The organism is Allorhizobium sp. NPDC080224, assembly GCF_050281005.1.
Taxonomy (GTDB): Bacteria; Pseudomonadota; Alphaproteobacteria; order Rhizobiales; family Rhizobiaceae; genus Allorhizobium.
The window spans coordinates 2,632,378-2,687,238 of sequence record NZ_JBNNWJ010000001.1 but is presented as its reverse complement, the minus strand read 5'-3'; the positions used below and the strand labels follow the sequence as shown (position 1 = coordinate 2,687,238).

58 protein-coding genes (1 of these 58 only partly in view) are annotated in these 54,861 nt (G+C 60.8%); 30 read left to right on the top strand and 28 right to left on the bottom strand.

Features of this window, described 5'->3' with window-relative positions:
• Positions 1-206 precede the first annotated feature (206 nt).
• Positions 207-659, top strand: coding sequence for a GatB/YqeY domain-containing protein (locus tag ACQKP1_RS13295; RefSeq protein ID WP_427275606.1), 453 nt, complete (start codon positions 207-209; stop codon positions 657-659).
• A 51-nt stretch (positions 660-710) separates the two neighbouring features.
• Here the strand turns inward: ACQKP1_RS13295 and ACQKP1_RS13290 are convergent, their stop codons facing one another.
• Together ACQKP1_RS13290 and ACQKP1_RS13285 are read right to left on the bottom strand one after the other, a co-directional pair.
• Complete coding sequence (locus ACQKP1_RS13290; RefSeq protein WP_006725541.1) at positions 711-1,043, bottom strand: BrnA antitoxin family protein; 333 nt, start codon at positions 1,041-1,043, stop codon at positions 711-713.
• Positions 1,006-1,308 (bottom strand): BrnT family toxin, encoded by a 303-nt coding sequence (locus tag ACQKP1_RS13285; RefSeq protein WP_427275605.1) that lies wholly within the window; start codon positions 1,306-1,308, stop codon positions 1,006-1,008. The genes ACQKP1_RS13290 and ACQKP1_RS13285 overlap by 38 nt, the downstream gene beginning before the upstream one ends.
• 144 nt (positions 1,309-1,452) lie before the next feature.
• Between ACQKP1_RS13285 and dnaG the strand changes: the two genes are divergently transcribed.
• The 6 genes from dnaG (at position 1,453) to ACQKP1_RS13255 (ending at position 9,201) form a co-directional block, all read left to right on the top strand.
• Entirely contained in the window at positions 1,453-3,450 is a 1,998-nt protein-coding gene (dnaG, locus tag ACQKP1_RS13280; RefSeq protein WP_427275604.1) for a DNA primase, read from the top strand.
• Positions 3,451-3,531: 81 nt separating this feature from the next.
• Positions 3,532-4,839: an adenylate/guanylate cyclase domain-containing protein gene (locus tag ACQKP1_RS13275; protein ID WP_427275603.1), complete on the top strand. Its 1,308-nt coding sequence runs from the start codon at positions 3,532-3,534 to the stop codon at positions 4,837-4,839.
• A gap of 383 nt (positions 4,840-5,222) precedes the next feature.
• Positions 5,223-7,286 (top strand): RNA polymerase sigma factor RpoD, encoded by a 2,064-nt coding sequence (gene rpoD, locus ACQKP1_RS13270; protein ID WP_203016825.1) that lies wholly within the window; start codon positions 5,223-5,225, stop codon positions 7,284-7,286.
• A 125-nt stretch (positions 7,287-7,411) separates the two neighbouring features.
• Positions 7,412-7,687, top strand: a complete 276-nt coding sequence (locus ACQKP1_RS13265; RefSeq protein WP_427275602.1) for an AbrB/MazE/SpoVT family DNA-binding domain-containing protein — start codon at positions 7,412-7,414, stop codon at positions 7,685-7,687.
• The gene (locus ACQKP1_RS13260; protein ID WP_427275601.1) at positions 7,684-8,082 is read left to right on the top strand and encodes a type II toxin-antitoxin system VapC family toxin; all 399 of its coding nucleotides are present in this window, start codon (positions 7,684-7,686) and stop codon (positions 8,080-8,082) included. The genes ACQKP1_RS13265 and ACQKP1_RS13260 overlap by 4 nt, the downstream gene beginning before the upstream one ends.
• A 66-nt stretch (positions 8,083-8,148) precedes the next feature.
• Positions 8,149-9,201 (top strand): DUF930 domain-containing protein, encoded by a 1,053-nt coding sequence (locus ACQKP1_RS13255; protein ID WP_427275600.1) that lies wholly within the window; start codon positions 8,149-8,151, stop codon positions 9,199-9,201.
• Between the two features lie 11 nt (positions 9,202-9,212).
• Here the strand turns inward: ACQKP1_RS13255 and ACQKP1_RS13250 are convergent, their stop codons facing one another.
• Both ACQKP1_RS13250 and ACQKP1_RS13245 read right to left on the bottom strand, forming a co-directional pair.
• On the bottom strand, positions 9,213-10,361 hold the full coding sequence (locus ACQKP1_RS13250; RefSeq protein ID WP_427275599.1) for an amidohydrolase: 1,149 nt from the start codon (positions 10,359-10,361) through the stop codon (positions 9,213-9,215).
• Positions 10,362-10,436: 75 nt separating this feature from the next.
• Positions 10,437-11,036, bottom strand: a complete 600-nt coding sequence (locus ACQKP1_RS13245) for a LysE/ArgO family amino acid transporter (protein ID WP_427275598.1) — start codon at positions 11,034-11,036, stop codon at positions 10,437-10,439.
• Positions 11,037-11,125: 89 nt separating this feature from the next.
• Here ACQKP1_RS13245 and ACQKP1_RS13240 point away from each other — a divergent pair, with 89 nt between their 5' ends.
• Positions 11,126-12,028: a LysR family transcriptional regulator ArgP gene (locus ACQKP1_RS13240; RefSeq protein WP_427275597.1), complete on the top strand. Its 903-nt coding sequence runs from the start codon at positions 11,126-11,128 to the stop codon at positions 12,026-12,028.
• A 75-nt stretch (positions 12,029-12,103) separates the two neighbouring features.
• Complete coding sequence (locus ACQKP1_RS13235; RefSeq protein ID WP_203016811.1) at positions 12,104-12,484, top strand: YybH family protein; 381 nt, start codon at positions 12,104-12,106, stop codon at positions 12,482-12,484.
• Between the two features lie 12 nt (positions 12,485-12,496).
• Here ACQKP1_RS13235 and ACQKP1_RS13230 read toward each other — a convergent pair whose 3' ends face one another.
• A complete protein-coding gene (locus tag ACQKP1_RS13230) occupies positions 12,497-12,958 on the bottom strand; it encodes a heme-degrading domain-containing protein (protein ID WP_203016809.1) in 462 nt (153 codons plus the stop codon).
• Positions 12,959-13,062: 104 nt separating this feature from the next.
• On the opposite strand from ACQKP1_RS13230, the gene ACQKP1_RS13225 reads away from it, so the two are divergent.
• The 7 genes from ACQKP1_RS13225 (at position 13,063) to ACQKP1_RS13195 (ending at position 16,565) form a co-directional block, all read left to right on the top strand.
• The gene (locus tag ACQKP1_RS13225) at positions 13,063-13,479 is read left to right on the top strand and encodes a secondary thiamine-phosphate synthase enzyme YjbQ (protein WP_203016808.1); all 417 of its coding nucleotides are present in this window, start codon (positions 13,063-13,065) and stop codon (positions 13,477-13,479) included.
• Positions 13,480-13,633: 154 nt separating this feature from the next.
• On the top strand, positions 13,634-14,002 hold the full coding sequence (locus ACQKP1_RS13220; RefSeq protein ID WP_425958871.1) for a hypothetical protein: 369 nt from the start codon (positions 13,634-13,636) through the stop codon (positions 14,000-14,002).
• A 267-nt stretch (positions 14,003-14,269) separates the two neighbouring features.
• Positions 14,270-14,416, top strand: coding sequence for a hypothetical protein (locus ACQKP1_RS13215; RefSeq protein ID WP_427275596.1), 147 nt, complete (start codon positions 14,270-14,272; stop codon positions 14,414-14,416).
• Complete coding sequence (locus ACQKP1_RS13210) at positions 14,413-14,715, top strand: hypothetical protein (RefSeq protein ID WP_427275595.1); 303 nt, start codon at positions 14,413-14,415, stop codon at positions 14,713-14,715. Before ACQKP1_RS13215 ends, ACQKP1_RS13210 begins: the two co-directional genes overlap by 4 nt.
• A gap of 27 nt (positions 14,716-14,742) precedes the next feature.
• Entirely contained in the window at positions 14,743-15,063 is a 321-nt protein-coding gene (locus ACQKP1_RS13205) for an ATPase inhibitor subunit zeta (protein WP_427275594.1), read from the top strand.
• A gap of 107 nt (positions 15,064-15,170) precedes the next feature.
• Positions 15,171-15,542 (top strand): hypothetical protein, encoded by a 372-nt coding sequence (locus ACQKP1_RS13200; protein ID WP_203016803.1) that lies wholly within the window; start codon positions 15,171-15,173, stop codon positions 15,540-15,542.
• A gap of 54 nt (positions 15,543-15,596) precedes the next feature.
• Complete coding sequence (locus ACQKP1_RS13195) at positions 15,597-16,565, top strand: hypothetical protein (RefSeq protein WP_427275593.1); 969 nt, start codon at positions 15,597-15,599, stop codon at positions 16,563-16,565.
• A 94-nt stretch (positions 16,566-16,659) separates the two neighbouring features.
• Here the strand turns inward: ACQKP1_RS13195 and ACQKP1_RS13190 are convergent, their stop codons facing one another.
• Positions 16,660-17,133: a hypothetical protein gene (locus tag ACQKP1_RS13190; RefSeq protein ID WP_203016799.1), complete on the bottom strand. Its 474-nt coding sequence runs from the start codon at positions 17,131-17,133 to the stop codon at positions 16,660-16,662.
• Between the two features lie 335 nt (positions 17,134-17,468).
• Here ACQKP1_RS13190 and ACQKP1_RS13185 point away from each other — a divergent pair, with 335 nt between their 5' ends.
• The 3 genes from ACQKP1_RS13185 to ACQKP1_RS13175 all read left to right on the top strand — a co-directional run bounded on the left by ACQKP1_RS13185 (position 17,469) and on the right by ACQKP1_RS13175 (position 18,959).
• Positions 17,469-18,272 carry a helix-turn-helix domain-containing protein gene (locus tag ACQKP1_RS13185; RefSeq protein ID WP_427275592.1) on the top strand — a complete coding sequence of 268 codons (804 nt, stop codon included), beginning with the start codon at positions 17,469-17,471 and terminating at the stop codon, positions 18,270-18,272.
• A 134-nt stretch (positions 18,273-18,406) separates the two neighbouring features.
• A complete protein-coding gene (locus ACQKP1_RS13180; RefSeq protein WP_427275591.1) occupies positions 18,407-18,592 on the top strand; it encodes a type II toxin-antitoxin system HigB family toxin in 186 nt (61 codons plus the stop codon).
• Positions 18,582-18,959 carry a helix-turn-helix domain-containing protein gene (locus tag ACQKP1_RS13175; RefSeq protein WP_427275590.1) on the top strand — a complete coding sequence of 126 codons (378 nt, stop codon included), beginning with the start codon at positions 18,582-18,584 and terminating at the stop codon, positions 18,957-18,959. The genes ACQKP1_RS13180 and ACQKP1_RS13175 overlap by 11 nt, the downstream gene beginning before the upstream one ends.
• A gap of 116 nt (positions 18,960-19,075) precedes the next feature.
• On the opposite strand, the gene ACQKP1_RS13170 is transcribed toward ACQKP1_RS13175, so the two are convergent.
• From ACQKP1_RS13170 to ACQKP1_RS13110, 13 genes are all read right to left on the bottom strand, one after another.
• Positions 19,076-20,917: an ABC transporter ATP-binding protein gene (locus ACQKP1_RS13170; RefSeq protein ID WP_427275589.1), complete on the bottom strand. Its 1,842-nt coding sequence runs from the start codon at positions 20,915-20,917 to the stop codon at positions 19,076-19,078.
• A gap of 47 nt (positions 20,918-20,964) precedes the next feature.
• Complete coding sequence (locus ACQKP1_RS13165; RefSeq protein ID WP_427275588.1) at positions 20,965-21,723, bottom strand: DUF1028 domain-containing protein; 759 nt, start codon at positions 21,721-21,723, stop codon at positions 20,965-20,967.
• Between the two features lie 3 nt (positions 21,724-21,726).
• On the bottom strand, positions 21,727-23,511 hold the full coding sequence (locus tag ACQKP1_RS13160) for a gamma-glutamyltransferase family protein (protein ID WP_427275587.1): 1,785 nt from the start codon (positions 23,509-23,511) through the stop codon (positions 21,727-21,729).
• Positions 23,512-23,535: 24 nt separating this feature from the next.
• The gene (locus ACQKP1_RS13155) at positions 23,536-24,411 is read right to left on the bottom strand and encodes an ABC transporter permease (RefSeq protein WP_427275586.1); all 876 of its coding nucleotides are present in this window, start codon (positions 24,409-24,411) and stop codon (positions 23,536-23,538) included.
• Complete coding sequence (locus ACQKP1_RS13150) at positions 24,408-25,355, bottom strand: ABC transporter permease (protein ID WP_427275585.1); 948 nt, start codon at positions 25,353-25,355, stop codon at positions 24,408-24,410. Before ACQKP1_RS13150 ends, ACQKP1_RS13155 begins: the two co-directional genes overlap by 4 nt.
• Positions 25,356-25,425: 70 nt before the next feature.
• Complete coding sequence (locus tag ACQKP1_RS13145) at positions 25,426-26,934, bottom strand: ABC transporter substrate-binding protein (RefSeq protein ID WP_427275584.1); 1,509 nt, start codon at positions 26,932-26,934, stop codon at positions 25,426-25,428.
• A gap of 97 nt (positions 26,935-27,031) precedes the next feature.
• Positions 27,032-27,763: a FadR/GntR family transcriptional regulator gene (locus tag ACQKP1_RS13140; RefSeq protein ID WP_427275583.1), complete on the bottom strand. Its 732-nt coding sequence runs from the start codon at positions 27,761-27,763 to the stop codon at positions 27,032-27,034.
• Between the two features lie 506 nt (positions 27,764-28,269).
• A complete protein-coding gene (gene ggt / locus ACQKP1_RS13135) occupies positions 28,270-29,865 on the bottom strand; it encodes a gamma-glutamyltransferase (protein WP_427275582.1) in 1,596 nt (531 codons plus the stop codon).
• Positions 29,866-29,902: 37 nt separating this feature from the next.
• Positions 29,903-30,595: an ABC transporter permease gene (locus tag ACQKP1_RS13130; RefSeq protein WP_427275581.1), complete on the bottom strand. Its 693-nt coding sequence runs from the start codon at positions 30,593-30,595 to the stop codon at positions 29,903-29,905.
• Positions 30,592-31,305, bottom strand: coding sequence for an ABC transporter permease (locus tag ACQKP1_RS13125; RefSeq protein ID WP_427275580.1), 714 nt, complete (start codon positions 31,303-31,305; stop codon positions 30,592-30,594). Before ACQKP1_RS13125 ends, ACQKP1_RS13130 begins: the two co-directional genes overlap by 4 nt.
• Positions 31,306-31,377: 72 nt before the next feature.
• Positions 31,378-32,229, bottom strand: a complete 852-nt coding sequence (locus ACQKP1_RS13120) for a transporter substrate-binding domain-containing protein (protein ID WP_427275579.1) — start codon at positions 32,227-32,229, stop codon at positions 31,378-31,380.
• 93 nt (positions 32,230-32,322) lie between these two features.
• Entirely contained in the window at positions 32,323-32,997 is a 675-nt protein-coding gene (locus tag ACQKP1_RS13115) for a GntR family transcriptional regulator (protein ID WP_427275578.1), read from the bottom strand.
• 89 nt (positions 32,998-33,086) lie between these two features.
• On the bottom strand, positions 33,087-33,947 hold the full coding sequence (locus ACQKP1_RS13110) for a LysR family transcriptional regulator (protein ID WP_427275577.1): 861 nt from the start codon (positions 33,945-33,947) through the stop codon (positions 33,087-33,089).
• Positions 33,948-34,030: 83 nt separating this feature from the next.
• On the opposite strand from ACQKP1_RS13110, the gene ACQKP1_RS13105 reads away from it, so the two are divergent.
• Positions 34,031-35,029: a bile acid:sodium symporter family protein gene (locus ACQKP1_RS13105; protein ID WP_427275576.1), complete on the top strand. Its 999-nt coding sequence runs from the start codon at positions 34,031-34,033 to the stop codon at positions 35,027-35,029.
• A 57-nt stretch (positions 35,030-35,086) separates the two neighbouring features.
• Here the strand turns inward: ACQKP1_RS13105 and ACQKP1_RS13100 are convergent, their stop codons facing one another.
• The 6 genes from ACQKP1_RS13100 to ACQKP1_RS13075 form a co-directional block, all read right to left on the bottom strand.
• Entirely contained in the window at positions 35,087-35,251 is a 165-nt protein-coding gene (locus tag ACQKP1_RS13100; RefSeq protein ID WP_427275575.1) for an SDR family oxidoreductase, read from the bottom strand.
• 71 nt (positions 35,252-35,322) lie between these two features.
• Complete coding sequence (locus ACQKP1_RS13095; RefSeq protein WP_427275574.1) at positions 35,323-36,774, bottom strand: amidohydrolase family protein; 1,452 nt, start codon at positions 36,772-36,774, stop codon at positions 35,323-35,325.
• 14 nt (positions 36,775-36,788) lie between these two features.
• Positions 36,789-38,339 carry a gamma-glutamyltransferase family protein gene (locus ACQKP1_RS13090; RefSeq protein ID WP_427275573.1) on the bottom strand — a complete coding sequence of 517 codons (1,551 nt, stop codon included), beginning with the start codon at positions 38,337-38,339 and terminating at the stop codon, positions 36,789-36,791.
• Positions 38,340-38,434: 95 nt separating this feature from the next.
• Positions 38,435-39,457 carry an ABC transporter substrate-binding protein gene (locus ACQKP1_RS13085; protein ID WP_427275572.1) on the bottom strand — a complete coding sequence of 341 codons (1,023 nt, stop codon included), beginning with the start codon at positions 39,455-39,457 and terminating at the stop codon, positions 38,435-38,437.
• 23 nt (positions 39,458-39,480) lie between these two features.
• A complete protein-coding gene (locus tag ACQKP1_RS13080; RefSeq protein WP_427275571.1) occupies positions 39,481-40,257 on the bottom strand; it encodes an ABC transporter permease in 777 nt (258 codons plus the stop codon).
• Between the two features lies 1 nt (position 40,258).
• Entirely contained in the window at positions 40,259-41,095 is an 837-nt protein-coding gene (locus tag ACQKP1_RS13075) for an ABC transporter ATP-binding protein (protein WP_427275570.1), read from the bottom strand.
• A 221-nt stretch (positions 41,096-41,316) separates the two neighbouring features.
• On the opposite strand from ACQKP1_RS13075, the gene ACQKP1_RS13070 reads away from it, so the two are divergent.
• Complete coding sequence (locus ACQKP1_RS13070) at positions 41,317-42,021, top strand: GntR family transcriptional regulator (protein ID WP_006725472.1); 705 nt, start codon at positions 41,317-41,319, stop codon at positions 42,019-42,021.
• 19 nt (positions 42,022-42,040) lie between these two features.
• Here ACQKP1_RS13070 and ACQKP1_RS13065 read toward each other — a convergent pair whose 3' ends face one another.
• Positions 42,041-42,442, bottom strand: coding sequence for a nuclear transport factor 2 family protein (locus ACQKP1_RS13065; RefSeq protein ID WP_427275569.1), 402 nt, complete (start codon positions 42,440-42,442; stop codon positions 42,041-42,043).
• A gap of 80 nt (positions 42,443-42,522) precedes the next feature.
• On the opposite strand from ACQKP1_RS13065, the gene ACQKP1_RS13060 reads away from it, so the two are divergent.
• From ACQKP1_RS13060 to ACQKP1_RS13025, 8 genes are all read left to right on the top strand, one after another.
• Positions 42,523-43,791, top strand: a complete 1,269-nt coding sequence (locus ACQKP1_RS13060; RefSeq protein ID WP_427275568.1) for an amidohydrolase family protein — start codon at positions 42,523-42,525, stop codon at positions 43,789-43,791.
• Positions 43,792-44,044: 253 nt separating this feature from the next.
• Positions 44,045-45,127 carry a LacI family DNA-binding transcriptional regulator gene (locus ACQKP1_RS13055; RefSeq protein ID WP_427275567.1) on the top strand — a complete coding sequence of 361 codons (1,083 nt, stop codon included), beginning with the start codon at positions 44,045-44,047 and terminating at the stop codon, positions 45,125-45,127.
• Positions 45,124-46,146 carry an ABC transporter substrate-binding protein gene (locus ACQKP1_RS13050; RefSeq protein ID WP_427275566.1) on the top strand — a complete coding sequence of 341 codons (1,023 nt, stop codon included), beginning with the start codon at positions 45,124-45,126 and terminating at the stop codon, positions 46,144-46,146. The genes ACQKP1_RS13055 and ACQKP1_RS13050 overlap by 4 nt, the downstream gene beginning before the upstream one ends.
• A 110-nt stretch (positions 46,147-46,256) precedes the next feature.
• Positions 46,257-47,084: an ABC transporter permease gene (locus tag ACQKP1_RS13045; RefSeq protein WP_427275565.1), complete on the top strand. Its 828-nt coding sequence runs from the start codon at positions 46,257-46,259 to the stop codon at positions 47,082-47,084.
• A complete protein-coding gene (locus tag ACQKP1_RS13040; protein ID WP_427275564.1) occupies positions 47,081-47,860 on the top strand; it encodes an ABC transporter permease in 780 nt (259 codons plus the stop codon). The genes ACQKP1_RS13045 and ACQKP1_RS13040 overlap by 4 nt, the downstream gene beginning before the upstream one ends.
• Positions 47,853-48,878, top strand: a complete 1,026-nt coding sequence (locus tag ACQKP1_RS13035) for an ABC transporter ATP-binding protein (protein ID WP_427275563.1) — start codon at positions 47,853-47,855, stop codon at positions 48,876-48,878. The genes ACQKP1_RS13040 and ACQKP1_RS13035 overlap by 8 nt, the downstream gene beginning before the upstream one ends.
• A gap of 6 nt (positions 48,879-48,884) precedes the next feature.
• Positions 48,885-49,808, top strand: coding sequence for a nucleoside hydrolase (locus ACQKP1_RS13030; RefSeq protein WP_427275562.1), 924 nt, complete (start codon positions 48,885-48,887; stop codon positions 49,806-49,808).
• A complete protein-coding gene (locus ACQKP1_RS13025; protein ID WP_427275561.1) occupies positions 49,805-51,592 on the top strand; it encodes an adenine deaminase in 1,788 nt (595 codons plus the stop codon). Before ACQKP1_RS13030 ends, ACQKP1_RS13025 begins: the two co-directional genes overlap by 4 nt.
• 18 nt (positions 51,593-51,610) lie before the next feature.
• Here the strand turns inward: ACQKP1_RS13025 and ACQKP1_RS13020 are convergent, their stop codons facing one another.
• Positions 51,611-52,783, bottom strand: a complete 1,173-nt coding sequence (locus ACQKP1_RS13020; RefSeq protein WP_427275560.1) for a M20 aminoacylase family protein — start codon at positions 52,781-52,783, stop codon at positions 51,611-51,613.
• Positions 52,784-52,973: 190 nt separating this feature from the next.
• On the opposite strand from ACQKP1_RS13020, the gene ACQKP1_RS13015 reads away from it, so the two are divergent.
• Positions 52,974-53,663, top strand: a complete 690-nt coding sequence (locus tag ACQKP1_RS13015) for a phosphoribosyltransferase (protein ID WP_427276452.1) — start codon at positions 52,974-52,976, stop codon at positions 53,661-53,663.
• A 118-nt stretch (positions 53,664-53,781) separates the two neighbouring features.
• On the opposite strand, the gene ACQKP1_RS13010 is transcribed toward ACQKP1_RS13015, so the two are convergent.
• On the bottom strand, positions 53,782-54,861 hold the 3' portion of the coding sequence (locus ACQKP1_RS13010; protein ID WP_427275559.1) for a dihydroxyacetone kinase subunit DhaK. It continues 573 nt past the right edge of the window; only the last 1,080 of its 1,653 coding nucleotides appear in the window; its start codon lies off the right edge, out of view; its stop codon occupies positions 53,782-53,784.

Below are 54,861 nucleotides of genomic sequence, written 5' to 3'. Positions count from 1 at the left end.
CAATTTGCGTGCAGGTGCCGAGCAATAGACGCATCGCGGGGAGAGGTCAATTCCGGAGTCGCATCCGGGGCGGATTTCTCCCAAGCCATTTCAAGGCTTTGCTCAATTCGTTTGCGCCGCAGCAAATGTCTGGCTATGAGAACTACTCAACAACACGGAAAAGCCACAATCGCCAAGAGCGAGGCGGCCACTCCCCGGAGAAGAAAATGATACGCGACACGCTCGCCAACTCGCTGAAAGAAGCTTTGAAGGCCAAGGATGTCCGCAGGACCTCGACCGTGCGCCTGATCCAGACCGCGATCAAGGACCGCGACATCGCCCATCGCGGTGCCGGCAAGGACCCGGTTAGCGACGACGAGATCATGCAGATCCTGATGAAGATGATCAAGCAGCGGGACGAATCCGCCAAGATCTATGCCGAAAACGATCGGCCGGAACTTGCCGCGCAGGAGCGCGAGGAAATCGCCATCATCAAGACGTTCATGCCGGAGCAGCTCTCAGAAGAGAAGGTGCGCGAGCTCTGCGCTGCGGTGATCAACGAAACCGGCGCTCAAGGCCTCCGCGACATGGGCAAGTGCATCAGTGCTCTGAAGGAACGCTATGCCGGCCAGATGGATTTCGGCAAGGCTTCGGGCGTGGTCAAGGATCTCTTGAAGTAAGAGGCCTGATCCTAAGATGTTCGACGCCGCCTCCGGGCGGCGTCTTTCGTTTCAGGGTTTCGAGCGCTTCTGCTCGTCGACGAAATGGCGCAGGACCGCGTTGATGCGGGTCTGATAGCCCTTTCCGGTCGCCTGGAAGAAATCGATGATGTCGGGATCGAGGCGGATCGAGATCGCCTTCTTCTTGTCGGGGATGACCATCCTGGCCTTGGACCAGTCGATGTCCATGAAGTCCTTCCAATCGGGATCGTCGCGCATGGCCCGCTCGATATCTTCGTCGGTCATGGCATCGACGCGCGCCCAGTCAGTCTGGCTTTTTTCACCGCGCGCCCGCTTTTCCAAAATCTCAGCTATGGTAGTGCGCGTGATATTCTCTTCGCTCATTTCTTCTCGCAACGCGGGCGGATATGATCCGACAGACGTTTCCTCTCATGGTGTAGACGGCGGTAATCAACCGGCCGCTTTCCGGGCATGTCGCAAGAACCCGCAACTCACCGTTGGCTATGGTCTGGGTCTCAAGACGAGGTCCAGCCAGCGCTAAGACAACGTCATCGAAATCAATCCCATGCTTGTGGCGATTGCTGATCCGCTTCGCCTCGACCCACTCGAAGGCCCATTCTTCCTGCGGAATGTCGTCCAGGCTTCGCATGGCGGCTCTCGGGTGCTCGTGCTTAGAGTGTATATACAAACGTCTTGATGTACAACCGCTGTGAATAACGGGCACTGCGTGCGAAAGCCTTGGCGCTGCGCTCAGGGCACGCCTATATGGAGGATCAGCTTCCCAGGGATACAGATGCGTTTTTCCAGCGACTTCCTCGACGAGATCCGTGACCGCGTGCCGATTTCGGCCGTGGTGGGCCGCCGCGTGACCTGGGATCGCAAGAAGACCAATGTGTCGCGTCAGGACTACTGGGCGTGCTGCCCCTTCCATGGCGAGAAGAGCCCGAGCTTTCACTGCGAAGATCGCAAGGGCCGCTATCACTGCTTCGGCTGCGGTGTGTCCGGCGATCACTTCCGTTTCCTGACCGATCTTGAAGGCCTGAGCTTCGTCGAAGCCGTTCAGCAGGTCGCTGATATGGCCGGGATTGCCATGCCGCAGCCCGATCCTCAGGCGGAGCGGCGCGAGCGGGAGCGCACGACACTGCAGGACGTCATGGAGATGGCGACGCAGTTCTTCCAGGATCAGCTGCAGACGGCGAGTGGCGCGCGAGCGAGGGCTTACTTACGAGAGCGTGGTCTCTCGGGGCGTACGATCGAGACGTTCAGGCTCGGCTATGCGCCGGAAAGTCGCAATGCGCTGAAAGAATATCTGGCGTCCAGGGGGGTGCCGAAGGAGCAGATCGAAGCCTGCGGGCTCGTCGTGCATGGCCCTGATATCCCGGTCTCCTATGATCGCTTCCGCGATCGTATCATGTTCCCGATCCTGTCGTCGCGCGACAAGGTCATCGCCTTTGGCGGGCGCGCCATGGCGGCCGATGCGATGGCGAAGTATCTCAATTCCAACGAGACCGAGCTCTTTCACAAGGGCAATGTTCTCTACAATTTTTCCCGCGCTCGCCGTGCGATGCAGGGGGCTGACGGCGCCGATACCCTGATTGCTGTCGAAGGCTACATGGACGTGATCGCGCTCTATCAGGCCGGGATCGAGAATGCTGTCGCGCCGCTCGGCACGGCGCTAACCGAAAACCAGTTGCAGCTGATGTGGAAGACGACGCCGGTGCCGGTGCTTTGCTTCGACGGCGATGGAGCGGGGCAGCGGGCGGCGTTTCGCGCCGTCGATCTGGCTTTGCCGCACATCAAGCCGGGCCAGTCGCTCCGCTTTGCCATGCTGCCTGATGGCAAGGATCCGGATGATCTCGTCAAGCGCGATGGGCGCCAGCCTTTCGACCGTGTGCTGTCGGAGGCTCGTCCGCTCGCCGAAATGGTTTGGATGCGCGAAACGCAGGCCGGCGGCTTCGATACGCCGGAAAAGCGCGCCGAACTCGAAGCGAAGCTCAAGCAGATCGTCAACGTTATTGCCGACGAGAACGTGCGTCGCCACTATCAGCAGGATGTGCGTGACCGCCTCTATGCCTTCTTTAAGGGCAGTCAGCCCGGCCGCGGAGAACGTGGCAATTTCCAGGGCGGTGGCCGCGGACAGGGGCAGGATGGCCGAAATGGCGGCGGGCGTCCTCCCGGTCCCGTTGCCTCAAGCCGTGGCACGATTTCGGACCGGCTGGCGCGATCAGGCCTCGTGCGCGGCGCGCTCGATCAGCCGACGCTCAGGGAAAGCGTGCTGGCGCTGACCATCGTCAACCATCCGCAGTTGTTGGAGGGCGAGTATGATGAGGTCGCCGCGATCGATTACGAGCATGCGGGATTGCAGAAACTGTGGTCGTCGCTGCTGACGGCTGTTGCGGAAGCCGGTCCGTTGCTGAGCCGCGAAATCCTGATCCAGAAGCTTGAGGCCCACGGTCACGGCACGCTGCTGCGTGGTCTCGATCAGCAGATCCGCAATGCGAGGCTCTGGATCGCCACGGAAATTGCTGCGTCGGAGGATGCCCGTGAGGGCTATCGCCAGGCGCTTGCGCTTTACAAGCGGGCAAGGGCCTTGAAGCGTCAGCGCATGGAGTTGGAGCGGGAGATTGCCGAGGCGACCGAAACGGACGACGGCGCGCGCATCGAGCAGGTGATCAGCGCCTTGCATGAGGTGCAGCTCGAAGTGACGCGCATGGAAAACCAGGAAGCGATCATCGATGGCTTCGGCGTGATGTCTGGACGCGTCAAGGGACCAGCGACCGGGCACGGCTGATGTAATCGTTTGCATAAACCTGTTGCACTGCGGCGGCAAATGGGGGATTCAGGTCCTGTTCCATTGTTACCGGAAACAAGAGTGGCGCAGCACGAGTTCGATTTCATAGCCCGAAACGGGCGTAAGCTCCGCTCGTTCTGGCGCCTGCCGAATGCCGTCTGGTGGGTGGCAAGGATCGGAACCGCCGGCTATCCGCCGCGTATTCGCCGCAGGCTCGCGGTCACCAACATCATCGCAGCGATGGTCAGCCTGATGACCATTCCCTACGTACTGCTCTACGTTGCCTATGACTGGTATGGTCTGCTGCCGGCGATCATCGCCTTTTCTCCGCAGGTGATCTTCTACGCGCTGACGCCCTATTTTCACCGCTACGGACCGATTTCTGGGGCGCTCTATCTCTGTACTATCTGGCTGATCTTCGGGATCGGCTACTGCATGTTCTTCGGCCGGGACTCGGGGCTGCATTTCTATTTTCTGCCCGGGGCGGCGGCCTCCATGCTCGTCTTTGGAGCCGAGCGGCTATTGCTTTCGGCCTTTGTCACGATTGTCGGGCTGGCCGCCTTTCTTGCGACCGAGATCCTGTTCGTCGCGCCGCTCGATTTTATCCGGGTGGAGCCGATTTTTCTCAATACGCTCTATTATCTGACGGTACCCTTCGCCTTCCTGTTGATCTTTACCACCTCCTTCTTTGCCTTCAAGGAAGCCGCCCAGGCGGAGATGGCGCTGGAATCCGAGCATGAGTTTTCAGAGCGGCTGCTGCAGAATATTCTGCCGCAGGCCGTGGCAAGTCGGCTTCGTGATCAAAGGACGCAGGTCGTTGCTGATCAGATTCCCTCTGCCACCATCCTGTTTGCCGATATCGTCGATTTCACGCCGCGGGCGGCACGCTGGCAGCCGCAACAAGTCATCGCCTTCCTTGGGCGAGTCTTCTCGCACTTCGATGCGATTGCGACCGCTCATGGACTGGAGAAAATCAAGACTATTGGCGATGCCTACATGGTGGCCGGCGGCCTTCCCGAACCGAAGCCGGATCATGAGACAGCGGTCGCCCTGATGGCACTCGACATCATCGCCTGCTGTCGCAAGATTTCGGAGCAGGTGGGAGAGGTGGTCGAGGTTCGTATCGGCCTTGATACGGGGCCTGTGGTTGCCGGCGTGATCGGTCCCAACAAGCTCCTTTACGATGTCTGGGGCGATACGGTGAACACTGCGGCACATATGGAATCCCATGGCGTTGCCGGCCGCATCCAGGTTGCCGACTGCCTGAAGCAGAGATTGGAAAGCCGCTTTGATTTCGAACTGCGCGGGGACATCGATGTGAAGGGCAAGGGGTTGATGCGCGTCTGGTTCCTGACGGGTGTCAAGAGCGAGTCTCTGGCCGCAGCCTGACTCGGCGCTTGCGGGTTTTCCCTCTTGTTTCTCGGGGCCGACGTCCTACATTTGCGAAGATCGGTGATAAAGACGCCGTTGAACGGCTTGTTTTGTTGATTTTCCCCCTCGAGCCGCCAGAAAGGCTTGACGGCAGGAAAAATTGTGGGAATCACCAATCCAAGCACACAAGGGTGAAGTGGGTTCGGACGGATCTCTGGTATGATGACCGGTCATGCAGACAAACAAGTTTTTGGCGCTGCGACCGCAATGCCCATAGTTAAGCAGGAATTAAGCAACACTCCGTTAGGTCAGTGACAGCTATCCGCCCGGGTGAGTGGTTCGTCTCCCATTCCTCCGGCGGCAAGCCGCATGATCAGACGTCAGGGAAAGCGACAAGATAGATGGCATCGAAAGTCAAAGAAAACGAAGAAGCCGAAGGCGAACGCGACGGCGCGACGGACGGCCCGCTTCTCGATCTTTCCGATGACGCGGTCAAAAAGATGATCAAGGCCGCGAAAAAACGCGGCTATGTGACCATGGATGAGTTGAACTCGGTTCTGCCGTCGGAGGAAGTGACCTCCGAGCAGATCGAGGACACCATGGCCATGCTTTCCGACATGGGCATCAATGTCATCGAAGACGAAGACGTTGATGAAGCCCAGAGCGGGGAAGACGACGCCGAGGAAGAAGGCGAAAGCGAAGGCGGCGAATTGGCCCCGACGGCCGGTACGGCTGTTGCAACCGCCAAGAAGAAAGAGCCGACAGACCGCACCGACGATCCGGTGCGCATGTATCTGCGCGAAATGGGCTCCGTCGAGCTTCTGTCGCGCGAAGGCGAAATTGCGATCGCCAAGCGCATCGAGGCTGGCCGCGAGACGATGATCTCCGGCCTCTGTGAGAGCCCGCTGACCTTCCAGGCGCTGATCATCTGGCGCGACGAGTTGAACGAAGGCACGACGCTTCTGCGCGAGATCATTGATCTCGAAACCACCTATTCTGGTCCGGAAGCCAAGGCTGCTCCGCAGTTCCAGAGCCCGGAAAAGATCGAGGCCGACCGCAAGGCCGCCGAAGAGAAGGAAAAGGAGCGCGCCAAGCGCCGTCCGCAGGCCGCTTCCGGTGACGACGACGACATCACCGCCATTGGCGGTGAAGGCATGCCGCCGGAAGAAGAGGAAGAGGACGAGGACGAATCGAACCTGTCGCTGGCTGCGATGGAATCGGAACTGCGTCCTCAGGTCATGGAGACCCTCGACCTCATCGCCGACACCTACAAGAAGCTGCGCAAGCTGCAGGACCAGCAGGTGGAGGCACGTCTTGCCTGTGCGGGCACGCTGTCGTCCGGCCAGGAGCGTCGCTACAAGGAACTGAAGGATCAGCTGGTCACGGCGGTCAAGTCGCTGTCGCTTAATCAGAACCGCATCGACAGCCTTGTCGAGCAGCTCTACGACATCTCCAAGCGCCTGATGCAGAACGAGGGGCGCCTGCTGCGTCTCGCTGAAAGCTACGGCGTCAAGCGTGACTCGTTCCTCGAACAGTATCAGGGCGCTGAACTTGACCCGAACTGGATGAAGTCGATCGCCAATCTTTCGGCGCGTGGCTGGAAGGATTTCGCACGCGAGGAAAACCAGACGATCCGCGATATCCGCGGCGAGATCCAGAACCTTGCAACCGAAACCGGCATCTCGATCGCCGAATTCCGCCGTATCGTATCGATGGTCCAGAAGGGCGAGCGTGAAGCGCGTATCGCCAAGAAGGAAATGGTCGAGGCAAACCTGCGTCTCGTCATCTCGATCGCCAAGAAATACACGAACCGCGGCCTGCAGTTCCTTGACCTCATTCAGGAAGGCAATATCGGCCTGATGAAGGCGGTCGATAAGTTCGAATATCGCCGTGGTTACAAGTTCTCGACCTATGCGACCTGGTGGATTCGTCAGGCGATCACCCGCTCGATCGCCGACCAGGCCCGCACAATCCGTATTCCGGTGCATATGATCGAGACGATCAACAAGATCGTCCGCACATCGCGCCAGATGCTGCACGAAATCGGCCGCGAGCCGACGCCGGAAGAACTGGCCGAAAAGCTGGCCATGCCGCTCGAAAAGGTCCGCAAGGTCCTGAAGATCGCCAAGGAGCCGATCTCGCTCGAAACCCCCGTGGGTGACGAAGAGGATAGCCACCTCGGCGACTTCATCGAAGACAAGAATGCGCTTCTGCCGATCGACGCCGCCATCCAGGCGAACCTGCGCGAGACGACGACCCGCGTTCTCGCATCGCTTACGCCGCGTGAAGAACGCGTTTTGCGCATGCGCTTCGGCATCGGTATGAACACCGACCATACGCTCGAAGAAGTCGGCCAGCAGTTCTCGGTTACCCGTGAACGTATCCGTCAGATCGAGGCCAAGGCGCTCCGGAAGCTGAAGCATCCAAGCCGGTCGCGGAAGCTTCGGAGCTTCCTGGACAGCTGAGCTAGACATGGATGTTTGACATCAGGACCCGTCGGAGCGATCCGGCGGGTTTTTTGCGCCAGCAACGCACTGGAGCTTGTCGGTAAGGCTCTTTCGCCTTACTCTAGGTGAAGAAGGAGCGGGTCATGACAAAGCTCAGCATCACAGCCAAGGGACAGGTCACCCTCCGGAAGGAGGTTCTTCAACATCTCGGATTGCGGCCTGGAGACAAAGTCGCAGTCGACCTCTTGCCTGATGGTCGTGCAGCGCTGTCTGCGGTGCGATCCGAGAGGACCTTTGCTGATCTCGCCCAGATGCTTGAAGGGCGCACCAATGGCAGGAGCCTGTCCGTCGATGAATTGAATGAGGCGATCGCGTCTGCCGGTGCCCTTGCCGGAAAAGGTTCGGATCGTGTGCCATGAAAATCATGGCTGACACGAATGTGCTGGTGCGCGCCATCGTCGGCGATGATGTAGAGCAGTCGAAGGTCGCCCTCGATATGTTGACGGAAGCCGGTCTGGTTGCCATTTCCCCTCTGGCTCTTTGCGAGCTTGTCTGGGTTCTGGATCGGAGCTATGGCGTCCAGAGGGTCGACATCGCCCGAGTGGTTCGCAGTCTGCTTGAAACGAGCAACGTCGTCGTTGATCGTGCCCTGGCGCAGCACGGGCTTAACTTCCTCGAACAGGGTGGTGATTTCGCTGATGGCGTGATCGCCTTCTCCGGTCGGATGATGGGTGGTGAGGAGTTCGTCTCATTTGACCGGAAGGCCGTGCGTATCGTCGAGGCCAACGGTCAATCGGCACGATTGCTTTCCTGACACGCCTTTTTATCTCTTTGGGGATCGGCCTCCCTTTTTGCCGCAATCGTCGCTATGGATCGGATCATGACGGATACCAAGACGACAGGCTGGCGGCGCTTCGGTGGAGGGCTGACCCTTTCTCTGCTGCTGCACGGGCTTGCAGTGGCCGTCTTTCTGTTGAGTTTCGATACTCCGATTGAGCTTCCGCCGGAGGAGCAGGCGGTCGAGGTGACGCTGGTTGCGCCGCCGCCTGAACCTGAGCCTGAGGTCGAGCCGGTGCCTGCACCAGAGCCTGAGCCGGAGGTAACGGAGCCTCCGCCCGAAGAAACCGCAGAGGCCGAGCCGCCAGCACCCGAGCCGGAGCCGCCGGCACCGGAACCGGAAGTCGAACAGGAACCGCAGCCGGAACCCGTTGAGCAACCACCCGTGCCCGAACCGGAACTGCCCGACGCAGCGTCCGCGCCCATTCCCGTGCTGCGGCCGGTGGTGCGCTTTGGCGAGAGAGACAGCGGACCGGAACTCTCTCGCGGGACGGAGGCCGAGGTAGAGACCGCCGAGGAGGCTCAGACGCAGGAACAGGCGGACGAAGTCGCCGATGCCGCATCGACGCTGGCACAGCCCGAGATCACGCTGCCCGAGGCCCCGCCACTCGACGGAGTGCTGCCGGAGGCTGCCGCGGAGACCAATGAGGGTGAAGGCGAGGCTGCGGCCTCTGCCCAGGAGGAGCCGACGGACCCCGCCGTTGTCGCCGCCATCTCCGAAGCGCGGCTTGAACCGCGTGAGGTGACCGAGCTTTTCTCCTCGGCGATTTCTGGGGATCGGGCGGCGATGACGGCCATGGCCGGGCTGACGCGGCAGGAGCGCGGGGATCAGCTGTGCGGCACCGAACTCAGCCAGCAGCTTCGCAACGGCACACCTGCCTATGTGCCCTATTTCCTGCCCATCCTGCGCCTGCGGGAGGGTAATGTGGTCGACGTGCCGCTTGCGGCCTTCCGTGATGTCAACGGGTCCTGGATCAACATCGCCGTGCGCTGCGAGGTTGACGACGACGCGACCGAGGTCGTGCGCTTCTCGCTGTCGGTGGGCAAGGCGGTTCCGCGCTCGGAATGGGCGGAGCGCGGCTTTCCGGACAGCTGAGGCAGACGCGGTTACCCGAGCGCTTTCCGGATGACCGCCATGAAAATGCGGGCGCCGATGGCGGTCAGGTCATCCGGGTAGTCGTAGTCGGGATTGTGCAGGGCAGGGTGGTTCTCGCCGGCGCCCAGGAAGAACATGGCCGAGGGGCAGACGGCGCGCAGACGGCCAAAATCTTCCGATGCCCGCATGGGGAGGTTGCCTTCATCGAAGCGGATCCCTTCCGCCTGCAGTACTGCCTCCAGATGATCAACGGCTTCCTGCGCATTTTCGCAATGGAAGAAGATGTCGTGGTAGCTGATGCTGTGCTGAAGCCCGGCGGGCCGCACGGCCTCCGTCACGAGTGTTTCCGCCCTTTCGCAGAGATCGGCCATCCGATCGTCGATCAGGGTTCTCAACGTCACCCAGATTTCTGCATCACCCGGGGCAATCCCGAAGGCCTGTTCGCCAAGCGCGGCGTGGGTGACGGTGGCCAGCGTGAAATCCGTCGATGGCGGTGCACCATGCGAGAGAGCCGTCAGCTCCGGCATCAGGCGGGACATCGCGGCCATGGGGGAGATGCCGGTTTCCGGTTGGGAGGCGTGGGCGGTCTTGCCCGAAAGTCTGATCTTCATGCCGCGCGAGGCGCAGTTCACCGGGCCGCTCTTCAGCGCCACGGTGCCGAAGGAAAGACCCGGCATGTTGTGAAGCGAATAGGCGAAATCCGGCCGGATTTCCTCGAAACGCGGATCGGCGAGCACGGCTGCTGCCCCGCTCCCGTCTTCTTCTGCCGGTTGCCAGAGCAGCACCACGCGTCCCTTGCCGACGGGTTGCCGGGACAGGCCCCGAGCCAGCGCCAGAAGGATGGTCGAGTGACCGTCGTGGCCGCAGAGATGGCCCTTGCCGGCGATGGTCGAACGGTGGAAAGCTTCCGACTTCTCCTCGATCGGCAGGGCATCGAGCTCGGCGCGGATGAGAAGCGTAGGACCCGTCAGTCCGCTGTCGAAGACGGCCGCAACACCATGACCGCCGAGATCCGTGACGATCCGGGAGGGTCCGAGTGGCCGCAAGGCCTCGACCACGCGCCGGGCGGTTTCCCGCTCTTCGCCCGACACTTCCGGATAACGGTGCAGCTCGTGCCGAAAAGCCTGAAGCTCGATCACATCGCGGTTGGTCAGAAACATCGGTTCCTCCTCATGACATTCTGCATCCGGTCTATACCATCGCTGGTCGTCGCCCAAGGCGGAGCGGGCTCAAGATCACAGGATCAGCTTGACCGCGATGGCTGCCATGACGAGGGCGATCAAACCGTCGAGAACACGCCAGGCAACGGGCCTGGCGAACAAAGGGGCAAGCAGGCGCGCGCCATAACCCAGGCTGAAGAAGAAGGTGAAGGAAGCGGTCATTGCACCCAGCGCAAAGGCCGTCTCCTGTCCGGCATAGCGGGTTGAGATCGAGCCTAGCAGCACGACCGTGTCGAGATAGACATGCGGATTGAGCCAGGTGAAGGCGAGGCAAGTGAGAAAGGCGGCCTTGAGGCTCGTTGCGGTGGTTTCGCCCGTCCTGAGGCTGGCACCACCCACCCAGGCCGCATGGGCACTGCGTAGCGCATAGACGGTGAGAAAAGCGGCCCCGCCATAGCGCATCACCGGTTCCAGCCAGTCGAGGCGTGACAGAACCGTTGCAAAACCGGCGACGCCGAGCGCGATCAGGATAGCATCGGAGATCGCGCAGGTGAGTACCAGCGGCAGGACATGTTCCCGCCGCAGGCCCTGCCGCAAGATGAAGGCATTCTGCGCGCCGATCGCGACAATGAGGCTGAGACCGAGCAGGAAACCGGCGGTGGCGGCAGTGAACATGGCGAACTCCCATTGGCGACGCCGCTTTGACTAGTCGCCCTAGTCAAATTAGAACAGCTAATAAGTCTAATGCAGGATAAGGATTCCTGATGTTTAATCCCTCTCAGCTCGCCGCCCTGTCTGCCATTCTTCGGGCGGGCAGTTTCGAGCGGGCCGCGCAGATGCTGCATGTGACCCAATCGGCAATTTCACAGCGTCTGCGGCAGCTCGAGGAGCAGGTGGGCACGTCGCTCGTCATCCGCTCCCAGCCATGCCGGGCGACCGAGGCCGGCGAGCGCCTGTTTCGTCATGCCGAAGAGGTGCGTCTCCTGGAACAGGGGGTGCGCCGTGATCTCGGGCTTTCTGCGCACACAGGCGGCGACGCTGCCGGCTTCCCGACGCTGCGGCTTGCCGTCAATGCCGACAGCCTGGCCACCTGGTTCGTGGCTGCCATGCAGGATATCGAGGGTGTCTTGTTCGATCTCGTCATCGACGATCAGGATCACAGTGCCGATTGGTTGAAGCGCGGCGAGGTGCGGGCTGCGATCAGCGGCTCGGCCAAACCGGTCCAGGGATGCGATTGCCGACCACTCGGAACGCTGCGCTATCTGGCGACCGCAAGCCCTCGGTTCATGGCGCAATGGTTCGAGGGTGACAGGGTGACTGCGGCCAGCCTCGGCCGGGCTCCCGTCATCACCTTCAACTCCAAGGACCGGCTTCAGGTCCGCTGGGCGGAGGAGGTGCTGGGTGTCGCAACAACTGGTCCGTCGCATTGGCTGCCCTCCAGCCACGCCTTTGTCGATGCGGCCATTGCCGGCCTTGGCTGGGGCATGAACCCCGAACTGCTTGCCGGTGCCGCTCTTTCCGATGGACGTCTGCGGGAAGTTGTGCCGGGAAAGCCGCTCGACGTGCCGCTCTACTGGCATATCAGCCGCTCCGTGGCCGGCGCGATGAAACCGATCACCGAAACCGTGATCCGTGCATCCGCCCGCGTGTTGCGTCCAATTCCGTGACGCCTGGCCGCCCGGGGGCGGCATCTTGCTTCCCGCGCTGACAGGCCTATCTTGTCTGAGAAGAAGGAGAGGCCCATGTCCCTGAAAGAACAGACACTTGCCGTCATCGATGCCCTCAATCGGCATGACTTCGATAGGCTTCTCGCAATGTTCGAGGAGGAGGCGGTGCTCGACCTGCCGGATGGGATCCGGGTGATCGGCCATGCCTCCTTCCGGGACACGCTGGCCGCTTATGTTCTGCGCCATGGCATCACGCTGTCGGATCATGTCGTGATGACGGATGCCGCAGGCTTTCGCGTTGCGGTGGAATGTACGCTGAACGGTTCGGACCGGCGCGACGCCGAGGGCGGCGCCGAGGCCGATGAGGGGCCATATGCCCTGCCAGCCGTCCTTGTGCTAGAGCGCGAGAGCGATCTGTTCCTTCGGCTCAGCCTCTATGCGGGAACGCGTCCTTAAGCGAGGCGCTCTTCAGCCGGTGCCGAGATAGGCTTCCAAGACAGTCACGATCATCGCATGATCCTCTTCCGACTTCAGGCCGGAGACGGTGATGGCCGCGACGACGCCGGTGCCTTCCACACGGACCGGAAAGCTGCCGCCGTGATCGGCATAGTCCATGGGATCGAGCCCGATATCCGCTGATACACTGCGGCCACGGGCGCGATTGAGTTCGCCGACCCGAAGGGAGGCCTTGTGCATGCGCAGCGTCACATTGCTCTTGCGGCGCGCCCAGTGGTCATTGTCCGGCGAGGCGCCGGGCAGGGCGGCGTGAAACAGCGTGCGGTCGGAGGTGCGGATATCGATGACCACGGGCGCCTTCTGCGATAGTGCCAGGTCTACGAGACGCTGACCGATATCGAGCGCCACGTTTTCGTCGAAGCTCTTGAAAACGAGCAGGCTTTCCTGTCTCTCGATGGTTTCGATCAGGCTCATGATGGACGGTCCTCCGTTTGTCGGCGCGAGACTACAGAGGGTGGTCCGGATAGGCTAGGGGTGGCGCCCGGTTCTCCCCGCCGAAGCATAAAGGGATATTTGAAATGGCAATGCAGCGACTGGTGATCGCCACGCGCGGACAGGGGCTTTACGAGTTCACGGATGGCGCCCGCAGATTTCTTGCGGACAGCGGCGCTGACGAGGGTGTCCTGACGATCTTCGTGCGCCACACCTCTTGTTCGCTTCTGATCCAGGAAAACGCCGATCCCTCCGTTCAGGTCGATCTCAAGGCCTTTTTCCGCCGCCTCGTGCCACCGACGACGGATCCGGCGATGAACTACATCACCCATCGCGACGAGGGGCCGGATGACATGCCGGCGCATATCAAGGCGGCTCTTCTGCCGGTGTCACTCTCCGTTCCCTTTTCCGAGGGGCGCCTGTTGCTCGGAACATGGCAGGGCATCTATCTCTTCGAACACCGCGACAGCCCGCATCGCCGAGAGGTCATCCTTCATGTCTGAGGGGTCGCGGTGCATCTGCCATGGCAAGGTGAACCGTGCCTGAATGACGGATTCGGACTGCGTTCAGTGAGGCGCATCTACTCTCTCCTCAATCGCTCGTAACGGCGGGATGGAAACCAAGGCGCCGGGATGCGCCAGTCCTAGGAGAGAGAAAATGATCGGCATGCTTCGCAAAATCGGTCTCGCAGCCATCGTCTCGGTCATGGCGACCACGGGCCTTGCCGGCACGGCTTCGGCCGACAGCTTCGGCTGGGGTGTCTATATCGAAGGTCCCCGCCATGGCGGCCCCGGCTGGGATCGCCCCGGCCACCGCCCGGGTTGGGACCGTCCGGGCTGGGATGGGCCCCGTCGCGGTGAATGCCGTCCGCATCAGGCCGTGGAAAAGGCGCGCTGGAACGGTTTGCGCCGCGCCTTCGTCGCCGATGTGACGCCGCGGCGCGTGGTGGTGGCCGGTGTGCGTCACGGCGGTCGCGACCGGATGGTCTTCGCCAATGTCCGCGGCTGCCCGGTCATTCGCCACTGACGCCATGGCTGCGGAGCCGATCGGCTTTCGCCCGAACGCTTGAGCCTTGATCGCCCGCTGCCCGGGCCATGCAACAAGGGGCCAGACAAGACCCCGGCTGCATGGCCCGACCTTTTTTATATCGGTTGATCCCGATGCCTTGAAGACGCCCGAATCGATTGTCATATCAGCGTCAACCCGCTGGTCCGGGCCCCTCTGGCAAGAGCCTCCGGCGCTCTTGCGATGTCGGACCTTTTTCGACACCGCTGCCGGTCCAAGGACCAGTCCATGAGACACCACCACTCCATCCTGATTTCACCGGGTCGCTTCCCGGCGCTTGACGGCGTACATCCGCGCCCCGGCATGCCGAAGCCGCGTATTCGCCAGCCCATTCCGCATGGTCTGATGTCGGCAAGGTCGGAGACCATCCGATGATTGGTGACTGGATCGCATCGCTTTTTGCCGCATTTGTCATCGATTCTGTCGAAGCAGATATTCGCCAGAGGCTCGAGGAGATGCAGGCGCCCGTCCAGGTCGTTGCCCAGGTGGGTGACTGTCTTCGTACGACCGGCCCTGCGCTCGTCGACCGCGCCGGCGGAGATCTGTGGTGGGCCGCAATAACGGCGATAACCGTGACGACAGGGCTGACAAGCCCGGCGGAATTGCTCGATGCCGACAACCCGGCTTGCGCGCCCATCGCCAACTATCTCATCTCCGCTGAAGCGGAAGCCTGATTCCTGACCGAGGAGGAAAATCGATCCATGACACTGACCATTGTGAAGGCCGTCGCCCAATCCGCTCACCCGCATGAGGACGACGGCCTCGGCAGCATCCGTGCCCGCCGCAATCTGCTTGCCGGCTACTGGGCCGGGTCGCTGATCGGCTTTACCGGCGATGACCTCGGGCGCTACGCGCGCGATCTGCATGCGGTCGATCATGTGGTGACCGGCGACAGCGACGTGATCGCGCGGCTGTCGCGGGATCTGGCGACCGCCGGGCACTCGTTGAGCAAGACCGATATCGAGGCGGCGCTGCGCCGCTTTCATGCCCAGGCGCTGAAGGACACCGGCTGCACCGAATAGCAGCCGGCACCCTTCTTACATTGATCCTCCGATCTTGCGTTGTGTCCGGCGCAAGACGCGTTACACTTCGCTTGTCACCATAGACGGGCTTTGGGAGGAGCAAATCAATGAGACGCATGTGGCCGGAGGAGTTCAGTTCGTTGCTCGACGGTGCGGAGGAGGTCACACTGACCAGTCCGGCACGAACCCGTGAGGATGGTGCGCATAGTGAAGCGATCCGTCGCCAGGCACTCAAGGTGCGCCTGACGCAGGCCGACTTCGAGCGAATCTGGCCACTTGCGGAAGCGCGCTACCGCCTGCAGGGCCAGCGGAGCGGCAAAGCAATCACCCTGATCGTCAACAATCCCCACTATGGTCAATGGCACCCCGCCGACGGCGGCACGGTCGAAAGCGTCTCCGACGGCGGCCGTCCCTACTCGACACACTATGTCGTGGTGCATTTCCTGCTCGACGACGTTCGCGAGACGGCGGACGCCTGAAGATTGCGGTCACTAGACGGATCGTCTGTTTGGCCGGGCTACGATCTCTGACGGTTGCCGACCTTGCGCGGTCGGCAACTCCTTCTGTGTGCCACTCACCAATACATTGGAGGTGTCGAGCAACAGCATGGGGCTTGCCTCGGCCGCCTGCTGCATTGCCGCTTCCGTTTGCTCGTTAACGTTAAATTATGCATCTCTAAAAAGATCTTGCGCATAGATGCATTTGTGACTAACAGACCGTTAACGGCGCGGATGGCTGCTGCCGCATTCTCAGAGGTTCCCCTTATGTATGGTAATAAAGCGTTGTTCGCTGCTGCGGCAGTGACGGTTCTCTTCGGCTTGAATTCGGAAGCAGTGGCTAAGCAGACACGCGCTCAATTGGTTTCCATGGCGAACAGTGCCTGCGAAGCAGCACTCATGTCTGGTGACCTTGCGGCGCTGGAAAAGGTCCGGAAAGAATACAAATCGGTCGTTACCGCCTGTTCCGCTCGCGCATCCACAGCCGCAGCACCCGCTTCCCGTACCGGTTCTTCCGAAGGCGGCGCTCGCAGCGAAAGGTCATTTGTCGAGGCTGTCTTTGGTGGCTTTGGCGGAGGTGCCGCGGTCAACTCTGGCAGCGGTTCTGGTGCCACGGAGGTCGCTGACAATTCCAGCGGCGGGCAGGCGACCGATGACAGTACTGGCGGCCCAAATGACGGTGACGCTGGCGCAGACACTGGCACGGGTGGCGGCACCGAAAGCGGATCCGACGGCGGTGGCAATGCCCGCGGCGGCAACCGCGGCAACGGCGGTGGCAATGGCGGTGGCAATGGGACTGCTAATGAAGGCAATGCCGCCAAAAGCGACAACGCCCCCAGCGATGGCAATCGGGGTGTCGGCGGCGGCAATGGCGGCGGCAATGGAGTTGCCAGCGAAGGTCAGGCCGACAAGAGTGACTCCAACGACAACGGCAATAACAACAGCGGTAACAACGGCAAAAGCGAGAATGCCGGTGGAAACGGGAACGGACCTAAAAAGGACTGATATCAGTCTTTGAGTTTCGAGCTTTTGGGCCGGGGAACGAACACCCCGGCCTTTTTTCGAACTCATGTCGCTGGACGGGCGTTGGCATGTTCGCTCAGAAACTTGCCTGCTGCGCCATGTTCGAGCGGCCATCGCAAGGTTTGATATACTGACTTGCATATGAGTAAGGCATCACCTTCAGCTTGGCACTCAGACCGCCATTGGCTTCCAGCCACTTATGCACCCATTTGGGGTATTTCTTCATCATGAAGTTCGCCGCAACCTGGTTGCCTCGTCGATCGCTGCCGAACGGCAGGTGGAACCCGAACTTGGCTGCAGTGGTAATGCATGTCTGGGCTTTGTTGAGCCCGAGGTAGATGGTGCAGGCGGAATCACAGCGCCCAGCGAACTTTACCAGACGCCGAGACTTTTCCATTTTCAGCATATCGATCGCATAGTCGATCACGTAGCCGCCGCGGTCGTGACGGATCACATGCTCATTGCCCGTGCGTGGCACAGCGTTGGCGTTGAAAGCCGACAGAGAGAGAGCGACCGCGGTCAGTGTCAGGCTGAATTTCGAAATGGTCATAGGTGCCTCCGTTGAAGACACTTTGGACACAGAGCGCTGAACTTCAGATCAAACTGACAGTTACAATTTTAGACAGTGCTCGGTTTTGCCGCCGCTGCGAGGCAATCCGCGATGTGCCCCGGAGCGAGAAAGGGGCTGCACGATATTCAGGCAGCCGGACGGGGCAATGGGTTTTTGGTGGGCCCGGAGGGCCTGCCGAACTCAAATAATTTCAACCTGCTACATGCACATGGGGCAAAAACCAGATTTGAGGAAAATCAAAGACTTAAGATTTTGACTGTCCCACTTTTTTGGGTCGAATTCAGTGCGTTTCCCGCGCTTGCACGGAGGGTGGTATGAGTGCCCGTCGTCCATTCCGCGAAGTAAAGTTGCAGTGGCTCCAGCAGCTGAGCTGCGACAAGGATCTGAGCGACAACGCTCGGTCGATCGCTTTATACATCGTCACCACGCACATGAACGGCCACACCGAGAAGGCGTGGCCGTCCTATCAAACGATTGCCGACGCGACCGGCAAGAGCGTCAAGACCATCCAGCGTGCGATCCGGGAACTCGAAGACAAAGAGTGGTTCGACGTCCGGCGCGGGAATGGCATAGGGCACAATACAGAATATCGTCCCTCAGCATTGTCGATCGTACGAGCATCCGAGGCACGTGAAAAGACGGACAGAATTGTCACCCTTCGAAGGAGCGAAGGAGGGCAGATCCGTCCCCAAAGGCAGTCAGATATGTCCGGCGAAGGCGGTCAAATATGTCCACCGAATCCAGAGAAAGAAAATATATATAAACCTAACGCGCGCGAGGAGCGCTCGTTATCCGCCAATCGGTTACCTGCGGTGCCCGCCATTTTCGTGGCGGACACCAAAATCGAGCAATTGCACCAATGGCAAAAATGGCTGGATTCTTGTGGTCTCGGAAGGCTCGATACACTGTGCGCTCGCGCGACGGTCAACGGGCAAACAGGCTATCGTCTGCCGGGTCACTGGCCTCCTGCTGAAACGGATCCGAATTCAGGGAGCTGGATTAGTTTCTTCAGCCGCCGACGCGCCGGCGTAGCCGAGCGTCGCGATGGTAGCTGCGATGCACAGCCAAGAGGCAGCGAATTAAGTCCAATTCTCTCCCGTGCTATAGGTGCGCTATGAGGATCACAGCAAGGCGCACCCTCCGCGAACATGTCGACCGGCTTCCTGACAACAAGGGGCAGCCCGCTGTGATGGCCGCGCTTGATGCGTGATTCGACGAAGTTAGCAAGGCGCAATGGACTAGTTCCGCGGACGTGAAGCGACTGTATGCAACTGCAAGCATCGTCAGCGCGGAACGGATCGTCTTCAACATCAAAGGCAACGATCATCGATTGGTTGTCGCGGCAGATTTTGAAAAAGGCATCGTCTGGATCAAGTGGATCGGGATGCACAAGGCATACGACCAGATCGATGTGAAGGAGATCGAACATGGCAGCTGATCTGAAGCCCATCCGATCAGAACGGGATTACGACGCAGCTCTTGCTGAGGTCGAAACCTTGTGGGGAGCAAAAGCTGGCACTCCAGAGGGAGACCGGTTGGATATTCTGGCGACCCTCATCGACGCTTACGAGGCAAAAACATATCCCATGGATCCCCCAGATCCGGTGGAAGCGATCCGTTTTAGGATGGAGCAGCAGGGTTTGACCCGCAAGGACCTCGAACCGATGATTGGGCCGCGTAACCGTGTAGCAGATGTCCTGAACCGCAAGCGAAGCCTGTCGATCGACATGATCCGCAAACTTCACGACCGATTGGGTATATCTGCAGAAGTCCTGATCAGGCCGAGTAGTGGCAAGGTCGCCTGAGCGGGTTCTGTTTCGCTAACAATTTCTTCTCGGCGTGTACCAACACATCAGTCCCACTGACTGACGTGTAGGCAGTCGGGAAGGGCCCGTGTGATAATGGGCGTCGCCCTTGCCATTCAAGACAGCTGCACGAAATGCCCCTCGCTGACTTCGCGGTACTCGCGGCGGGGCGGTGTATAGCCGATTGGCCGCACCGGGCTTTTCAATTCGTCGATGGCCGCGCTGCGCCTCAGGCCACGGCGCTCGGGATCGGGAATCGGCACGGCTGCCAACAGCTTTTTTGTGTAGTCATGCTGCGGGTTGTCGAAGATCGCGGCGCGGGGGCCGATCTCAACGATTTCGCCCAGATACATGACAGCAACCCGGTGGCTGATCCGCTCGACCACAGCCATGTCATGGCTAATGAACAGGAAGGCGAGATTGAATTCTTCCTGCAGGTCCATCAGCAAGTTGCACACCTGTGCCTTGATCGAGACATCAAGCGCCGACACGCTTTCGTCGGCCACGATGACTTTCGGATTAAGCGATAGAGCGCGGGCGATCGCGATGCGTTGGCGCTGGCCGCCCGAAAACTCATGCGGATAACGATCCATCATCTCCGGGGTAAGGCCAACTTTGCGGAGAAGATCGGCGGCTTTGGCCTGAGCTTCCTGCCGCGTCCCCAGTCGGTGCTTGAGGTAAGGCTCTGCGATGGCGGCACCGACCGTCATGCGCGGATTCAGACTCGAAAACGGGTCCTGAAAGATCATCTGCACGCTGCGGCGCATCGCGCGCAGGCTTGGCTGGTCGAGTGAGAGGACATTGTAGCCGTCGAGATGGACTTCCCCACTCTCAGGCTCGACGAGACGCGTAATGGAACGTCCTGTGGTCGACTTGCCGCAACCGCTTTCGCCGACGATTGAAAGGGTTTCTCCCTGGAAGAGGTCGAACGAAACCCCCTCAACCGCATGAACCGCACCTGTTTGCCGACCGAAGAGCCCGCTGCGGATCGGGAAGCGTGTCACGAGGTTCTTGACCGCGAGCACTGGCGTCTTGCCGACATCGACAGTGTTCGCCACTTCGGTCGGCTCGTTTGCCAGACCCGAACCGATGTCGATGATTGGAAACCGCAGCGGCCAGGCACGATCCTGCATCGAGCCGAGCTTTGGGACAGCAGCAAGCAATGCGCGCGTGTAAGGGTGCTCGCCGCGGTGGAAAACCTCAGCCGTTGGTCCTTGCTCGACCACGTCGCCACGCAGCATGACGATGGTACGGTCGGCGATCTCAGCTACCACGCCCATGTCGTGGGTGATGAAGAGAACGGACATGCCCTCTTCCTCTTGCAGCTCTTTGATCAAGTCAAGAATCTGGCCCTGGATTGTCACGTCAAGCGCCGTTGTCGGTTCGTCGGCGATCAAAAGATTTGGGCGCGAAGCCAGCGCCATGGCAATCATCACGCGTTGTCGCATGCCCCCGGAAAACTGATGCGGATAATCGGCGAAACGGTTTGCCGCATTGGGAATGCGCACCTTGTCCAGCATGCGGATCGTCTCGGCACGGGCTTCGATTCTTGTCATGCCCTTGTGCCGCGTCAACACTTCCGAGATTTGCCGTCCGATCGTGAAGATCGGATTGAGGCTGGTCATCGGCTCCTGGAAAATCATTGCCGCCGCATTGCCACGGACAGCTTGCATATCCTTTTCAGTCAGCGCCAGAATGTCATGCCCGTTCAGCCAGATGCGTCCCTCGACGCGACTTTGTGCACGGGCCAGAAGACGCATGATCGACAGCGAGGTGACGCTCTTGCCGGAGCCGGATTCGCCGACAATGGCGACGGTTTCTCCAGGTTTCACGTCGAAGGAAATATTGCGTACGACCGTCCGCCACTGGCCATCGACGAGGAAAGACGTTGTCAGGTCCTCGACGGAGAGAACGGCTGATGTCTCGATCTTTGCGGCAGCTGTTGTTATGGCGTTCATGGCTTTGCGGGTCCGATACTTGACGTGTGCTTCTGATACGGTCTGGTTCAGACTGGCTTGAGCGGTGTGGCAAAGGAAGGCGAGGGGCGTCCCTCCGCGATGCGGGCCGCTTCAAGGGCGGCAATCTTTTCGTCGATCAGGCGGCGGTCGGTCAGGCCGTGCGGATTGGCGCGGGTCGGCATGGTTTCCACGACATGCAGGAAGCGCTCCTGCGCCACGGCATAAAGCCGTCGCAACTCACCCAGAGGATCGGGATGGTCGTCGGTGCGGATGTCGAGCCAGGGATAGTCCTGGTCGCGGCAGATTTTGAGGGCTGCCGACTGCCGTCCCCGTTTGTCGCCACCGGCCGCCTCGCCGGCATCCATCGCCGCCAAAAGCCGTTCGGGGAGGGGCGCACCTTCGGTCTCCTTGTAGACCCGCAAGGTCTCGGCAATGACATTGGGGCCCACCAGCATGTTCCCGGCGACCGATACATTGTCGTCAATGATGTGCCCGGCCCAGTCGATGCATTTTTGACCTGTGAAGGCAGCGTTGCGGCCTTGCCTGTCAATCAGGTGCATTTGTCGTTGTTGGCACCCATCGTCGCGGTCGGTCAGGGTTGCGATGATCGACTCGGGTGACTGGCCATCAGCTAATAGCATCAAGCCGTCGGTGCCGTAGAGCGGGCTGATGAATGCTTGAGTGGCAATGGCGCCGATTCCCCCGCGCATGGAGGGTACGATGGCGCCGACCGCGAAAAAGCGGCTGGCGACGGCGATGCCGAGATGTCCGGTTTCAGGGTCGCGTGCAACGATTGACCAGGTCATGAATTATCTCCCGATCGCATAAGCTTGCATGAGCCTTGGCGTCGCGGCTGCTCGTAGCAAACCGTCAGCATCGCGGCCTGCGGCGGTCAGTCGGCCGACGGTCCAGGGATCAGCCTCGGTGATGTCGTGACCCATGGCTTTCAGCGCCTTGATGGTCTCTGCGCCGATCGAGCTTTCGATCATCACATTGCCCGGCTGGCTGGTGCGCGGATAGAAGGAGCCGGGGAAATGCGCCGTGTGGAACAGCGGCATGTCGATCGCTGCCTGCAGGTTCTGCTTGTGATGCACATAGCGCAGGAAGAAAGACAGCTGCCACTGGTCCTGCTGGTCGCCACCGGGGGTACCAAAGGCAAGCGTTGGTCGCCCTTCGTAAAGCGCGATCGATGGTGTGAGCGTGGTGCGCGGCCGTTTGCCTGGCGCTAGCGAGGTTGGAAGGCCCGGTTTCAGCCAGAACATCTGGGCGCGGGAATTTAGGCAAAAGCCAAGGCCGGGGATGATTGGCGAGGATTGCAGCCAGCCGCCGGATGGCGTGACCGAGACCATGTTTCCTTCTCGGTCGATGACATCCACATGGACGGTATCGCCGCGCTTTTCCGTCAGATGCGACATGGTTGGCTCGTAGACAGCACCCGTGCCGGACATGGAGGCCAGCATTTCCATGGTCAGGTCGTGCTGGTTCTCGAAACCCGGCAATCGGCCGGCACGCAGCTCCATGGATGCGGTGGTACCGATCAGCTTGCGGCGCGCGTCATTGTAGGCATCTGACAGGAGGTGCTCCATGGGCACGCTGGCAAAGGCCGGATCGCCGTAATAGACCTCGCGGTCGGCATAGGCGAGCTTCATGCTCTCGACGATCGTGTGGACGATATCGGCACCCAGCGGATCCATCGCCGCGACATCAAAACCCTTCAGCAGTGCCAGCGACTGCAACAGAACCGGCCCCTGGCCCCATGGTCCTGTCTTGGCGATTGTCCAGCCGTGATAGTCAAACGTTTGCGGTGCTTCCACTGTTGCAGACCAGCCGGCCATGTCGTCAGCGGTCAACACACCCTTGTGGCGGCTGCCGCTGGCATCCATCACCTCGGCAGTCTTCAAATAGTCCTCGATCGCCTCGGCGACGAAGCCGCGGTAGAAGGCGTCGCGGGCTGCGTCGATCTGGTTCTCGCGACCGGTGACGCTTTCGGCTTCCTTGACGATGCGGTTATAGGTGGCGGCGAGAACCGGATTGCGAAACAGCGCATGCGGCTCGGGCGCCACGCCGCCGGGCATCCAGGTCTCATAGGACGTCGGCCATTCCTTCTCGAAGAAATCGGCCAGTCCCTTTATGGTGGCCGAGACGCGCGGCAGCATCGGGTGGCCATGTCCGGCATAGTGGATGGCCGGTTCAAGCACCTCGCGCACGCTCATCGTGCCGTAATTGCGCAGCATCAGCATCCAGCCGTCGAAGGCACCGGGAATAACGGTGGCAAGCAAACCGTCGCCGGGGATCAGCTTCAACCCTTCTGCCGTATAGTGCTCAATCGTCGCCCCAGTCGGAGCAGGTCCCTGTGCACAGATCACCTCCACCTTGCCGCTCTTTGCCGAATAGATCAGCGCTGGCATGTCACCGCCCGGACCCACCAGATGCGGCTCGAGGATCTGCAGCACGAAGCCGGTTGCGACCGCCGCATCGAATGCATTTCCGCCCTTTTCCAGGATGCTCATGCCGACGGCGGAGGCGATCCAATGGGTGGAGGTGACGACACCGAATGTGCCGAGGATCTCCGGGCGGGTTGTGAACTCAGTCATGCAATATTCCTTCGCAGGTATTCGTCAGGATTCCCGGGGGTCGAGCGCATCGCGCAGACCATCGCCGAGCAGATTGAAGCCGATCACGACAAGGAAGATCGCTGCCCCCGGCCACATGGCCATCCAGGGTGCCTGATCGAGGAAGTTCTTCGCGACATTGAGCATCGAACCCCAGCTCGGAGCGGGCGGCTGCTGGCCGAGCCCGAGGAAGGAGAGGCTCGCTTCAGCGATGATGGCGGTTGCCACCGTCAGTGTCGCCTGGACGATGATCGGCGCCGTGATGTTGGGCAGGATGTAGCGGAGCATGATGTCGAGATGGCCAAGGCCGATCGAGCGGGCGCCTTCAACATAATCTTCCGTCTTGATCGCGAGCACTTGTCCGCGGGTTAGCCGCACGAAGACCGGCATTGCTGAGAGCCCGATGGCAATCATCGCATTGCTGAGACTTGGTCCGAGAAAGGCGGCGAGTGCGATCGCCATGATCAGGAAGGGCAGGGCGAGGAACGCTTCAGTGATGCGCGAGATGACCTGATCCACCCAGCCGCCGAAATAGCCGGCAATCAGGCCGAAGGGAACGCCGATGACGACAGCGATCACGACCGAAAAGATGCCAGCCATCAGTGAGGCCTGCGCACCCCAGATCATCCGGGACAGGATATCGCGGCCGATATCGTCAGTGCCCATCCAATGCGCGGCGGATGGTGCCTTGCGGATTGCGGTCCAGCTGGTGGCGAGCGGATCGGCAATCGGCAAAAGGGGCGCCGAGAGCGCCAGGAGCGCAAAGAAGAGGATGATGCAGAGGCCAACCAGGGCGCTGCGATTGGCTTTTAGCTTGCGCCAGGCACGATTGCTGCTTTTGGCTGGTACGATCACATTCACAGTCGGATCAAGCGTCGTCATAAGCTGGCCCTCATGCGCGGATTGAGGATCACGTAGAGCACGTCCGCCACCAGGTTCATCAGGATGAAGCCGACTGCCGTGCACAGAACGACACCCTGCACCACGGCATAGTCGCGGTTGAAAACGGCATCGACGATCAGTTTGCCGAAGCCTGGAATGGTAAAGATCTGCTCGGTCAGCACCGCGCCTGCCAGCAGTTCGCCGAACAGGAGGGCGCTCAGCGTGACGATCGGCAGCACCGCGTTACGAAAAGTGTGGCTGAGGATCACGACCCGTTCCGACAATCCCTTGGCACGCGCCGTACGGATGTAGTCGGCTTTCATCACACTGAGCATGGCCGAGCGAGTATGACGCATCAAAGTGGCAGCGAGTGCTGTGCCCAGCACGAAGGCCGGCATGATCATGGTTTCGATCGAGCGGACGGGATCTACGAAGATCGATTCATAGCCGGACGCTGGCAACCAGCCGAGTTTTACCGAAACCAGCAGGATCAGCATGATTCCCAGCCAGAAGTTCGGGATCGAAAGGCCGGATAAAGCGACTATATTGGCGACATAGTCGATGACTGTGTTTTTCTTGACAGCCGCCAGGATGCCCATCGGCACGCCGATGGCAAAGGCGAAAATCATCGACATGATGGCCAGCTGGATGGTGACGGGCAGCTTTTCCCCGATCAGTTCGAGCACCGGCTGGTTGGTGCGCAGAGATATGCCGAAATCACCCTGAAGCACATTGGCGATCCAGTAGCCGTATTGGTAGATGACGGGATCATTCAGGCGGTACTTCTCCCGGAGGAACTCAATCACCTGTGGATCGCGCTCTTCGCCGGCCATGGCAAGGATTGGATCGCCCGGCAGCAGCTTCTGCAGCGAGAAGACGAAGATCGAGACGATCAAAAGCGTCGGTATGGCGACCAACAGCCGTTTTCCGATGTAGATATGCATGAACATCCGGTCCTGATTTTGGGAAGTCCCTGCGGAGCGTCAGACGCTCCGCAGGAGAGATCGAGGCGGATCAGCCCTTCTTGACGCCGAGCAGGCGGATCATGCCGTCCGGCGAAGGAACGAAGCCCGTCACGTCTTTCTTGGTCGCCCAGATCCAGGACTGGTGGCCGAGATAGATAACCGGCAGGTCGTCGTTGAGTATCTTGCCGGCGGCATCGTATTTCTGCTTGCGCACGGCATCGTCCGCCGTGGCGCGGGCTTCGTTCAGGAGCGTATCAACTTCCGGATTGCAGTATTTGGTGTCGTTGATGCCGCCCTCGCAGGTGACGAACTGATGCAGGTTGCCATCAGGATCGACGCGGCCGGACCAGTCGGAACGGCTGAGCTGATAATTGCCGGCGGTCTGTTCGCTGAGCAGCGTGGCAAACTCGGTGGTCTTCAGGCTGACATCGAAGCCGGCCTCGGCCACCATCGCCTGGACGATCTGCATCATCTGGGCTGCAACCGGATTGTTAGGGATCTGCATTTCGATCGGCACTCGTTCAAAGCCGGCTTCCTTAATCAGGGCCTTGGCCTTCTCGATGTCGCGGGCCGGAACCGGCAGGTCCTTGTTGAACCATGGGCTGTTCGGCGGGTAGGGCTGGTTGCCGCCAACCGCCGTGCCCTCATAGACGACCTGGTTCAGCGCTTCGCGGTCGATGGCCAGCGAAAAGGCCTGGCGCAGGCGCTTGTCCTTGCCCAAGGGGTTGTCGGCGCGCGTGCCATTGGCAATGTTCACGTAGAGCGCCATGTAGCCAATATTGACGACGTCGGCATAGGTGAGGCTGTCGTCGGCCTTGACGGATGCCGCATCGGTCGCGGCCAGTCGCTCGATCATGTCGAGTTCGCCGGAGCGCAGGTTGGCCAGCCGCACCGTGGTGTCAGGGATCGGCAGGTAGGTCACCTTGTCGATGAAGACCTTGTCCTTGTCCCAGTAGTCGGCGAACTTTTCGAGCACGATGCGATCCTGCTGGATGCGTTCGACGAATTTGAACGGTCCGGCGCAGACCGGGGCGGAGCCGAAATTGGCACCCAGTTCGGTAGCAGCTTTCGGTGAGACGATCATTCCGGCGCGGTCCGAGAGCTGCGCGAGCAGCGTGACATCGGGCGCCTTAAGAGTGAATTTGACCTCGTAGTCGCTGGTGGCTTCCACCTTCGAGACCGAGCTCAGCTCGCTCTTGCGCCGCGATTCCGGCAACGTCATGTTGCGCTCGATGGTGGCAACCACGGCGGCAGCGTTGAGTGGTGTGTCATCATGAAACTTAACGCCTTCGCGCAGCTTCATGGTCAGTTCCTTGCCATCGGCTGACCAGGCCCATTCGGTCGCAAGTTGCGGCACGATCTTCAGGTCTGGTGAAACGTCGACCAGCTTGTCGCACATGGCCGTGTAGACGATGCGGCCGACAAAGGTCCGCGACTGGGCAGGGTCGAGCACGTCGGCGTCGTCCTGTAGGCCGATGCGCAGTTCGGCAGACAGTGCGGGGCCGGCAAGCATGGCGCTCGCCAGGAGAATGGTGGATAAACGCGACATTATCTTCATGGTCGAAAATCCTCTGGTCTGGTTCTCTGTTTTCATGGGTGTCGCCGGTTATGGCTCCGGCGTTCAGGTCTGGCCGGCGCTCGCCGGAATGCGTCTGTCAGGAAACCTCGCCCAGCGGGTCGCCCTCCAGATGGTCCATGGATGTTTGGCGGATCAGCCGCTCCTGCAGCATCAAAAGGTGCTGACGCATCGCTTCGCCGGCCTTTGCCGGATCGCGTGAGGCAATCGCATCTATGATCGTGGCATGCTGTGCGTTCGACAGGCTCATGGTGTTTGTGTTGCTGCGGGCGCGCTCGCGGATCGACTGCCAGGCGTCGTCCTGACGCACCCGGTTGATCACGTCGAAGATGGACAGGAAAAGCTGGTTGCCGGCGGCCTGCGCGATCTGGCGGTGTAGTGCGCCGTCCCAGAGTTCCTTGGCATCTGCATCTTCGCTGCCGAGGATCTTCTGGGCGAGCTCGCGCATGCGGTCGATGTCGCTGCTCTTGGCGCGAAGAGCAGCCAGTTGAGCAAGTTGCGGCTCGATACGCAGTCGCACTTCCATGATCTCCATGAAATTGGTTCCGGCGACGATGGTCTCTAGTCGGTCGCTCCATTCGTCAGGTTTCTGACCGGCAAACGTGCCCGAGCCCTGCTTGCGCCAGATCGCGCCCTCGGCCTCCAGGACTTCGAGCGCGCGGCGGATCGCCCTGCGGCTCAGGCCGAGCTTTTCGCATAGTGTCCGTTCGGTCGGCAGTTTCCCATCCGAACCGATGTCGCCGTGGCGAAGAAGCTCCCGCAGCTTTTCCAGGGCGTAGTTGGAGTTTTCCTGGGGTGATATCTCTGGCATGAAAGGTTCGAACCAATTTGCGATTGGTTCAGTGAACGTCGAAACCTGCCGCTCGTCAAGCTGCTTTTTGGGCAGATATGAAAGTGCCCAATATTGCGGCAGGATGATGCGAAAAAAGACGGAAGCTTAGACTCGGAGGAGATCTTGAGAACCTTCCCAGGCTCGCGGAATGGCATCCTGCAAGGGGAACATCGACGGCTTCCTGGGAGCCGATCTCAAGTTGATCTTCGACGCGCCGGCGCGGGCTGCATCCAACCTCGGCTATGGTGTGCTCGTCGTCCATGATGCCGTCACGACCAGTGATCTGGCGTTTGGCGACAGGAGGATCTCCGCCGCCGACGTCCATGCGCCTTTCATGACGGCTCTTGCATTTGCCTATGAGAACGTCGTGATCGGGCATGTTTTCTCAACGCTTAAACATGAAGAAGGCCAGGGTTTTCCCCGGCCTTGTGGTATTCTGCGATCCGTTGCGGATGATGACACTTGGTATAAGTGGCTTGGGGCTCTCAATAGCCCAGGGCAATCCCATCCTTACGGGGTTCAGATGCGCCCATCAGGGTGCCGTTCTCCCAGTCGATCCGCACGACCTGCGCGCCGCCGATCGGATCTTCGGTCGGCACGATCTCGAAGCCACGGCGGGTGAGCTCAGCCTTGGTCTCCGAGGAAACGGTATGCTCGGCCTCGACGCGCGGGACCTTGCCGCCAACCGGGATCAGGCGCGGCAGGTCGATCGCATCCTGCATGTCCATGTCGTAATCGACCACCTTCGAAATCAGATGGGCATGGCCCATGGCCTGGTAGTAGCCGCCCATGACGCCAAAGGACATTTCCGTGCGGCCGTTGCGCGTGACCATGCCCGGGATGATCGTGTGCAGCGGGCGTTTTTCCGGCGCGATTATGTTGGGATGACCGCGCTTCAGCGAAAAACTCTGGCCGCGATTGTGGAGGATGACGCCGGAATTCGGCGCGACGAGACCGGTGCCGAAGCTGTCGAAGATCGAATTGATGAAGCTCACCGCATTGCGGTCTTCGTCGACGATCGAGATGTAGACGGTGTCACGGTGCAGCGGCATCTCGAAATCCGGCAGTTCGGTCATTGCGCGGGTCAGGTCAATCTTCTTAGCCAGTCCCAGCGCGAAGTCGGCCGAAAGGAGTTCATCGATCGGCACGTTTGCCTTGTCCGGATCGGCAATCCAGGCGTCACGCGCGGCATAGGCGAGGCGAGTGGCCTCGATTTCCAGATGCAGTCGATCGGCGGAGTGCGGTTCCAGCGTGTTGTCGAAGCAGGAGAGGATGTTGAGGATCAGCAGCGCAATGATGCCCTGGCCGTTCGGCGGGCACTCGTGGACGGTGTAGCCGCGGAAATTGGTGGTAACCGGGGTCACGTATTCGCCCTCTGCCGTCGCAAAATCCTCCAGTGTGTGGAGGCCGCCATGGGTGTTGAGGTGGGCCACCATGTCTTCGGCGACGGAGCCCTTGTAGAAGCCGTCGCGGCCTTCGGCGGCAATCTTGCGGAGCGTTGCGGCAAGCTTCGGCTGGCGGTGCGTTTCGCCGATGCGCGGTGCCCGGCCGCCTGGCAGGAAGACCTCGGCTGCTGCCTTGTCTGCGGCGAGAAGCTCCTCTTCCTTCTTCCAGTCGCGGTGGACGCGCGGCGAGATGGCATAGCCTTCCTCGGCGTAGCGAATTGCGGGTGCAAGGACCTCGGCGAAGGATAGGCGCCCGTGGTCGGCATGCAGGCGGGTCCAGGCGTCGATGGCGCCGGGGATGGTGACGGCGGATGGAGACTGGCGCGGGACTTCGGTCAGGCCGCGCTCTTCGAACCAGTCTATCGTCAGCGCCTTCGGCGTGCGGCCGGAGCCATTGTAGGCAATAACCTCTGCGCCGCCCTTCGGAGCGTACAAGGCGAAACAATCGCCACCGATGCCGGTGGAGCCGGGTTCGACCACGCATTGCACGGCGCAGGCGGCAATCGCTGCATCCATAGCATTGCCACCCGCCTGCAGGATGTTGATGGCCGTCAGTGTGGCATAGGGGTGGGAGGTCGCAGCCATGGCCTTGGCCGAGACGGCCACCGATCGCGTCGGCTTCTCGAAATTGCGCATCCTTGTCAGTCTCCTCGTATTCATTTGTGCCACGGCTTCAGCCGCGGGATCTGTATGGTGTCATGCGGATCTCCAGGAAGGCTAGTGCCCGGACGATCAGGAAGTTGATGAAAAGATAGATGGCGCCTGCCGCGATGAAGACTTCGATTGCGCGGTAGCTCTGGGAAATCAGGCCCTGGGCGATGCCCGTCACCTCCATCAGAGTGATGATCGAGGCAAGCGAAGTGCCCTTCACCATCAGGATGATTTCGTTGCCATAGGCAGGGATCGACTGACGCAGCGCGATTGGCAGGATGACGAGGCGAAGCGTCAGGACGCGGGACATGCCGAGCGCCTGGGCTGCTTCGCCGAGGCCACGCGGAACGTTCTTGATCGCGCCACGCAGGATCTCGCTGCCATAGGCGGCGGTATTCAGCGTCAGCGCAAGGATGGCGCACCAATAGGGTTCGCGAAACAGCCCCCAGAGGCCGATGGCCTGAAGGGAAGGGCGGAACTGGCCGAGCCCGTAATAGATCAGGAAGATCTGAACGAGCAGCGGCGTGCCGCGGAAGACGGCCACAAAGGTTCTGATGGGCCAGACGACGAACCGGTGTTCGCCTTGCTGGGCGAGTGCCATCAGGAGGGCGAGAACAAAGCCGAGCAGGATCGAGGTGCCGGCCAATTGCAGTGTCAAAGGCACGCCGGAGAGAAGCTTCGGAATGATTTCGAGGAAGAAGCCGAAGTCGATCATCGATGCATGATCCCCCGGGCGGTGCGAGTCTCGGCGATACGGAAGACCTGTCCTGTGATGCCGGCGATGACGAAGTACAGGCCGGCGGCGGCGAGATAGAACAGGAAGGGTTCCCGGGTGGAGCCGGCACCGATCTGTGCCTGTCGCATCAGTTCGACGAGGCCGATGACGGAGATCAGGGCGGAATCCTTCAGAACCAGCTGCCAGACATTGCTGAGGCCCGGGATCGCGTGGCGCAAGAGTTGGGGAATGATGACGAGGCGCAGCATCTGCAGGCGCGACAGGGCCAAGGCTTTCGCGGCGTCGAACTGTCCGCGTTCGACTGCGAGATAGGCGCCGCGGTAGACCTCGGCCTGATAGGCGCCGGAGATGATGCCGATCGCGATGACGCCTGTCGCAAGCGAGGGCAGGCCAACGAAGCCTTCGGAGCCGAAGCTTTTGGCGATCGCGGTGAGGGCGACGGAGCCGCCGTAGTAGAAGAGGTAAATGGTCAGGAGATCGGGCACGCCGCGAAAGACGGTGCCGTAGGCCGAGGCCAGCGACCTCGGGAGACGTTTCGACGACAAGGCGCCGCTCGCGCCAAGGGCACCAAAGACGGCTCCAAGCAGAAAGCCCAGTATCGAGAGCAGCAGCGTCATGGCGGCCGCACCCAGAAGTGCCGCGCCCCAGCCGCCTTCCGCGAAACCAAGCAGATGCAGTTTTTCAAGCATGCGGGCGAACCCCTTTATGGTCTTCCTGCAGCCGGAATTTCGCGAATTCCGGCTGCAGTCGGTTCGCCTTGATCACTTGACCGGGGTGACGTCTGTGCCGACCCACTTCTCGGAAATGCGCTTGATCGTGCCATCGGCGATGGCGGAGTCGATCGCCGCGTTCAGCATGTCCTTGAGTTTGGTGTCTTCCTTGCGCAGACCAGCGCCGGTGCCGAGGCCGAAAACGCCGCCGACGAAGCCCGGGCCGGCGATCGTGTAGTCGGCGAATTCCGGCTTGGCGAGCGTGGCCGCAAGCGCCGTCTGCTGGGCAAAGAGCGCGTCAATGCGGCCGGCGGCCAGGTCGAGGTCGTGCTGTTCGGTAGTCTTGTATTCACGGATCTCGACGGTGTCGCCAAAGTATTTCTTGACGAAGTCGAGGTTGGTCGTCGCCGCCTGCACGCCGACAATCTTGCCCTGAAGGAGCGGCTTCAGTTTGTCGATGGCGGCGATCGCCGCTGCTTCATCCTCCAGCTTGAACTTTTCGGCGGAGACGCCGAGCTTGCCGAGGTCACTGTTCTTGGCGACCGCAAAGCCTGAGGGATCGACGGCGTAAGGCTGGGTGAAGTCAATGGTTTCCAGGCGCTTCGGGGTGATGAACATGCTCGCCATGATGACATCGAACTTGCCGACGGTGAGCGAGGGAATGAGGCCGTCCCAATCCTGGGCAACGATCTCGCAGGTGACCTTCATGCGGGCGCAGAGATCGTTTGCCAGTTCGACTTCGAGGCCGTCGAGCTTGCCGTCCGCCGTGGTGAAGTTCCAGGGCGCATAGGCGCCTTCGGTCGCGATCTTGATCGGTTTCTGCGCATCCTGGGCCAGAACCGGCTGAGTGAATACAAGTGTGGTGAAGACAGCCGTAAGCGCTGCCATGCGATGGATCGTCATGACTTTTCCTCTTCGTTGTTGTGCCGTGGATAGCGGCGGTTCCCCGTCCGTGCCGGATGTACCCCCGGCTGCGGACATATCTTCAGGCTGGGCTCAAGGCCGCCCGGGACTGGCGTAATCGGCAAGCATGGATGCTGTTTCGATGATGTGCTCCTGCATGACTGCCTCGGCATGGCGGGCATCGCCAGACCGCAAGGCGTCGATCAGTTTCTGGTGCTCCTCGCGGGCGGAGAGCGGCTTGTCGACATAATCGAACCAGATGCGCATGTAGGGTTCGATCGCCACATGCAGCGCGGTAATCTGGCGGATCAGCTTCGGGCGACCACTCAGGTTGTAGATGAGCGCGTGAAATTCCTGATGGCGCAGGACCCAGTCGCTGCTGCCCGACTGTCCGGCGCGCTCCATGCGCTCCAGCAGCCGCTCCAGCTCCTCGAAGGTTTCGGAATTCATCCGGGGCGTCGCGAGACGAACGGCCAGGCCCTCAAGCACGGAGCGAATTTCGAAGGTTTCATGGATTTCGTCCAGCGTCAGTCCGGCGACGACGCAGCCGCGATTGGGCCGCAGCGTCACCAAACCATCGGCCGCCAGCCGCCGAAAGGCTTCGCGAACCGGCATTCGGCTCATGCCGATTTCGGCTGCGATCTCTTCCGGGATCAACCGCTCGCCCGGCTTGTATCTGCCGACCCGCAAGGCGCGCTGCAGATGGAGATAGGCCTCCTGCTCGGCCGTGGAAGCAAGATGCGTCGTGGCGGCGGTCGATATCGGCATGTTTGGCTCACTGGATTTTTGTATCCACTCATCCAAACACCGCGTTCGAGAGCCGTCAAGCGCTTTTTGATCAAAAGCTACGGAGGGTCTCAGCGGGCGGGATGGAGGCCGTTTGCGACCCTTTCCCGGACGAGGCGGGTGAAGGCCGCGATCGTGTTGCGGTCCGCGCCGGGCGACGCCACGAGGATGAATTCGACGTCCTCGATCGCTGGCAGGGCGGAAGGGGGCAGTTCCCGCAACCCCGATGGCGCCAGGTTGCGTGGCTGGACAAGCACGCCCATGCCGGCTCGGGCTGCAGCGGTCAGGCCGCTCAGGCTTTGGCAGGAACAGACGATGCGCCAGGGTTGCCCGGCGCGCTCCAGCGCTTCCATCAGGAGCGTTCTTGTGAGGCTCGGAGGTGGGAACACGATCAGCGGCAGGATGGGTTTTGCAAGGACTGCTTCCGGATCGGCGGCAAGCCAGACAAGCGGTTCGCGCAGGATCGCCTCGCCCCGGCGATCGCCCAGGCGACGCTTGGCAAAGACTAGATCAAGGTCGCCCTTGTCCTGCATGTCCGCGAGATCCTTGGAGAGCGCAACCGTAAGGTGGAGCTCGACGGCGGGATAATCGGCAATGAAGTCCTGCAGGAGTGCCGGAAGCTGGCCCGAAACCAGATCTTCGGAGATGCCGAGCCGCAATCTGCCGCGTGGCCGGGCAGCCTCGAAGAGGGACGCCGTCTGCCGTTCGAGTGATAGAAGTTGCCGGGCATGCGGAAGGAGGGCTTCGCCGTCGGCCGTCAAGCGCACGCCGTGGGTGTCGCGGTCAAGCAGGCGCCGGCCAAGCACCTCTTCGAGGCGCTGCAGGTGCTGGCTGACGGTCGACTGTCGCAGGCCCAGTTTCCGGCTGGCATGGGTGAAGCTGGCGAGCTGGGCAATCGACACGAAGCTGCGCAGGTGAACGAGGTCGAGCATATCACGTTTTCCGATGACTGTTATTTCTTGCATCGGATTTAACGATAACTAGTCTCAAGACGCTGTCCAGCTGGATCCCTCAGATGAAACGCTTCCTACCAGATACTTTCACGCTGTTGCTCGTCGCCATGGTTGTGCTGGCAAGCCTTCTACCGATCTCCGGAGAGCCTGCGGAATGGTTTGGGCTGGCGACCAGTTTGGCGATCGCGCTGCTTTTCTTCCTGCATGGCGCACGCCTTTCGACCGATGTGGTCGTGACGGGCTTCCTGCACTGGCGGCTCCAGAGCTTCATTCTCGCGGTCACCTTCCTGGTCTTTCCACTGCTCGGTCTATTGATGGGTTTCCTATCGCCGTGGTTGATCCCGCCGGCGCTCTATCTTGGCCTTCTCTATGTCTGCGTTTTGCCATCGACAGTGCAATCCTCCATCGCATTCACATCGATCGCCGGAGGCAATGTGCCGGCCGCCATCTGTGCTGCTTCGGCGTCAAACATTCTGGGCATGTTCCTGACGCCTGCGCTTGTTGCGGTGCTCTTTTCGGCAGGGGGGCATGTCGGGGTGTCGCTGGATATGATCTGGAAGATCATGCTGCAACTGTTTCTGCCCTTCGTCCTCGGACAGTTGTTGCAGCCCTTCATCGGCAACTGGATCCGGGCGCGCAAGTCCCTGCTTGCGCCCGTTGATCGTGGTTCGATCTTGATGGTCGTCTATCTCGCCTTCTCCAATGCCGTGATCGAGGGCATCTGGTCTGAACTCTCCACCGCGGACTTGGCCTTGGTGATCGGTCTGGATGTTGCCCTGCTTCTCGCAGTGCTGTTGATTACCGCGTTCGGAGCGAAATTGTGCGGCTTCAGCCGGGAGGACCGGATCACCGCGATCTTCTGTGGATCGAAAAAGAGCTTGGCAAGCGGTGTGCCGATGGCCGGCGTCATCTTCGCCGGCCAGTCGGTTGGCGCAATCGTGCTGCCGCTGATGCTCTTTCACCAGATCCAGTTGATGCTTTGTGCGTGGCTCGCGCGGCGGTTTGTCCTTGCCGCGCCGGAGCCGGTTCTCATGTCGTCTCAGCAGTCGCCCGGAAAATAGGTTCTGCAGCGGTTCGGTCAGGCTTGCTTCAGAAAAGAGCCAGATGAAACCCGGCGATCATGTGTAGGTTGCTGCAAGACCGCCATCGATCGGCAGGTCTACCCCATTCACCCACCGGGCATCTTCCGAGCAGAGGAAGAGGACGAGCCCTGCGATTTCATCGGCTAGCGCCGGGCGTTTCATCCAATGGGCGTTTGCCTGGACACGTTCTTGGCCAAGCATGGTCACGAACTCGCCGAGGATCGGGTGACACGGGACCGGGGGGGAACGGCATCCGCTAAGCGCCGGCCCGGCTAGCAGCAGCCATTGTAGGCTTGGTTCCACTCAGCGAGCGACGTCTTGATGAGGGGCCAGTCCCGCCGCAATGTCTCAAATCGTCGGACAGATTGTCGGTAGCTGCTGCGCAGTTCGTTTTCCAGGGCATCGAGGTCTATGCCGGGTAAACGTCCCTGCGAGACGATGGTCTTTCCCGCCACGATCACCTGCAGCACATGTCGTGCATTTGCGCGTGCAAAAAACAGGTCGACAGGCTCAACCTCCATGATCCTGTCGCGATCGAGGCGGTCATAGTCCAGCTCAAGAAAGTCGGCCGGTTCTCCCGCCGCAATGCTGCCGGTACCGGGCGAGCCGATAGCCTGGCGTCCATGGGCGACGCTCTGCCGGAGGAAGTCTTGCCGCGACCAGTTCTCGGCAAAGCCCGTTCCACCGTGCAGAGCGTTGGCAAGCCGGATCTCGCGGATCATGTCGTCGTCCTCGTCGAAGGCCTGACCATCAACACCGATCGCGACATTGCAGCCGCGCCTTCGCGCATCGGCAACTGGCCCAAGGCCGGAGCGCAGATGCAGGTTGGATCCGGAGTTGGTGACGATGCGGCAACCCGCGTCTGCGATCATAGCCAGCTCGTGTGCACGGGCATGGACGCAATGCGCCAGGGTCAACCGCGGCGAGAGCAGGCCGATGTGCTTGAGATAACTGATGATCCCTTGCGGGAAGGTGAGGTCCGCCCACCGTCTCTGATAGGGCGTCTCAAGGAGGTGCATATGGACCCTGCGACCGGTTTGCGCAGAGCGCTGAGCGATGGCCTGGAGCAGTTCGTCGGAACACCATTGCACGCCCGCCGGTCCGAACTGCACATCGACCATCGGTCCCTGGATGGCTTCGGCGATCTGTTCCGTCGCCTCGATCAAACGCTCGGGAGATAGGGGCGGCCGGCAAAAGGTTTCCCGCAGCAGAGCCACGGTGCTGGCCGGAAGCTTATCGAGGAGCTCCGTGTCGTCGCCATAGACGAGCGGGTTGCGGTCCCTGATCGCCGGGGCGAAGGCAATCCTGACGCCAACGTCCCGTGCGGCCCGTGCGACTTCGAAAGCTTCCTCGACAGGGTCGAGCTTGCCGCTGGGCCGTGTATAGTGAACCATGACCGCACCACAGCCGGAAAGAGCCGCCCGCGCGAGCGGCGCCAAGGCGGCCTTGTAGGCATCCGGCGGGGTGGCAAGGATCGTTCTCGGCAACCATGCCTCGAGAGGCAGAAAGGCGGTTCCGAAGGATGACATTGGCAGTGGCCGAACATGATCATGGGCATTGGCCAGCGCCGGGATCACCAGAGTGCGCGGGACCCCGGCCGCCACAGGGCCGGCGTCTTCCACCGCCGTGATGACGCCGTTCTGCCACCGAATACGGCGGTCCTTCTGCGGGCCCTGAGGCTCGCCGATCGTGTGGCTGGCGTATAACTCTCCGGAATGCGTCATCGGTTACGGTCCGGTCATAAGCTGAAACCAGCTGCTGAGCCGTTGCCGCGCGGATCATGGGCACCTTCCACACTTCCATCGTCGGACAGGTGGATCACGCCTGCCTGTCCGAAAATTGGTGAAAGGGCGGGGAGCATGGCAACTTCATGGCCGAGGGCCGAGAGTGCTTCGGCCTCTTGTGGACGTACCGATCCCTCGATCTTCAGGCTGTCACGGCTGTCGGAGAAGGTTCGTCCCAGCAGGAAACGTGGCTGGGCCAGCGCCTGCTCGGGTGTCATGCCGTCGTCAATCAGGCTGGTCAGCAGAACGGATAGCGTCTGTGGCTGACCGTCGGCACCCTGCGTGCCGTAGAGGAGATAGGGGTCGCCGTCGCGGATGGCGACGCCCGGGTTTAGGGTGTAGAAGGGCCGCTTGCCGGGCGCCAGGTAATTCGGGTGGCCGGGTTCAGTCGAAAAGGCCGCGCCACGATTTTGCCAGAGGATGCCTGTCCCAGGAACGGTGACGCCACTGCCCCAATCAAAATATGTGCTCTGCAGGACGCTGGCGCAACGTCCCTGAGGATCTGCGACGGCAAAGAAGACGGTATCTGCGTCGTTGACCGGATGGGGCCAGGGCATCGCGCATGTGGGATCGATCCTGCGCGCGGCGGCGTCGAGCTTGCCTGCCTCGAGCATGGCTGCGGCCGGGTGATTGTTTCCAGTATCGATGTCTGGATCGGCGACTGATGACCGCTTCAGGAAAGCCTGCTTGGTGGCCTCTACCAGTAGATGGATCCGGGCGGCGGTTCCCGGGGAAGTTTGCGCGAGATCGAACCGGGAGAGGATACCCATGATGGTAAGCGTCGAGCAGCCCTGCGTCGGAGGCGGCGGCGCCAGGAGGAGAGTTCCGCGGTAATCCAGCGTCAGTGGATCGACTTCGCGCGTGCGAGTGGCAGCCAGATCTGAGGCGTTGAGCGGCGACCCTGTTCTTGCCAAGCCATCCGCGATCACCTGCGATAGTGGACCCTCGTAGAAGCTGCGGTATCCGTCGTCCGCAAGGCGCTGGAGGCTTGCAGCCAACTCCGGTTGGCGCAGGAGCCCCGCGTCGCTGCGATGGTTGAAGATTTCGGAAAATCCGGGCCATGCGGGATGATCGTCAGCGCGAAAATCCAGCCAGAAATCCTGGGAAGGACTTGGGACATAGCCGCCCTCTGCCAGTTCGATCGCTGGGGCTACCAGGTCCGAAAAACTTTCCTGACCGGCCCAGTTTGCTTCGCTGAAGGTGAGTGCATGACCCCAGCTGTCGACAGCACAGGCGGAGGTCAGCATTGCTGACGGGCCACGGGTTGGAATGCCGTCTTTCGGAACGGTGACCCCGGCGGCCGCCTGGCCTATGCCAAGAAAGCAGCGACGGCGCCCCTCCCGGTCGCAGACCAACCAGACGGCATCGCCGCCCAGGCCGCAAAAATGGGGCATAACGACGGCGAGAACGGCACCAACTGCAACCGCTGCCTCGATCGCGTTGCCTCCGCCTGCCAGCACGGATCTGCCGGCTTCCGTTGCGAGCGGGTGAGGGCTCACGACCATGCCTGATTTCAGTCGGTGGGGGTTTGTTGGCTGCATGGATGTTGCTCGCAAAGGGTTTGTGGCCGGCGGCAGGAGCCGCCGGCCGTGCCATTGGATCAGTTGACCGTGTAGGTGAGCTTGCGCTCTTCGAGCGGCGGCAGGAACTGGCGGTCGAAGATCTGTTCGGCCGTCGGCTTGGACGGCAGCTGATAGCCTTCGGCCACGATGTCGATGGAGCGGGCAAGACGGCTGTCATCGACATCGCCCAGTCCGAGCTTTTCGACTTCCGGGGAGACGATCAGGTTCTCGTAAGAGAATTTGAGGCGGTCGTGCTCCAGGTCACGCTTGACGAGGTTGTCGTAGGCGACGACGGAATCCATGCCCTTTTCGGTGTCGAGCCCAATTTCGATGGCGGCCTTGTTGACCGCACGGACCAGGCCGGCAACCGCTTGAGGATTCTCGGCGATCAGCTTCTGCGACACCATGAGGCCGTTCGAGTAGAGATCAAGGCCGTGATCACCGAACAGCAGCCAGTTATAGTCCTTTGCGGGATCCTGGCGGTTGTTGATCAGGTTGAACCAGCTGGTGATGTTGAACACCAGCGCGCCGTCGATATCGCCCTTGATCAGCATGGGTTCCTGCAGGTTCGGACCCATGTTGTCGATCCTCACCTGGGTCATGTCGACCTTGTTGAGGGTGGCAAGGACAGTGACCAGGCGGGTCGTCGGCGTTCCCTGCGCTCCACCGAGCGTCTTGCCGATGAGGTCGGCCGGCGTGGTGATATTCGTCTCCTTCTTGCTGACGATTGCGAAGGGGGGCTTGTTCCAGAGCTGGTAGACCATCACAGGCGCTTCATCCGGACGGGTCGCGGCATTCTGGATGATGGCGTTGATGTCGCCGAAGCCGGCATCATAGGTGCCCGACATGATGCGCGTGACGGTGGCTGCCGAGCCTTCGCCCTGGTCAATGGTCACGTCGAGACCTTCCGCTTCGAAATAGCCGGCCTCCTTGGCCAGCAGAAAGGCAGCGTCCGATCCTTGCGTCTTCCAGCCCAGCGTGAACTTGATGGCGGTGTCGGCAAGCGCCGCGCTGTTGAGGCAAAGGCCCAGAGCGACGGTGGAGAGAAATGTCTTCAGCATGGTGAGCTCCAATTGTTCGAGGGTCAGGCGGTGGTGGTGAGATCGTTGCGGCGGTTCGCCCAGCCGGCGACACGCATTTCGATGAGAGAGAAGGCGGCGTAGAGAAGCACGCCAAGCACTGCGAGAATGAACAGTCCCGCAAAGACCAGCGGCACGTCGAAATTCGAGGATGCCGTCATCATGACGTTGCCGATGCCTCGATTGGAGGCGACCGTCTCGGACAGGACGGAGCCGACGAAGGCAAAGGTCGCGGCGATTTTCAGAGAGGCAAAGAAGAAGGGCATGGTGCGCGGCAGCCCGACATTCCAAAGGATGTCCAGCTTGCTGGCGCCCATCGACTTCAAGACGTCCTCAAGTTCAGGCTCGCTGGTGGCGAGACCCGTTGCGATGTTGACGACGATCGGGAAGAAGCACATGGCGAGCGCCGTCAGGATCGCCGGCACGGAACCGGATCCGAACCAGAGGACGAAGATCGGAACGACGGCCACCTTGGGGATGGAGGAAAAGCCGATCAGCAGGGGATAGGCCGTATCGTAAGCAATCCGCGAGGTGCCGATACAAGCCCCGATCAGCAGGCCGACCGTGACGCCGAGGAGGAAGCCCACCATCGTCGTCCACAGTGTCTGCAGGATATGCGGCCAGAGGACACCGAAGCGGTCCACCAGGGTCGTCATGACCTGCGAGGGGCGGGGCAGGACGAGGTCGGAAACCTGCAGCGCGATGCAGAGGATTTCCCAGAGGCCGAAGAAGGCGAAGATCAGAAATGCTGCCCAGAAACGGCGGCGAATTGTGTAGGACATCTCAGGCCTCCTCGGCGACGTCGGTGCGGGCATCGATGATCAGCTCGCGCAGGCGCTGGTTAAGCGCCGTGAATTCCGGCTCGAAGGTCATTGGGACCGTGCGGGGTCGGGCGAAGTCGACGGTGCTGTCGTCGATGATCCTGCCGGGGCGGGCGCTCATCACACAGATGCGCGATGCCAGAAAGCCGGCTTCCTTGAGGTCGTGCGTCACCAGCAGAACCGTCGGTTTGCGCTTCATCCAGAGCGACTGCATCGTCGCCCAGAGCTCCTCGCGGGTGAACTGATCGAGCGCTCCGAAGGGTTCGTCGAGCAGGAGAAGGCTCGGTTCATGGACCAGTGCACGACAAAGATTGGCGCGCTGCAACATGCCCCCGGACAGCTGCCAGGGGTAGTGGTTCGCGAAGCGCTGTAGCCCGACATCGGCCAGAAGGGCTTGGACGCGATCGCGGTACTCCGTATTCTTCTTGGAACGGTACTGCGAGCGGAACGGGCGCACGATCTTCAAAGGCAGCATGACGTTGCGTTCGATGGTCAGCCAGGGAAGGAGCGTGGGGTTCTGGAAGGCCATGCCGATGCGCAGAGCCTTGGCGCTGACTTCCTTGCCGCCTACGATCACCGCACCGCGGCTCGGCTGCAAAAGGCCGGAGGCCAGTTTCAGAATAGTAGACTTGCCGCAGCCGGACGGGCCGACGAGCGCGAGGAACTCGCCCTCGGCAATCTTGAGGCTCGTTTCCTGCAAGGCCGCAACTGCTCTTTCCCCGCGGCCAAAGGATACGCCCGCCTGCGACAGCTCTACCGCCACAGGATGCCTGTCTCTCGTTTCTGAATAATCGATCATGCACCTCACCTTCAGTTGCTGCGAGAGGTGTATGCAATGGGCGTGCCAGACGGTCACAAGGAGGACGAGGAGCAGGAATCAAGGCGGTTTCAACAACACGGAATGTCCATGCGAAAAGTGCATGCAATTAATTTGTGCAGTTTGCTTGCTGTCGCGGCATTGATGCGAGTTGAAAAAGCGGCGTGGGTGGATTATCCAGAGCGGCATGAAGGGAACTTGTCATGGCATCTGAGAAGCGTCGGCCGCGGAGCGAAATCGATCGCGTCCAGGGCATTTGCCATGCTCTGCGCACGGCCATCATCGAACGCGCGCTATTGCCGGGGGACCGGCTGCCCGAAGATGCGCTTGGTGAACGTTTCGGCGTCAGCCGCACGATCGCCAGGCATGCGCTTGGTCAGCTCGCATCCGAAGGTCTGGTGGACCTGAGACGAAATCGAATTGCTGTTGTGGCGACGCCCTCATTTGAGGATGCCAGGGACATCTTCGACATCCGTGTCGATCTTGAGCGCCAGGTTGTGCGCCATCTGGCGGGCAAGCTGACGGACGCACAAGTCAAGCAGTTGAAGGCGATCGTTGAGGCAGAGCATGAAGCTCGCCACGGCGCAGAAGGCACGTCAATCCGCCTGGCCACAGAGTTCCATGTTCGGCTTGCGGAAATGACTGGCAAGCCGATCCTCGTTCGCTACGTGACGGAGATCTGCTACCGCGCCGGTCTGTCCCTGTCCGCTTTTGCGCGGCCGCATTCCTCTGACTGCGCCGTCAGCGAGCACCTGGAACTGATCGATGCCATCAAGCAGGGCCCCGCCGAGCGGGCCTGCGCGTTGATGGATGAACATCTGGAAGCCGTCGCATCGCGAGCGCTGCTGCAAAGCGCGGGCGCCAGAAGCCGGGATCTCATGAATATCCTTGCACCCTACGCCGACTGACACTTTCTGAGCGGCGATCTCATTGGCTTGCGCAGGTGGGATCGAGGATCCATTCGGCGCTGTCGTTCCAGACGTCGGTCTCGACGATAAGCCCGTTGCGCACGACGAAGCGGTCGACATAGCGATTGTTGTCGAAGCGTTGCCCGCTCGGCCATTCGCCGTAAAGGTATCCGAGGCTGTAGACGATCGTCTCGCCTTCGCCTGGCATGACATCGTAACGCTCGATACGCTTCTTGACCCATTTGTAGCGAGAGGCATTGAACCCTGTCGGACCGCTTGGCGTGTCAAACACCCGGTTGCCTGTGAACCTGCAGATGAAGCTTGCATCCACGTATCGCGCTGCCCGAACGGGATCTGGCGCCATGGAGGCTTCCAAATAATCCTTGACTGCCTGAAGGTCACGCTGGGAGCTGTCGTTCATTTTGTCATCCCCGTCTGTTGCCATGTTCGGCATTAAACTGCATACAGTTCCATTACTCAATACATAATCCGGCTTCAAGCATGAGTTCCACTCCCATTTTCGATACCCTGATCCGCAACGCAGCCCTCCAGGGTAGTCAGTCTTTGACGGACATCTGCATTCGCGATGGGCGCATCGCCGAGATCATCCCTGTTGCGCAGCGCCGGGAAGCAAAAGCCCGTGTCGTCGAAGACGTCGGCGGTCGTCTGGTGCTGCCGGGGTTCGTGGACACCCATGTGCATCTGGACAAATCCTGTCTTCTTGCGTGCTGCAGGGGTGTTGGGGGAGGGCTGAAAGGCGCAGTTGCGGCAGTGTCACGGCTCAAGCAGGATTTCACGGAAGAGGACGTCTACCGGCGCGGTGCCAGAACCATCGAAATGGCTATCCTGCAGGGCACAATGCATATGCGCACGCATGTGGAGGTCGATCCGCGCGTCGGTCTGCGAAGCCTTGCTGCTATCCAACGGCTGAAGCGCGACTATGCCTTTGCCATTGATCTCTCCGTTTGCGTCTTTCCGCAGGAAGGCCTGTTTAATGATCCCGGTACCGAGGCGCTGCTTGAGAGGGCGCTGGACGGTGGCGCGGATCTTCTCGGCGGATGTCCCTACACGGACAGCGATCCTGCCGCGCATATGGAGCGTCTGTTTGAAATGGCAGTGAGCCATGACGTCGATCTCGATTTCCACCTTGATTTCGACCTTGATCCGAGCTGGACCCATATGCCTGACATCTGTCGCTTGACGGAAGCTAGGGGGTGGCAGGGGCGGGTGGCGATCGGCCATGTCACCAAACTGGCCGCAATGGAGGAGGCGGCATTCGATCGTCACGTTTCGCAGTTGTTGGCCGCCGGGGTTGCGGTTACGGCCCTTCCGTCGACTGATCTCTATCTCAATGGGCGCGACAAGGGGTTTCGTGCGCCGCGGGGCGTGGCGCCCGTGCATGTCTTGGCTGAGCGCGGCATCACGACGTCTATTGCGACGAATAACGTCATGAATCCCTTCACGCCTTACGGCGATTGCTCCTTGCTGCGCATGGCCAATCTCTACGCAAATCTGATGCACATTGGACCCGAAGGCTTCTCCCTGTGCCTTGATCTGATCACCCGAGATGCTGCCCGGCTGATGCGTATCGACGCCTACGGGCTTGCGCCTGCCGATTTTGCAGATCTGATCATTCTCGATGCGACAGATGAAGACGAGGCTTTCGGCAGCATTGCTCCCGTCTTGATGGGTTTCAAGAAAGGCAGGAAAACCTTCGAACGACGAGCAGAAATTCTGGCATGCTCGGTGAAAGGTGATCCGACAGCCTGAAACTGTTGCCGCACACGCAGCAAGATCCGTTGGCCGGACGGTCGATCTTAGTGTCGAGCGCAAGCTTGGTCGGCCTCCGACTTGGACGTCGAAGATCGACATCCCCACAATTTCTTCCGACGCCAAGCAGTGGCGGGTGAGGGGTGAAGACGCTGTCCAGACCTGATGGCAGATGTCAGTCCCCTTGACCTTGACAGGTCAGGCCGCCTGCAATACCGATGATTAATCGTTTAATCACGCGAGATCACGGCAAATGGCAGGCCAACGACCAGGTGCAAATCTCGGCAATATCGCGAAAGCGCTTGGCGTTTCTGTCGCCACCGTATCCAATGCACTCACGGGCAAGGGACGCGTGTCGGCGGAATTGATCGAGAGTGTCAGGGCCAAGGCTACCGAGTTGGGCTATACGCCGAGCCATATTGGGCGGGCTTTGCGTACCGGGCGCAGCGGCGTTTTGGGGCTTGTTCTGCCCGACATTGCCAACCCGCTGTTTCCGCAGATTGCTCAGGCGATCGAATTTGCCGCGAGCAGTGCGGGCTACGGTGTGCTGATCGCGGATTCCCGCGGTAGCGTCTCGATGCAGACAGAGGCGATCAATCGCCTCATCGAGCGCGGCGTCGACGGAATCGTCATTGTACCTCGGCTTGGGACCCGGATTGCCGATATCGGCTGCCCTGTCGCTGTCATCGACAGCCCCTCGACCCCCGGCAATACAGTTTCCGCCGATCATTGGCAGGGCGGGCAGGCTGTGGCCGAGCATCTTGTATCGCTGGGACATCGCAAGCTTCTGCTGATCGGAAACAACCCTGCGTCCAATGTACAGGGCGACCGTATCGGGGGGATGAAATCGGCTCTGCCTGCCGGTGGCCAGGCGGGTGTCTTGTGGATCGAGGCGCATGAAGAACGTCATGGCCGCGGAGCTCTGCTCGGTTTGCATGCGAAGGTCGAGGAAGGTTTCACCGCCTTTGCCGCCGTGTCCGATCTGATCGCGCTGCGTGTTCTGACGGAACTGCAGAGTGCCGGTCTCTCCGTCCCGGCGGATGTCAGCGTGACCGGCTTTGACGATCTCGTCTGGTCCTCAGTGGTTACGCCGAGCCTCACCACCGTGCGCATGAACATGGCCGCCATCGCCGAGATCGCCATTGCCGCTCTTGTGCGGGTGATCGAAGCGGATGCCGTAAATAGCGATGACATTCCGAGGATGGCGACGAGCACTGCTGTTGCCGCCGAGCGAAGCAGCGTTCCAATGACGTTGATCGTCCGTCAGACCTCGGGAGCGCCATGCCCCTCTTTCCGTGATGAACCAATAAAATCGATAAAAGGAGAACGCACATGACTAAGACACTACTGGCCTCGGCCACCGCGCTGATGTTGACGATGGGGGCAGCGCAAGCTCAGGAAAAGACCCTGACGATCTCCGTCTATGCCTTTGCGCAGGACGAATTCAAGGAGATCGTCTATGATCCCTTCGAAGCCAAATGCGGCTGCAAGCTTGTCGTCGAGACCGGAAACAGTGTCGAACGGCTGGCCAAGATCGAGGCGAACAAGGCAAATCCGGTTATCGATATGGCCGTCGTTTCCATGGCCGACGCGCTCATGGCTTCACGGGGCGATCTGATCGAAAAAATCGACACCTCCAAGCTCAGCAATTTTGACAAGCTCTATGACATCGCCAAGGACCCGAACGGCGATGGTATGAGCGTTGGTTACACGTTTTACGCGACGTCGATCGTCTATCGGACTGACAAGATGACGATCGAGTCCTGGGCTGACCTGCTGAAACCCGAATATGTTGGCCATGTCGCGTTTCCGAACGTGACGACCAACCAGGGGCCGCCGGCTCTCTACATGCTGGGTCAGGCGCTGGGCAAGGATACCCCCGATCTTAAGGGAGCCATCGAAGCCGTGGGCGCGCAGAAGGACGAGATCGTGACTTTCTATGTGAAGTCATCGCAGCTCGTGCAGCTGATGCAGCAGGAAGAAATCTGGGCGGCACCGATCGGTCGGTTCTCCTGGGCGCCGTTCACCAAGCTCGACCTGCCGCTCGGCTGGGCGTCGCCGAAGGAAGGCCAGACTGGCGGCATGAATGTCATGGTCGTCACCAAGGGGTCGAAGAATCAGGATCTGGCACTCGAGTTCATGGATTTCTGGCTTTCGACCGACGTCCAGACCAAGCTTGCCGAAAAGCTGGTCGACAGCCCGGCGAACCAGGAGGTCAAGGTTTCCGATGAGGTCGCCAACAATCTGACCTATGGTGAGGAGACTGCCAAGAGCCTCAAGCTGATCCCCTCCGCCGACGCGCTCGACAACCGCGATGCCTGGCTGTCCGAATGGAACGCCAAGGTCGGGCAGTAAGCTTCGATCACACGAATGCCTCCCAAGGCAAAGGGGCGCGGCGATCGGACATCAGCTCGAAGCTGCGCCCCGACTGTGACTTTGGTCACCTCCATGAAGGGCGAATTGCCATGTTCAACAATCGGGCGGAAGCTCTGGCGCTAGCCCTGCCGGCAGCAATATTTGCGGCCGTGGTCTTCCTCGTGCCTGTCATTCTTTTGCTGTCTGAAGGCTTTCGCTCGGCCGATGGCTGGACGCTGTCGGCCTATGGGGATTTCTTCTCCCAGCCTCTCAACCAGACCGTATTCCTGCGCACGCTTCGGCTCGGCGTCACGGTGACCGCGGTTGCCGCGGTCATCGGTTACGCGGCAGCCTATGCCATTGTCAGCCTGCCGCCCGGCGCCAAGGGTCGGATGATCGGTCTGGTCGTCCTGCCGCTTATGATTTCGCCTGTTGCCCGCACCTACGCCTGGATCGTTATTCTCGGGCGCACTGGAATCGTAAACCAGGCATTGATGGCTGTCGGTTTGAGTGACGAACCGTTCCGGATCCTGTTCACCGAAACCGCCGTTTTCATCGGCCTGCTGCAGCTTTTCCTGCCGCTGATGATCATCTCGCTGGTCAGTGCGCTTGAGAATTTGCCGCGGGATGCCGTGCCAGCAGCTCGGGTGCTCGGCGCAAACTGGTTCCAGGTGTTCTGGAAGATCATTCTGCCGCTGACCCGGGAGGGCCTGGTGGTCGGCGGAACGCTCGTCTTCACCGGTTCGATGACCGCCTATATCACGCCGGCCATTCTGGGCGGCTCCAAGGTGCTGATGCTGGAGACCTTGCTCTATCAGCAGGTGACTGTCGCCAACAATTTCGTTGCCGCAAGCGTCATCGCTTTCATTCTGATCGTCATGAGCTTTGCCGCGAACATTCTTTTGAAGCGCATCGCAACGGCAAGGAGCAAGACATGATCCAGAGACTGTTTGCCCCGCTCACACTGGCGCTGGTGCTGCTTTTCCTGATCGGGCCATTCCTGATCATTGTCGCCGCATCGTTTTCTGCCGGGGACACGCTTGCTTTCCCGCCACAGGGATTTTCCTTCAAGTGGATCGTCAAGGTGTTCACCATCGAAAGCTTCCGGCAGAGCTTCCTGATGTCGATGTTCCTGGCGATCGGCGGCACGTTCGTAGCCCTCATGCTGGGGATCCCAGCCTCCTATGCCATGTCGCGCTACAGGCTGCCGTTCTCTGAGACCGTCCGCACGATTGTCTCGGCACCGATCATCGTGCCTGGCATTATCGTCGGCTTGGCATTGCTCCGCTATTTCGTTGTGCCAATCGGTGTGTCGATCACGCTGGCTCTTTTCCTGGCCCATACCGCGCTAGTTCTGCCTTATGCAGTGCGTGTCGTCTCGGCGAGCCTCAACAATTTGCGCTCTGATATCGAGGAGGCAGCGGTTCTGCTCGGCTCATCGCGGCTCGGAGCCTTCACGCGCGTGGTCTTGCCAAACATCCGCGGAGGGATCCTGTCCGCCTTCATTCTCGGCTTCGTCACCAGCTTCAATCAGGTTCCGGTTTCGCTGTTCCTGTCGGGGCCTGGCGTTCGCACCCTGCCGATCGACATGATCGGATACATGGAGATCGTCTTCGATCCGTCGATCGCCGCGCTTTCTTCACTGCTCGCCTTCCTGTCAATCGGCATCGTATTTGCCGCCGAACGTTTTCTGGGGTTTTCCCGCTATGTCTGACGCATCCTTTCTGACACTCGATAAGCTGTCTCTCGCCTACGGGAATACGATCGCCGTCAAGGACCTCGATCTTGAAGTCCGAAAGGGCGAACTGCTTGCTCTTCTCGGTCCTTCGGGCTGCGGCAAGACCACGACGATGCGCTCGATCGCCGGATTGATGAACCCGGTCAGTGGCAGGATCCGACTTGATGGATCGGATATCACACGGGTATCGGCCAACAAGCGCGCGGTTGGCCTCGTTTTCCAATCCTATGCGCTGTTTCCGCACCTCTCGGTGTTCGACAATGTTGCATTCGGTCTCAAGCTGAAGGGTATGCGCGGTGCCGAACTGGAAGCAAAAGTCTCGGCCGGTCTGAAGTCCGTCGGCCTGTCTGCCTTTGCCAACCGCAAGACGCCCGAGCTTTCCGGTGGCCAGCAGCAGCGTGTGGCGCTCGCCCGCTCCATGGTCATGGAGCCGAAGGTGCTGCTGCTTGACGAGCCGTTGTCCAATCTCGATGCGCGCCTGCGCCTCGAGATGCGCACCGAACTGCAGCGTGTGCAGAAGGAGAGCGGCGTGACCATGATCTTTGTCACCCATGACCAGGTCGAGGCCTTGGCGCTGGCGGACCGGATTGTGGTGATGAAGGGCGGAGCGATCGAGCAGATCGGGACGCCTCAGGAAATTTACAACCATCCTGTCTCGCGCTTCGTTGCCGATTTCGTCGGCTTTGAAAACATCTTTGCCGTTCGTGACGGCAAGCTTGTCACGTCTGGTGGCGATATCAGCCTTCGTGACGGACTTCCCGTGGCTGAGGGATTGGCCTGGCGTCCACGCGCGGTCACCATGGGCTCAGGTCCGCTGACGGGTGTCGTGCGCGGCGTTTCCTTCGCCGGAGGCACGCGTGAATATGTGCTGGAGTCGCGCCTCGGCGTGATCAAGGCAGAGGTAGACGCGGCTTTGCCGGCACATGGACTTGGCGCCGAAATCGCTTTTGATCTGCCGGTTGCCGACGCCGCTCCCCTTCAACGGTTCGGGTAATCGCGCATGGGGATCTGGATCGATACGGATATGGGTTTCGATGACATTGCGGCTATACTGGTCGTCTTGCATCAGGGCCTTGAGATAGACGGTGTCTCGCTGGTGTTCGGCAATACCCCGCTCAACCAGGTTAAACGCAACGCCGCTGGCGCAAGAAAGGCCTTCGATTGGCGCTTTCCGATCTATTGCGGGCGGGAGAGACCGGTGATGGGCGCCTTGGAGACGGCGCAGGAAATCCTCGGTGAAAGCGGCATCCCGACGACTGGCCTGACGCTGCCAGAAGGCGGTGATCTGCCCGGCGGCGACGCATTTTCCGCCCTTTGCACCTGGCTTGAGAAAGCTACCGCGCCGCGCCGGATCCTGGCGCTCGGGCCCTTGACCAATCTTGCGGCGCTGGCTCTCGCGCGGCCAGACCTGGCGGCACGGATCGATGATCTGACCTGGATGGGAGGCGGGCTGACGCAAGGGAACCACACCGCATCGGCGGAGTTCAATGCACTGGCCGATCCCGAGGCGGTCGCCATTATTCTGGCGCATGGTCTGCCGCTGCGAATGGTTGATCTCGATCTGTGCAGAAAGGTGGTGGCGACCCCCGATGACGTCGATCCGATCCGCGGTGCAGGCGGAACGAACGCGGCGCTCATTGCCGATATGCTGGCAGGCTTCATTGACATCGCCGTCAGCCGTGGTCGTACGGCCATGGCGCTTTACGATCCGGCAGCAGCCGCTGCCTTCGTTCGCGGCGATCTCGTGACCGTGCAGAAGGCGCGGATCGACATGGAATGTGGCAATGGTCTGACCCGGGGGCGAACCATCGTCGAGACGCGATCGTCGCATGCCGTCTTCAACGCGGAATTCGTTGCTGATTGCGATGCTGCTGCGATCAAGGCGATCGTCTGCGATGCGCTGCAATGGGAGGCGGCCAAGTGACGTTAAAATGCGGGGCAGAACCAACGGATCTGAACGATGGCGACCTGCGCGCGCGCGCCGTGGCAGCCGCCCGGGGAGATGCAGCCTTTGACCGGCTGATTGTCAATGGCACGCTCATCGACATGGTCACAGGCGAGCGTCGCCTGGCCGATATCGGCCTGGTCGGGCCACTGATTGCCAGCGTTCATGCAACAGGTCGTCGCGAAGACGCCGGTGAGGTCTTCGACGCCCAAGGTGGCTATCTGTCCCCCGGACTGATCGATACGCATATGCATATCGAAAGCTCGATGGTGACGCCTGCGACTTACGCGGGCGCCGTTCTGCCGCGCGGCGTGACGACCATCGTTTGGGACCCGCATGAATTTGGCAATGTGCATGGGGTACCCGGTGTCCGCTATGCAGCGGAAGCTGCGCGCCCGCTGCCGCTCAGGATGATCCTGCTTGCGCCTTCCTGCGTGCCCTCAGCGCCTGATCTTGAACTGAACGGTGCGGATTTCGACGCCGCAGTCATCGCGGATCTCTTGAGATGGCCCGAGGTCGGCGGTGTGGCTGAGGTGATGAACATGCGCGGCGTGATCGACCGCGATCCGCGCATGAGCGCAATTGTCCAGGCAGGCCTTGCCTCGGGCAAGCTGATCTGCGGTCATGCGCGTGGCCTGAAGGATGGCGATCTCGCTGCCTTCATGACGGCAGGCGTCAGTTCAGACCACGAGCTCGTGTCCAGCGATGACTTGATGGAAAAGCTCAGGGCCGGTCTGGCGATCGAATTGCGTGGCTCGCACGACCATCTTCTGCCGGACTTTGTCGAGGCGCTTAACCGGCTTGGCCACCTGCCGCAAACGGTGACGTTGTGCACTGACGATGTCTTCCCCGATGACCTATATCAGGGCGGCGGACTCGATGATGTGGTGCGCCGTCTGGTTCGCTATGGGTTGAATCCCGACTGGGCATTGCGGGCGGCAACGCTAAATGCGGCACAACGGCTTGGCCGACCTGATCTGGGTCTCATTGCTGCAGGGCGCAGAGCTGATGTCGTCGTCTTCGATGACCTGACAGATCTGAAGGCCAGGCTTGTCTTTTCCAATGGAGTGCTCGTTGCCCGCAACGGGGAGCTGCTTGCAAAGCCGACCTCTGTCGATCCTTCCGCGCTCACCCGGTCTATCAAAATCGAGCCTCTGACCTCCGATGACTTTCGGGTCGCAGCAAAGGGGCAGAGCGCGCGGGTTGCCACCATCAATCGACCAAGGTTTACCGAATGGGGTGAGCGGCAGGCGAGGGTGGAGAATGGCTTTGTCGTGCCCCCGGAAGGGACGACGCTCATAGCGGTTGCCCATCGCCACGGCCGCAGTGACAGCCGACCACGGGTCGGATTTCTCGAAAACTGGGGTCAATGGCGCGGTGCTTTCGCCACCACGGTTTCTCATGACAGCCATAACCTGACCGTGTTCGGCAGCGATCCCGAGGATATGGCAAGGGCTGCCAATGCGGTGATCGCATCCGGCGGCGGCATGGCGGTGGTCTCTCAGCGGCGGATCGTGGCACTCCTACCGCTGCCTCTGTCAGGTCTCGTCTCGGATGTTCCGCTGGAGCAAGTTGCGCGCGATTTTTCTCTACTCCGATCGGCAATGGATGAGATCGTCGACTGGCAGCCACCTTATCTGGTGTTCAAGGCCTGTTTCGGGGCAACACTTGCCTGCAATGCGGGGCCGCACCAAACCGACCGCGGTATCGCTGATGTCGGTACGGGCCAGCTGTTGCAAAGTCCTGTCCTGGCGGACGCATGAAGCAATCCGGAGCGCTGGTCAGGTGGACGCCAGCTCGTGCTCGACCAGCGTGCTCCAGAAGCTGACGCCAGGGCCGATGGCCGCATCGTTGAAATCATAGGCGGTATTGTGGTGGAGCGCGCCGTCCACGGCCGGTCCATTTCCCAGCCAGACATAGCATCCTGGGGCCTTGTCGGCGAAATAGGCGAAATCGTCGCCCGCGGTTGATGGGGGGAAGGCGGTGCGGACCTTGTCGCCAAAGACGGAGCGGGCCGCTCTAAGCGCGCGTCTCGTGGCATCGGCGTGGTTGATGACAGGTGGAATGCGGCGCTGGAAACCATAGTCGACCGCAATGCCGAACATGGCGGCCGTACCTTTGGCCAGACGGCCAATCTCGGCCTCGAGCTTGTCGCGCACATCTGCTGAATAGGCGCGCGCTGTGCCGCCTATCTCCACGGTGTCGGGAATGACATTGAGCGCTTCCGGATTGCCGGCCTGTACAGAACAGGCGCTGACGACTGCTGGCTGCAACGGATCGATCACACGGCCGACGATGGTCTGTAGCGAGGATAGGAATGTGCCGGCAGCGGTTATCGGGTCCTTGCCGAGATGTGGCTTGGCACCGTGGGTGCCGGTGCCGCGGAAAGTGATGCGCCAGCTGTCGGAAGAGGCCAGTTGCGGGCCTTCGACCACGGCGATCTCGTCTGGGTCGAGGCCTGGCATATTGTGCAGGCCATAGACCGCATCGCAGGGAAACTTCTCGAATAGCCCATCCTCGACCATGCGGCGGGCGCCGCCGCGCCCTTCTTCCGCAGGCTGGAAGATGAAATGCACCGTGCCGGAGAAGTTGCGGGTCCGGGCCAGATGGCGCGCAGCGCCAACAAGCAGCGTTGTGTGGCCGTCATGGCCGCACGCATGCATCTTGCCGTCTATCTTCGATTTGTAGGGTCGGTCGGCCTTTTCCGGCATCGCCAGCGCGTCCATGTCGGCGCGAAGACCTATCACGCGTGTGCCATTGCCCACCTGCAATGTGCCGACGACACCGGTGCCTCCGAGACCAAGCGTGACTTGGACGCCTGCTTCTTCCAGCAGTTTGGCGACGACGGCGCTGGTGCGGGTCTCCTCGAAGCCGAGCTCCGGATATTGATGCAGATCGCGGCGAAGTGCCGTCAGGATGCTGAGGTCAGCGGCGATGTCTGGGTTGATCTGCATGGGTCCTGGGTGCCTTGGAAACCTGGGAAAGAAGCGCGGGGATGTGGGTGTGCCGGCCCATCCAGGCGCATGAGAAGGTTACAAACGTGGTGCCATTGGTATAGATGGAAAGTTGAGCAATTTGAACCGTTTCGTTGTGCCGGGCAGTGCTTTTGCACCCGTGGCGCTGGCTCTACTCGAGGATGACCGCATGCAGCCCCATGATTTCTGGCAGGAGACTTATCCGCCGGCGAGTTTCGATCCCAAAGGCGGGCATTCGAATTTCTATCCGGCGACGCTTGCCGACGGACGACAGATCCGCTTGCCGATCCGGCCGCTTTCCGACGGGCGGCATGCGCTTGCTTCGCTGATCGTCAACCAAGCTAGTTTTACTGTGCTCGATGCCCTGGCCGACGATCTTGCCGGACAATTGGCCTTGCTGGAACCCGATGTCGTGGTGGGCCTGCCGACGCTTGGTCTGACGCTTGCATCAGCCGTGGCGCAGAAGCTCGGCCATCGCCGTTACGTTCCGCTCGGGACCTCGAAGAAGTTCTGGTATTTCGACGAACTGTCTGTGCCGCTGAAGTCGATCACCACCCCTGACCAGGAAAAGCGGCTCTATGTCGATCCGCGCATGTTGCCCCTGTTGAAGGACTGTCGCGTCGCTCTGATTGATGACGTGATTTCAAGCGGTGCCTCGATCCGGGCCGGGCTCTCGCTGTTGAAGTCTGCAGGCATCGAACCCTTGGTTGTCGGCGCCGCCATGCTGCAGTCGGATCGCTGGCGAGCGGCTCTGGCCGGGCAGGGGCCGCATTGGCCGGAGCGGGTGCGTGGCACGTTTTCAACACCGATGCTGGTCAAGGGTGACGACGGTTTGTGGCATCCTGCCTTTGAAGATTGATAGGCTTGTCGCGGTTTTGGCCGCAGCTAAGGCCGCTGTCCAAAGACAGGTTTAAGTCGGCGCGTCAGAGACGGTGCGGATGCTCGGCATCTACCGCACCCGTCCTTGGCTCAGTGCATCACTCAGCTGCCTTGCCCTGAGAGCCGCCATGGCGTCGCGCAAGGAACTCGAAGAGACGCGCGACAGCCTCTGCACCTGGATCGATGTGTCCTTCGAGCTGCTGAGCATTGATGTAAGCGGCCCGCCCGGCTCGGGCCTTGACGTAAGTGGCGGTGAGGTTGGCGCCTGCGCGCGCAGCACTTGCTGCTGCCGCGAAACCCTTGTCATAGGCGTCAAGTGCGGGCGAGAGCGCATCGATCATGGTTCGGTCACCGAGCTCGGCGCCGCCAATCTCCTGCATCCGGGTGAGGCCGGCCTTGAGCGCATCGCGCATCCCCAGACCACTTGAGGCCCCATCGCCCGCCGCGGCGAAGAAGATGGCGAGCAGTACACCGGAGGAGCCGCCCATGGTCTGGCTCAGCTCCTGGCCCATGGCGCGCAGCAATTGCGTATGATCAGCAAGCGGCAGCCTGTCCAGCGCCTCCATCAGGGCCCGTGCGGCACTTGCAAGGGTCGAGCCGGTATCACCGTCACCAGATTTTGCATCAAGCGCGTTGAGATCCTTCTCCGCCTCGATCAGAAGCTTGCAGCATTCGGTCAGGAACTGCCGCGTCGGCACATGCTGCGAGGCAAGTGGCGCAATCGGGGTCAGTCCGTCGGGCAGGGCTATGACGTTGACCGGTCGGACAACCCTTACACCGGGCCATGCCGCAAGATCGACGGACTTGGCCAGAAGGTCGAGATCGGCTTTTTCCGCCGGCATGACCGAGATCGAAAAACCCTGCATGTCCAGCGAGGTCATCAATGGGGCAGGTCCGACGATATGAGAGATCCGCGAGCCGATCGCCGACTGGACCAGTTCGTTGACGACCACCGCCATTTCGAGGACGGAGGTCCCACCGAGATTGTTGATGAGCACGACATGCGGCTTGGCTTCCATGCCCGCGCCTAGCCGTTCCACCATCGCGGCCACCGCGCCGCGCACGCCGTCATATTCGATCTGCTCCACACCGGCCTCGCCATGGATGCCAAGGCCAAGTTCGGCACGGCCTTCGGGAATTCTCGATTCCTTGGGCGAGCCCGGCACGGTGCAGGTGTC

Excerpts from the sequence above, each read along its gene's own strand:
- ACQKP1_RS13295 (WP_427275606.1), top strand. The coding sequence starts at position 207 with ATGATACGCGACACGCTCGCCAACTCGCTGAAAGAAGCTTTGAAGGCC.
- ACQKP1_RS13290 (WP_006725541.1), bottom strand. The coding sequence starts at position 1,043 with ATGAGCGAAGAGAATATCACGCGCACTACCATAGCTGAGATTTTGGAA.
- ACQKP1_RS13285 (WP_427275605.1), bottom strand. The coding sequence starts at position 1,308 with ATGCGAAGCCTGGACGACATTCCGCAGGAAGAATGGGCCTTCGAGTGG.
- dnaG (WP_427275604.1), top strand. The coding sequence starts at position 1,453 with ATGCGTTTTTCCAGCGACTTCCTCGACGAGATCCGTGACCGCGTGCCG.
- rpoD (WP_203016825.1), top strand. The coding sequence starts at position 5,223 with ATGGCATCGAAAGTCAAAGAAAACGAAGAAGCCGAAGGCGAACGCGAC.
- ACQKP1_RS13265 (WP_427275602.1), top strand. The coding sequence starts at position 7,412 with ATGACAAAGCTCAGCATCACAGCCAAGGGACAGGTCACCCTCCGGAAG.
- ACQKP1_RS13260 (WP_427275601.1), top strand. The coding sequence starts at position 7,684 with ATGAAAATCATGGCTGACACGAATGTGCTGGTGCGCGCCATCGTCGGC.
- ACQKP1_RS13255 (WP_427275600.1), top strand. The coding sequence starts at position 8,149 with ATGACGGATACCAAGACGACAGGCTGGCGGCGCTTCGGTGGAGGGCTG.
- ACQKP1_RS13250 (WP_427275599.1), bottom strand. The coding sequence starts at position 10,361 with ATGTTTCTGACCAACCGCGATGTGATCGAGCTTCAGGCTTTTCGGCAC.
- ACQKP1_RS13245 (WP_427275598.1), bottom strand. The coding sequence starts at position 11,036 with ATGTTCACTGCCGCCACCGCCGGTTTCCTGCTCGGTCTCAGCCTCATT.
- ACQKP1_RS13240 (WP_427275597.1), top strand. The coding sequence starts at position 11,126 with ATGTTTAATCCCTCTCAGCTCGCCGCCCTGTCTGCCATTCTTCGGGCG.
- ACQKP1_RS13235 (WP_203016811.1), top strand. The coding sequence starts at position 12,104 with ATGTCCCTGAAAGAACAGACACTTGCCGTCATCGATGCCCTCAATCGG.
- ACQKP1_RS13230 (WP_203016809.1), bottom strand. The coding sequence starts at position 12,958 with ATGAGCCTGATCGAAACCATCGAGAGACAGGAAAGCCTGCTCGTTTTC.
- ACQKP1_RS13225 (WP_203016808.1), top strand. The coding sequence starts at position 13,063 with ATGGCAATGCAGCGACTGGTGATCGCCACGCGCGGACAGGGGCTTTAC.
- ACQKP1_RS13220 (WP_425958871.1), top strand. The coding sequence starts at position 13,634 with ATGATCGGCATGCTTCGCAAAATCGGTCTCGCAGCCATCGTCTCGGTC.
- ACQKP1_RS13215 (WP_427275596.1), top strand. The coding sequence starts at position 14,270 with ATGAGACACCACCACTCCATCCTGATTTCACCGGGTCGCTTCCCGGCG.
- ACQKP1_RS13210 (WP_427275595.1), top strand. The coding sequence starts at position 14,413 with ATGATTGGTGACTGGATCGCATCGCTTTTTGCCGCATTTGTCATCGAT.
- ACQKP1_RS13205 (WP_427275594.1), top strand. The coding sequence starts at position 14,743 with ATGACACTGACCATTGTGAAGGCCGTCGCCCAATCCGCTCACCCGCAT.
- ACQKP1_RS13200 (WP_203016803.1), top strand. The coding sequence starts at position 15,171 with ATGAGACGCATGTGGCCGGAGGAGTTCAGTTCGTTGCTCGACGGTGCG.
- ACQKP1_RS13190 (WP_203016799.1), bottom strand. The coding sequence starts at position 17,133 with ATGACCATTTCGAAATTCAGCCTGACACTGACCGCGGTCGCTCTCTCT.
- ACQKP1_RS13185 (WP_427275592.1), top strand. The coding sequence starts at position 17,469 with ATGAGTGCCCGTCGTCCATTCCGCGAAGTAAAGTTGCAGTGGCTCCAG.
- ACQKP1_RS13175 (WP_427275590.1), top strand. The coding sequence starts at position 18,582 with ATGGCAGCTGATCTGAAGCCCATCCGATCAGAACGGGATTACGACGCA.
- ACQKP1_RS13170 (WP_427275589.1), bottom strand. The coding sequence starts at position 20,917 with ATGAACGCCATAACAACAGCTGCCGCAAAGATCGAGACATCAGCCGTT.
- ACQKP1_RS13165 (WP_427275588.1), bottom strand. The coding sequence starts at position 21,723 with ATGACCTGGTCAATCGTTGCACGCGACCCTGAAACCGGACATCTCGGC.
- ACQKP1_RS13160 (WP_427275587.1), bottom strand. The coding sequence starts at position 23,511 with ATGACTGAGTTCACAACCCGCCCGGAGATCCTCGGCACATTCGGTGTC.
- ACQKP1_RS13155 (WP_427275586.1), bottom strand. The coding sequence starts at position 24,411 with ATGACGACGCTTGATCCGACTGTGAATGTGATCGTACCAGCCAAAAGC.
- ACQKP1_RS13150 (WP_427275585.1), bottom strand. The coding sequence starts at position 25,355 with ATGCATATCTACATCGGAAAACGGCTGTTGGTCGCCATACCGACGCTT.
- ACQKP1_RS13145 (WP_427275584.1), bottom strand. The coding sequence starts at position 26,934 with ATGAAGATAATGTCGCGTTTATCCACCATTCTCCTGGCGAGCGCCATG.
- ACQKP1_RS13140 (WP_427275583.1), bottom strand. The coding sequence starts at position 27,763 with ATGCCAGAGATATCACCCCAGGAAAACTCCAACTACGCCCTGGAAAAG.
- ggt (WP_427275582.1), bottom strand. The coding sequence starts at position 29,865 with ATGCGCAATTTCGAGAAGCCGACGCGATCGGTGGCCGTCTCGGCCAAG.
- ACQKP1_RS13130 (WP_427275581.1), bottom strand. The coding sequence starts at position 30,595 with ATGATCGACTTCGGCTTCTTCCTCGAAATCATTCCGAAGCTTCTCTCC.
- ACQKP1_RS13125 (WP_427275580.1), bottom strand. The coding sequence starts at position 31,305 with ATGCTTGAAAAACTGCATCTGCTTGGTTTCGCGGAAGGCGGCTGGGGC.
- ACQKP1_RS13120 (WP_427275579.1), bottom strand. The coding sequence starts at position 32,229 with ATGACGATCCATCGCATGGCAGCGCTTACGGCTGTCTTCACCACACTT.
- ACQKP1_RS13115 (WP_427275578.1), bottom strand. The coding sequence starts at position 32,997 with ATGCCGATATCGACCGCCGCCACGACGCATCTTGCTTCCACGGCCGAG.
- ACQKP1_RS13110 (WP_427275577.1), bottom strand. The coding sequence starts at position 33,947 with ATGCTCGACCTCGTTCACCTGCGCAGCTTCGTGTCGATTGCCCAGCTC.
- ACQKP1_RS13105 (WP_427275576.1), top strand. The coding sequence starts at position 34,031 with ATGAAACGCTTCCTACCAGATACTTTCACGCTGTTGCTCGTCGCCATG.
- ACQKP1_RS13100 (WP_427275575.1), bottom strand. The coding sequence starts at position 35,251 with ATGCTTGGCCAAGAACGTGTCCAGGCAAACGCCCATTGGATGAAACGC.
- ACQKP1_RS13095 (WP_427275574.1), bottom strand. The coding sequence starts at position 36,774 with ATGACGCATTCCGGAGAGTTATACGCCAGCCACACGATCGGCGAGCCT.
- ACQKP1_RS13090 (WP_427275573.1), bottom strand. The coding sequence starts at position 38,339 with ATGGTCGTGAGCCCTCACCCGCTCGCAACGGAAGCCGGCAGATCCGTG.
- ACQKP1_RS13085 (WP_427275572.1), bottom strand. The coding sequence starts at position 39,457 with ATGCTGAAGACATTTCTCTCCACCGTCGCTCTGGGCCTTTGCCTCAAC.
- ACQKP1_RS13080 (WP_427275571.1), bottom strand. The coding sequence starts at position 40,257 with ATGTCCTACACAATTCGCCGCCGTTTCTGGGCAGCATTTCTGATCTTC.
- ACQKP1_RS13075 (WP_427275570.1), bottom strand. The coding sequence starts at position 41,095 with ATGATCGATTATTCAGAAACGAGAGACAGGCATCCTGTGGCGGTAGAG.
- ACQKP1_RS13070 (WP_006725472.1), top strand. The coding sequence starts at position 41,317 with ATGGCATCTGAGAAGCGTCGGCCGCGGAGCGAAATCGATCGCGTCCAG.
- ACQKP1_RS13065 (WP_427275569.1), bottom strand. The coding sequence starts at position 42,442 with ATGAACGACAGCTCCCAGCGTGACCTTCAGGCAGTCAAGGATTATTTG.
- ACQKP1_RS13060 (WP_427275568.1), top strand. The coding sequence starts at position 42,523 with ATGAGTTCCACTCCCATTTTCGATACCCTGATCCGCAACGCAGCCCTC.
- ACQKP1_RS13055 (WP_427275567.1), top strand. The coding sequence starts at position 44,045 with ATGGCAGGCCAACGACCAGGTGCAAATCTCGGCAATATCGCGAAAGCG.
- ACQKP1_RS13050 (WP_427275566.1), top strand. The coding sequence starts at position 45,124 with ATGACTAAGACACTACTGGCCTCGGCCACCGCGCTGATGTTGACGATG.
- ACQKP1_RS13045 (WP_427275565.1), top strand. The coding sequence starts at position 46,257 with ATGTTCAACAATCGGGCGGAAGCTCTGGCGCTAGCCCTGCCGGCAGCA.
- ACQKP1_RS13040 (WP_427275564.1), top strand. The coding sequence starts at position 47,081 with ATGATCCAGAGACTGTTTGCCCCGCTCACACTGGCGCTGGTGCTGCTT.
- ACQKP1_RS13035 (WP_427275563.1), top strand. The coding sequence starts at position 47,853 with ATGTCTGACGCATCCTTTCTGACACTCGATAAGCTGTCTCTCGCCTAC.
- ACQKP1_RS13030 (WP_427275562.1), top strand. The coding sequence starts at position 48,885 with ATGGGGATCTGGATCGATACGGATATGGGTTTCGATGACATTGCGGCT.
- ACQKP1_RS13020 (WP_427275560.1), bottom strand. The coding sequence starts at position 52,783 with ATGCAGATCAACCCAGACATCGCCGCTGACCTCAGCATCCTGACGGCA.
- ACQKP1_RS13015 (WP_427276452.1), top strand. The coding sequence starts at position 52,974 with ATGCAGCCCCATGATTTCTGGCAGGAGACTTATCCGCCGGCGAGTTTC.